We start from the raw sequence: 55,175 nt of genomic DNA on the forward strand, positions 1-55,175 counted from the left end.
TTAAGAACCCTATCAATGGGTAATAAATGTTTTGTAGAATAATGAAAGGAGGGATTGCGACCATGGAATCCATAAGAAAAGAAATAGGAAAAGGTTTGAGTATCAGCTCAACCTATACAGATAAATTCAAATCCAATTATTTGGGAGTCTATATTATCAGACCCCTTGACAGGAGCGAAGTTACCATGAATTCATTGCTGCCAATGGTTCTTGAAAGAGGGACAAAAAATCATCCAGGCACTCTTGAATTGAAGAGAAAACTCGAGGATCTTTTTGGCTCAAACCTTAACATAAGCGCATCCAGGAGAGGGGAAAGGCAGGTAATCAAATTCTCGATTGAGTGGGCAGATGGAAGATATACAGGAGAAAAAGGCTTGGATCGTGAAATCCTTCAGATGTTTAAAGAGGTAATTTTTGAACCGCACCTGGAAGGGGATTCATTCTCCGGCAAGTACGTTGAACAGGAAAAGAATAATCTGATTACAAGGATAAACAACAAGATCAATGACAAGAGAAGCTATTCAATAAACAGATGCATTGAAGAAATGTGCAGAGGTGAAAGATTCAGCATATACCCTGGAGGTTACGTGGAGGATGTAGATCAAATAGATGGGAAGGTTCTATATGATCACTACAGAAAGGTCCTTCAAACAAGCCAGATTGAGATGGTATACACAGGTCATGACAACCATTTTAACATGGAGGACATTATCCCAGCGGAGTTAAGGGAAAGAAAAGTGGTGACATTTGTTCCTCGGGAGACTATTATTGAGAAATCCCAGAACAGAAATCAAGTAAGAGAAAAAATGCCTGTCACTCAGGGAAAGCTGGTATTGGGATACAGGGCGGGCATACCCTATGAAGATAAACTTTATAATGGATTGCTTCTTGGCAATGAAATCTTCGGAGGAGGACCTAACTCAATTCTTTTCAGGAATGTTAGGGAAAAGCACAGCCTTGCATATTATGTAAGATCAAATATCATAAAACACAAATCCATTGTATTGCTGGATGCTGGTATTGAGTTTCAGAACTATCAAAAGACAGTGGACCTGATTAACCAGGGATTGCAGGATATGCTAAACGGCAACTTTTCTGATGAGGACATGGAAATTGCAAAGAAATCTGTTCGAACATCAAGCGAGTCAATTATCGACAGTCCACAGCTCATGTCAGAATTCATATTTGGAAAGATTATTGCAAATGACGATAGAAGTTTGGAAGAGATGATCCGACAGCTGGAAGAGGTGACAAGAGAGGATATCATTCTAGCCATGGGCAAAGTAAACCTGGATACCATCTATTTCATGGATGGCTTGAACAGGGAGGTGCAAGATGAAAGTAATTAGAAATGAAAATCTTAGAGAAGAAATATATCATCAGGAGCTGGACAATGGGATCAATCTTTTCTATTTTCCCAAGAAGGGCTTCACAAAGAAATATGCAATCTTCACAACCAATTATGGTTCTACCGATAATATTTTTGTTCCATTGGGAGAACGGGAGCCTGTGGAACTTCCTGAAGGAATAGCTCATTTTCTCGAGCACAAGCTCTTTGAGGAACCTGATGTAGACCTGTTCCAGAAATTTTCGTCACAGGGAGCATATGTAAATGCATATACAAATTTCAATCAAACCTCATATCTTTTTTATTCCACAGACAATTTCTATGAAAACCTTGATCTACTTGTTAGATTTGTTCAAAGTCCGTTCTTGACCGATGAGAACGTTGAGAAGGAAAAGGGTATAATTGCACAGGAGATTCAGATGTATCAGGATAACCCAAAATGGGTGGTGTTTTTCAACACACTAAAGGCCATGTATCACAGGCATCCGGTACGAACTGATATCGCAGGCACGGTTGAAAGCATTTACAGGATCACCAAGGAAGATCTGGAAACATCCTACAGGACTTTCTACAATCCTGGGAATATGGTGCTTTTCGTAGTTGGTGATCTGGACAAGGATGAAGTGTTGAAGACCGTTGAAAAGGCTGGCAAGGAGTATCCAACTACATCTGATGTTGTTGAACGAATTGTCCAGGATGAACCAGATGAAATACTTTTAAAGTCAATTGAAGAGAGAATGATGACATCAAAGCCCCTTTTCCATATAGGAGTCAAGGACACCGAGTTAGGTCAATCTGGAAGGGAAGCTGTCAAGAAGGACATAACAACAAATATTATTTTGGACATGCTGTTTACAAACAGCTCAGAATTTTATAATGAACTGTATTCCGAGGGTCTTGTGGATAGCACCTTTGGTGCTTATTTTACGGGCAAGAAGACATATGGACATTCCCTGATCGCCGGGCAAAGCGACAAACCTCAGGAAGTGTACAATAGGATCATGGAAATGTTTGGGGATCCTGCAAGGTATTTGACCAAGGAAGCCTTTCTGAGAATCAAGAAAAAGGAAATAGGAGGCTTTTTGACAGGCTTCAACTCTATAGAGTTTATTGCAAACAACCTGACAGATTTATATTTTCAGGACTTTTTGCTGATAGATTACCTTGATGTTCTAAATGAAATCAAATTTGAAGACATCATCAATAGATTTAAAAGTCACTTCAATGAGGATAGAAGTGTAATCTCAATAATCTGGCCTGAAATGGAATCAGATAATAATTGAAAGGTGGTTAAACGATGGACCCAGTAGCATTTTCAATATTCGGACTTGAGGTTCGATGGTATGGATTGCTAATAGCAATAGCAGTAATGATTGGAACTTTGATTGCAACAAAAGAGGCTGGAAGAAAGGGAATTAAGGAGGAAACATTTATAGATTTCCTATTGTTCGCAGTCCCTGTGGCGATTTTATTTGCACGACTATATTACGTGGTTTTCTCCTGGGATTACTACAGTGCCAATCCAGGCCAAATATTTAACATTAGAGGTGGAGGGCTGGCAATCCACGGAGCAGTGATAGGTGGAGCTCTGGTGGCGATAATCTTCTCAAAGGTCAAGAAGCTGAGATTCTGGACTCTGGCAGATGTGGCGGCTCCTAGTCTCATCTTGGGTCAGGCCATTGGAAGATGGGGTAATTTTGTAAACCAGGAAGCCCACGGAGGCCCAACAGACCTGCCATGGGGAATAATGGTGGATGGAGTGAAGGTTCACCCCACCTTTTTATACGAGTCAATATGGAACCTGCTTGTATTCATGTTTCTGATCTGGTACAGAAAAAAATCCAAGGTGGAGGGCGAGATTTTCCTGCTGTATGTAATCTTGTATTCTCTAGCTAGATTCTTTATTGAGGGCTTGAGAACAGACAGTCTGATGTTTGGACCATTCAGGGTAGCACAACTAATCAGTATATTAACCATAGTAGTGGGTGGCGCTGTACTTTACAACAGAAGAAAGGCAGTGGAAAATAAGCTTTAAACTTAAGAAAATGCAATAGAAAATCTATCTGAGAACCCGGAGAAATATCTTCCGGGTTCTGTTTTGTCTAGCTATCAGGACCAAAGTCCCAAAAGGGCACTTTATCCAACTAAAATGGTGGATAAAAACTAAGTTTTAGGGTAAAATGAATATAAAGTGGAGCAAAGTGGAGGAAAGTGGTAAATAAACGGCAAAGGTGGAGAAGAGTATGTTTATAGGTGAATATCAACATACTATCGATGAAAAGGGACGACTGATCATCCCTTCAAAATTCAGGGATCCTCTTGGTGATGAGTTTGTAATGACCAAAGGCCTTGACAACTGCCTTTTTGTTTACCCTAAGGATGAATGGAAAATTGTTGAGGATAAGTTAAAAGGCTTGCCGATGACCAACAAGGATGCAAGAGCCTTTGTCAGATTCTTCTTCTCTGGAGCCACAGAATGTATTCTTGATAAGCAGGGGAGAGTGCTTATTCCTGGTAACCTGAGAGAGCATTCGAAACTGGTCAAGGATACTGTAGTAATCGGTGTATCCACAAGGCTTGAAATTTGGAGCAAGGAAGAATGGAATGACTACAATGATGATGACAGCCTGAGCTATGACAGTATTGCAGAGAAAATGGCTGAATTGGGGATTTAATTGAATCAATTTTTGTAGGGGGTGTTCACATGGAATTTCATCACGTTTCGGTTTTGCTGAATGAAGTACTTGAAGGACTTGCCATCAGGGAAGATGGAATATATGTGGATGGCACTCTGGGAGGAGCTGGACATTCAAAAGAAATTTTAAAGAGGCTCACCACTGGTAGGCTTGTAGGAATAGATCAGGATGAGAATGCTCTTGAAAAATCCAAGGAAGTTTTGAAGGAGTACATTGACAAAGTAGACCTTGTACACTCAAATTACGTGAATATAAAAGACGTATTAAATAACTTGAACATAGAAAAGGTAGATGGAATTTTGCTTGACCTAGGAGTATCATCCCACCAGCTGGACACTGAGGAAAGGGGTTTCTCCCACAACAAGGACGCTCCTCTGGATATGAGAATGGATACCACCAGCGATTTTACAGCATGGGATGTTGTAAACAAGTATTCCGCACAAGAGTTAACAAGAATTTTTCTGGAATATGGAGAGGAAAAGTGGGGGAAGAGGATAGCTGAGTTTATTGTAAAGGAAAGGTCTGAAAAACCAATAGACACTACCCTGGAACTGGTGACAGTTATAAAGAAGGCAATTCCAAAAAAGGTTAGGATGGAGGGCCATCATCCAGCAAAGAAGACGTTTCAGGCAATCAGGATAGAGGTCAACGGAGAATTGGACGTTCTTAGGAGTGCAATAGCAGATATGGTGGAATGTTTGAAACCAGGAGGGAGACTGGCAATAATAACCTTCCATTCATTGGAAGACAGGATAGTGAAGGAGCAGTTCAAGGAGCTATACAAGGATTGCATCTGTCCACCGGGATTTCCAACCTGTGTTTGCGACAAGAGAAGAGAAATTGAAATTATCACAAGAAAACCGATTGTACCTGGCAAAGAGGAGCTAGATGAAAATCCAAGAAGCAGATCGGCTAAGCTAAGGGTTGCTGAACGAATATAGGCACTTGCAAGGGGGGCAAATATCATGATGGCGGCAAAAGTACTGTATGATCAATACCCGGAATACATAGGTGAGAAAAAACAGAAAACAGTCCAAAAAGTAGCTCGGAGAAAAAGCCATGCCCTAAATAGACAAATGTATATTACACTTGCAATAATTTTATTAAGTACTTCTTTATTTATACTACAGGGTTATGCTAAAATAACTTCTATGAGATTGGAAATAACAAGATTGGAAAACGAGGCTACTGAATTGGCGAAATTGAAGAAGGATCTGTCTGGTACTCTAGAGGGGTTGAAGAACAGTACATTGATAGCTGAACAGGCAAAAAATAGCCTGGGAATGATTTACCCAGAAGATGGTCAGATTCAATATATCACGGTCAATGAAACAGTATTGAATGATTCGTATCGGATTACATTCCAGGATAAGATCAGAAATGTGATAGGTCTATTTGCCAGCCTTTACTAGGAGGGATTTTATTGCACAAAATAAACAAATCAACCAAGAAACGATTAAGGTTTGCTATATTGGTAGTGACTTTAATCGTGTTTTTTTTAGGATACAGACTTATCAGGGTTCAAGTGATAGAGGGTGCTGACTATAAACGAGGTGCCATGCAGCAATGGACCAAGGCAATTGACCTTAAATCAGACAGGGGAATAATATACGACAGAAAGGGAAGAAAGTTGGCTGTAAATGTAACATCCTTTACAATATGGGCCAGTCCTTCCGATGTGAAAAACCCCGAAGAGGCGGCCATGAGACTTCAACCCATACTACAGCTTGACAGCAGTGAAATACTTGCAAGCCTGAAAAGGGAAAGCTCCGTTGTAAAGCTTAAGCAATGGATAACAAGGGAAGAGGCGGAAATGGTGCGTGAGCTTGGTATCGGAGGGATATCAATTGTTGATGACAACAAGAGATATTATCCGTTCGGGAATTTTGCATCCTATATCCTTGGCTTCACAGATATTGACAACAATGGCCTGTACGGAATAGAACGAGTCTATGATCAGTATTTAACAGGAGTACCAGGAGTTTGGGTCAAGGCTACAGACAGAGACAACAGACAGCTTCCCTATGGAAGCGAAAAAATTCATAATCCGGAGAATGGGACATCTGTTATCCTGACAATTGATGAAACTATTCAAGGGTTTGCAGAGGAAGCCGCACAGGAGGCATTAGAGAAGAACCAAGCGAAAAGCGTTTCAATAATTGTAATGGATCCTGTTACGGGAGAGGTTTTAGCCATGGCAAACAAACCTGACTACGATCCTAACAACCCTAGAAAATCCTTAAATGAGGAACTTAATAATCAATGGGAATCCCTTCCATTTGAGGAGCAGCAGCAAAAATGGTACGAGATGTGGAGAAACTATGCAATCAATGATATCTACGAGCCAGGATCTACCTTTAAGATAGTAACGGCTGCAGCGGCACTTGAGGAAGGAACGGCGAACTTAAACTCACATTATTACTGCAATGGATTTATTAGAGACATTCCAGGGGTGGTCCTGAGATGTTCCAGCTGGTATGATCCACATGGGGACCAGGATTTCGCAAGGGCCTTCAGTAATTCGTGTAATGTGGCTTTCGTAAACATGGCAAGAGAGCTTGGCACTGAAAAAATGTATGAATATATAAAAGCATTTGGTTTTGGCGAAGTGACGGGAATAGACCTTCTTGGTGAGCAAAGGGGAATCATACCATCTGGAACTGCCAGCATAAGGGAAGTCAACCTTGCGACCCTATCCTATGGTCACGGTATTGCAGTTACTCCAATACAGATGATCAATGCCATATCTGTAATTGGGAATGGTGGAAATCTCATGACTCCTCACATTGTCAAAGGGCTTGCTGATTCTGATGGGAATGTTGTAAAGCTGTTTGAACCTGAATTGAGAAGACAGGTGATATCTGAGACAACAACCAATGAGCTCTTGGATATGCTGGAGCTGACAGTTCTGGAAGGAACAGGTAGAAAGGCCTATGTACCTGGGTATAGAATTGGAGGTAAAACAGGGACCGCTCAGAAGATAATTGACGGAAGGTACGTAGATGGGAAATATATTTCTTCATTTGGAGGGTTGGCTCCGGTAGATGACCCTCAGGTTGCTGTTTTGGTGATTGTAGATGAGCCCACAGGTATCTACTACGGAGGTACAGTTGCGGGTCCTCCTGCCGCAAGTGTTATAGAAAGCACCCTTAAATACCTGGAGGTACCAAGGAAATATACGGATGAAGAGCTGAAGGCTACAAAAGAAACGGTTATTGTTCCTGATGTCAGGAATATATCCATAAATCGAGCGGGAAAAGAGCTCACTGACCTGGACCTTAAATATACAACCGAGTATGAGGATTTCAATACAGACACCATGGTATTGAATCAATATCCCTCACCTGGTGAAGAGGTTACCAAGGGGTCGATAATTGACCTGTATCTCGAGAATGGCAGCAGCAACCCTGTGCTATCCAGTGAGGATATTAATAATTCAAACTAAAGACAACTTTGAGTTGTCTTTCTTGTTCGGAAGTTAATAAATATGTCTGGTAAATGAAGTCAATCTTTACTATAATAGGAATGATATAGATTAAGAAAGACAATTGAGAGGAGTACGTATATGAATGAATCAACCCAGCTAATGCTGGCATCCGGTGCAGGATTTGTCTTGAGCTCTTTCCTTGGGCCAAAGATAATACCATTGCTGCAGCGACTGAAAATAGGCCAAAGCATAAGGGAGGACGGCCCATCATCCCACTTGGCAAAATCAGGGACACCAACCATGGGAGGGATAATTTTCCTTATAGCCTTTGTGGTTGCAACTACGATAGCTGTTGGGCTTAATGCTGATATGGGGATAATAATAGTTTCCACACTGGGATTCGGTGCAGTGGGATTTATGGACGATTATATAAAGGTTGTAAAAAAAAGGAATCTTGGATTGAGAGCCTATCAGAAGATTATTGGACAATTTGTGGTAGCCATGATTCTAATACATTATTACTTGAATTTCTCTGGATCATATCCGCAGATTTTGATACCCCTGCTAGGGGAGAAAAACCTCACTTTAGGGGTTCTCACAATACCTTTCCTGCTTGTTGTGATCATAGGTACTGTGAATGCAGTCAATCTAACTGACGGTCTGGACGGACTGGCAACAGGAGTCTCTGTAATAGTATTCGGGACTTTTGGATTGCTTTCACTGAGACTAGGGTATGTTGATGCCGCTGTGGCTTCATTTGCAATGGCGGGTTCACTGCTGGGTTTTCTGATCTACAACTACAACCCTGCAAGGATATTTATGGGTGATACTGGATCTCTTGCCCTTGGTGGAGCTTTGTCTGCCATAACCCTTTTATCAGGGACTTATATATTTATTCTTGTAATAGGAGGACTATTTTTTGCAGAGGCTCTTTCTGTGATGATTCAGGTCGGATACTTTAAGTTGACAGGGAAGAGGTTCTTCAGAATGGCACCTTTGCATCACCATTACGAGCAAAAAGGCTGGAAGGAAATTAAGGTTGTTTGGGTATTTTGGGCAACGACTTTGGTGCTTTCATTGACGGGGTTATTTATTCTAAGTTAGGAAGTGTTTATTATGTTGATTAAAGGCAAAAAAATATTGGTTATGGGAATTGGGATAACAGGAATATCCGCCATTAAAATGCTTATGGAGCATAATAATGAACTTATGGTATATGATGAAAAATCCAAAGAAGAGATTATTGAGCTACTTCACCAAAATGAAATTGACCAGGTTGCAGTAGTCGATGATGAAAGCAAATACCTGATCCAGGAGGTTGACTTTGTTGTGAAAAGTCCTGGCATACCTCCTGACCACCATATTATTGAATTTGCAGAGGATAAGGATATTCCGGTTATATCAGATATTGAACTGGCCTTCAATGTTGGAATACAGGGGACCGTAATTGGCATAACAGGAACCAACGGAAAAACCACATCCACCATGCTTGCGGGGGAGATACTGAAAAAGGCTGGAATCCAGACACACCTTGCAGGGAACATGGGAACAGGCATCCTTCAGGTTGTGGAGAAGGTAAAGCAGGAAGATTACATAGTGCTTGAATTAAGCAGCTTTCAGCTTGAGCATACATATCTTTTCAGACCCCAGGTGGCTTTAATAACCAATATAACAGAGGATCACCTGGATTGGCATGGTTCATTTGAAAACTACATGGCGTCAAAGTTTAAGATATTCTCAAATCAAAGTGCTGACAATCATCTGATTTTAAATTGGGATGACAAACACTTGAGAGGCTTGAAGGATAAGGTAAGACCTGAAATAATCTGGTTCAGCACACAGGAGGAGCTGGAGGAGGGAATTTATCTCAAGGATGACTCCATAATATATAGGATGGATGGAGCTGAGGAAACCATTCTGGAACTTGCAGATATAAAGATACCAGGGCTTCACAATATAGAAAACGTATGTGGAGTTGTAGGTATAATGAAGGCTTTGAAAATTGACAATGGGATAATCAGGGAATCGGTTAGATGCTTTAAGGGAGTTGAGCATAGAATTGAGTTTATCCAGGAAAAGAACGGAATTTCTTATTATAATGATTCAAAGGGAACCAATGTTCAGTCAACCCTTAAGGCCATACAGGCAATGGTTAGCCCCGTTGTCCTTATCGCAGGAGGCTATGACAAGGGTGCCGATTACGGAGATTTGACAGAGGCTCTGGTCCTTAAGTGCAGAGCGTTGATCCTTATGGGTGAGACTGCTGAAAAAATCAGGAAATCCGCAGAAGAAAATGGGATTTCAGAAATATATAAGGTGAAGAACATGGAGGAAGCAGTTAGGACAGCAGCCACAACAGGAATGGCTGGAGATGCTGTCCTATTGTCTCCAGCTTGCGCCAGCTGGGATATGTACAGAAATTTTGAAGAGAGAGGCAAGCATTTCAAGAGGATCGTAATGGAATTGACGGAGTGATACCATGGCAAATCAGAAGAAAAGAAAGAAGCCTGTAGACTTTTTAATATTTATTTCCGTCATTACTCTTGTATTCATAGGGATAATAATGGTTTATAGTGCTAGCTGGCCAGAAGGCATGGTCAGGTATGAGGATGGCAGCCATTATGCAAAAAGACATATACAGTGGGCTGTAGTAGGATTGCTCGTGATGTTAATGACCATGAACATCGACTACAGATTCTGGAAAAAGATTTCCCTCCCAATATATATAACAGCAATAATTTTAGGTCTTCTGATATTCAGCCCCATAGGAATGGAGCTCAAGGGGGCAAGAAGATGGATTGACATAGGATTTACAACCTTCATGCCATCGGATGTCATTAAGCTTGGAAGCATAGTTTTCTTTGCGGCATTTCTGGACAACAAGAAGGAAAGGGTAAGAAATTTTTTTGATGGTGCCATACCTGCTTTTATCCTAATAGGCCTGTCTGCAGGTCTTGTTTACCTGCAGAGGGACCTTAGCACAACAGCAACTGTTGCAGGGACTTTGTTTGCCATGTTTTTTGTGGCTGGGATGTGGCTTCCAATTATTGGAGTGCTCGTTGCAGGGGTTGGTATTTTTGCAAAATATGCAATATTTTCTGAAGGTAACGAGTATAGGCAACGTCGCGTATTTGCATTTTTGGACCCATTTGCCGATAAGCTGGGGGACGGGTGGCAGATAGTGCAATCACTTTATGCAATGGGATCCGGAGGTCTTCTTGGTGTAGGCCTTGGACAGAGCAGGCAGAAGTTCTTCTACATACCAGAGGCCTACAATGATTTCATTTTTTCAATTATTGGTGAGGAGCTTGGACTACTTGGATCAATGTTTGTGCTCTTGCTCTATGCTATGATAATATGGAGAGGGTATACAGTTGCCCTTCATGCAAAGGATGCCTTCGGCAGCTATCTTGCCACAGGGATAACAACTCTACTTGCGATTCAGACATTTATAAATATTGCCGTAGTTACATCCAGTATGCCCGTTACAGGAATAACACTTCCATTGATTAGCTTTGGAGGTACTTCCCTGGTTATTTACCTCGCAGGTATGGGAATACTGTTAAACATATCGAGGACATCTATTAGTGATAGGAGAAAGCCAGATGAAAATCATAGTTAGCGGAGGCGGAACAGGGGGACACATCTATCCTGCTTTAGCCATTGCGGAGGGTATTAAGGACAAGTTCAAAAATGTGGAGATTCTATATGTGGGGACTGAAGGAAGCCTTGAAGAGGAACTTGCACAGAAGGCTGGCTATACCTTCCAATCAATTCGTGTAAAGGGAATGCCCAGGAAGCTGAACAGGAGGTCAATCATTGCCATGAGGGAGCTCATACGTGGTCTCAGTGATTCCAGAAAAATTCTTAAGAGCTTCAAACCGGATCTTGTAATAGGAACTGGAGGCTATGTTTGCGGACCTATTCTGTACAGGGCAGCAAAAAGCAAAATTCCAACGGTTATACACGAACAGAATGCCTACCCTGGAATAACCAACAAGATTCTTTCAAGATTTGTAAACAAGGTTCTAATAACATATGATGACTCTAGAAAGTACTTCCACAAAGCCAGCGACGTGGTTCTTACAGGAAACCCTGTGAGGAAGGACATTATTGACCAGGATAGGAACAATGCCCGAAAGGAGCTGAGTCTGGATGAAAAGCCAACGGTTATTTCCTTTGGAGGTAGTGGAGGACAAAGGAGCCTAAACAACTCAATCCTGGGAATATTGGAAGAAGTGTCCAGGGATAATGCAATAAATCTTATCCATGTTACCGGCAAGTCACATTATGAGGCATTTGCTGAAAAGCTCAAGGATGAAAACATCCGACCCGGGAACAATATAGATATTCTTCCTTACCACCACAGAATGCCAATTGCAATACATGCAGCAGACCTTGTGATAACAAGCGGTGGAGCAATAGCACTTGCTGAGATTTCAGCTGCTGGAAAGCCATCAATATTGATACCTAAGGCTTATACAGCGGAAAATCATCAGGAGTACAATGCAAGATCCTTCCAGGAAAGAGGAGCTGCCCGTATGATTTTGGAAAAGGACCTGACACCGGAGTTTTTGTACAAGACAATAATGGAGCTGATTTCCGATGGTGACAAGCTAATGGAGATGTCAGAAAACAGCAAAAAAATGGGGAATCCAGATGCAACCAAGGCGATTGTTGGAGAAATTTCCAAGTTAATATAGATGGAAGGTGGAACAATGGTCAAGGAGACCAGAGTGCAAAGAAAGAATAGAAGACTAAGACTATATAGAGGGATAGCTCTTTTGATTGTCATAGCTGGTGTGCTGATATTCTGGAGTCTAAGGACAAGTCTGTTGGACATCAAGACCATAACAGTGGAAGGGACTTCCATACTATCCTCCCAGGAAATAATGGAAGCATCAGGTGTAGTTGTGGGCGAGAATATAATCAAGGCTAATATTGGGTCTGGAGAGAAAAAGGTTACAGAATTACCCTATATTGAGACTGCAGATATTAAAAGAAAGCTTCCTGGTACTGTGAATATTAAAGTCCAGGAAAGAAGACCCTACCTGCAGTTTGCATACAATTACAGCTATGCAATTGTTGATCCTGAGGGGGTTCTCCTTGAGTATTCCATTAGAAGGAACAATGACATACCCCTGGTCAAGGGACTGGACTGGGCGGAGCTTAAGGCCGGAGACAGCTTGACGGAAAAACCATTGGGAGAAAGCCTGTTGGACTTTTTCAATGACCAGGAGATTGAAGAGATCGTCCTGAACTTCAGGGAGATTGAATTTGACGAGGAGAAGAATATTAAGATTAATTTATTTAGTGGAGTGACTGTTGAATTTGGCCCCCTCTATAATGTAAAATATAAGTTAAAGGTACTCCAGGAAATAATTGAGGATGTTGAAGAGAAAAACATCCCTACAAAAATGATTATTATGAACAAAGGAGAACATCCGATAGTAGTTAGAGATGAGAAATGAGGGGGATAAAATGAAAATCAAGGGAGAATTAGTAGCACTTGTAGTGGTTTCCCTTATCCTTGGATTGATTTTATCCATCCAGTTCAAGACCATAAATCAGTCGGTTGGGGAGGGAGTGATGCCTACACAAAGGGCACAGGAGCTTGCCAACGAGTTGAGAAAAGCACAGGGTGAAATGGAATCACAGCTGAGGCATATACAGGAGCTTGAATCAAAAATTGAGCAATACGAAAAGGGTGGTATAGAAAACGACATCTACGCCGAAAACCTGTACAAGGATGCAATGAAATACAGAATGCTTGCAGGCTACACTGACCTGGTTGGAGAAGGGATTGTGCTTGAAATAAACGACCCTCCTGTTGACATACAATTTGGGGAGGGGTTCAGCATAGTGGATGAGCTTGATCTGATCCTTCAGGTTGTCAGTGTACTCAATGCTGCCGAGGCTGAAGCCATAAGCATAAACGATCAGCGATACACTGCATTCACTGAAATTGTAAGAGCTGGAAATCACATAGAAATCAATGGTGTTTCCACCAGTTCGCCTATAATAATAAAAGCGGTTGGAAATCCTAATACACTTGAATCAGCTTTGAGTATCAAGTGGGGTATCGTGTGGCAGCTAAGAAACTACGATTACATTGTACATTTGACCCAGGAAAAGGAAGTTCAAATTCCGAGATATAGAAGGGTTAAAGATTTCATATACGCCACTCCTGTTGAAGAAACAATAGACTAGGAGGGTTATTATGAATAGGAATAATCCCAAGCTTATGATTACCGTATTCAGTATCCTGGTGGGAATACTTATAGCTTCTCAAATGAAACTTAATGTTCAGCTATTGACTCCTGTGACAGTTAAGTCGATAATGGATACCAGGAAGGAGATTGATGCTGTAAGGAATGAAATCAGTGAATTGGAAAAGATTGTCGCTCAAAGGGAAGCTGAATTGACAACACTGGAGAGCATCAATACAGGTGAGGTCAACATAATTGATATCCTAAAGAAGGATGTCATGGAAAATAGGAACAGGGCTGGCTACACAGCCATGGAAGGTCCAGGTCTGGAAATCATCATGTATGATAATATTGGTGGCGGCATAGGACTGAACTTCAATGATTATATAATCCATGATGTTGACATAATGAACATAATCAATGACCTGAGAGTTGCGGGAGCCGAGGCGATCAGTATAAACGATCAGAGAATAATCGCATCAAGTGAAGTGAAATGTGGAGGCCCAATAATACGTGTAAATGGCAAAAGTATTGGAACACCTTTTGTAATAAACGCAATAGGTGATCCCCAATTGTTGATGGCAGCTGTTAATGCTCCAGGTACATATGGAGATAATCTGACAAAAATATATGGAATTGGGCTTCAGCCATACGTAAAGGATAAGGTAGAGGTTGCTGCCTATAAGGGATCGTTTAAGTTTAATTATGCTAAACCTATGGAAGAAGGTGAGTAAATGGTATATGCTTTAATTGGAATACTAGTAGGAGCAATAATTGGATTTCTTCTTCCATATACCTATAACACTGCATACACTCTTTATATATCCGTGGCAATATTGGCCTGTCTTGACTCTGTATTTGGAGGGATCAGAGCCAATCTGGAAAACAAGTTCAATACCAGGATTTTTATTTCCGGTTTTTTCGGAAATGCAATATTGGCGGCATTTTTGGCATACATTGGGGATGGGTTAGGATTTCCGCTGTATTATGCAGCCATTTTCACCTTTGGAAGCAGACTTTTTGACAATTTCGCTAAGATAAGAAGACTCTGGCTATTCAAGGAAAAGTCGGTAAAAACACAAAAGTAACATCCAAATGAGAATAGGAGGAATGGGAATGTTTGATTTTGACATTGATGTTGACCAATTTGCAAGAATTAAGGTTTTTGGAGTAGGAGGAGGAGGTAATAATGCTGTAAATCGCATGATCGAATGCGGAGTGAGGGGTATTGAATTTATAGCCCTTAATACTGATAAACAGGCATTGTACTCATCCAGGGCAGAACAGAAGGTCCAACTGGGAGAAAAGATTACAAAAGGACTTGGAGCAGGAGCTAATCCAGAGATTGGAACCAAGGCAGCAGAAGAAAACAGAAATGAAATTCTTGAAACACTTAAAGGTGCTGACATGGTCTTCATCACTGCCGGCATGGGTGGAGGAACTGGAACAGGAGCAGCTCCCGTTGTGGCGGAAATCGCCAAGGAGCTGGGAATTCTTACTGTTGGAGTTGTTACAAAGCCATTTACCTTTGAAGGTAAGAAGAGACTTCTCCACGCAGAGCAGGGGATTCAGGAATTGAAGGAGAGAGTTGACACTCTTGTAACAATACCCAATGATAGACTGCTTCAGATTGCTGACAAGAAGACTACAATGGCAGATGCTTTCATGATGGCTGATGAAGTGTTGAAGCAAGGCATACAGGGTATATCCGACCTTATAAGTGTACCTAATCTTATTAACCTTGACTTTGCGGATGTCAAGACAATCATGTTTGACAAGGGCATTGCACATATGGGGATAGGCAAGGCTTCCGGAGACAACAGAGCAACAGAGGCTGCAAAGCAAGCTATTACAAGTCCTTTGCTTGAAACATCAATTGAAGGTGCCAGATCAGTTCTCCTTAATATCACAGGAGGAAATGACCTAGGAATATTTGAAGTAAATGAAGCGGCAGATATCATAAGACAGTCAGTAGATCCAGATGCAAACATAATATTCGGAGCAGGAATAGATGAAAGCATGTCAGACGAGATTCAGATCACTGTTATTGCAACAGGCTTTGAAGAGGGTCCTGTAAAGAACAAATCCACAATAAATCAAAAGGCAGGCCTGTTTGGAGCAAGAAAGGCAGAGGAACCTGTTGTGGCAAAGGAAGAAAAGGAAGTAAACATGGAGGATTTGGACATTCCAATATTCCTAAGAAGAAGAGACAGAAACAAATAGACCAGAGGACGTATCCAGTAAAGGGATACGTCTTTTAGTAGGGAGGATGATAACCGTGAAGTGTCCATATTGTGAATATCAGGAATCTAAGGTAGTGGACTCAAGACCTACAGATGAAGGGCAGGCAATAAGACGCAGAAGGGAATGCATTAGTTGTGGAAAAAGATTTACCACATATGAGAAAATCGAAGAGCTACCCATCGTTGTTGTGAAAAAAGACGGAAACAGGCAGGTCTATGATAGAAACAAGCTTATGAACGGAATTATAAAGGCCTGCGAGAAACGACCTGTTTCAATGAGTTCAATTGAGCAGATTGTGGATGACATTGAAAAGACCATCTTTAATTCCCTCGAGAATGAAATCACCTCAACACAAATTGGTGAACTTGTAATGAATAAGCTTAAGGACCTTGACGAGGTTGCCTATGTAAGGTTTGCGTCTGTGTACAGACAATTCAAGGATGTCAATTCCTTCATGGACGAACTTAAAAAAATTCTTGGTGAGAATAAATAGGGGCTGTTTACTAATGAATAAAAACAAAATTAATGACCTGTTGGTGCAAAACATTTTGCGGTATGGAAATGTTGGAGTCCACGTAATTGACAAGGACAGAAAAACCATCATATACAATGAGGCAATGGCAGAGTTGGAAGGGCTTGAGATATACCAGGTTTTGGACAAGGATATTCTGGATATTTTCCCCAGCTTAAATGAAAACACCTCAACTCTTATAAAGGTGATACATTCAGGGGAGCCGATTCTCAATTCCACCCAGACCTATTTCAACTATAGGGGTCATTCAATCACCACAATAAGTTCAACCATACCCTTGTACAATGGTAATGTCATTGTAGGAGCAATGGAAATTGCCCAGGATGTAACCAACCTGAGAAAGTTGTCCGATCAGCTGCTGGAGCTTCAGCAGGAGCTGAAGGAAAGCAAGCGGGACTCCAGGAAAACTCCACAAATAAAAAAGTATAACTTTGGTAATATTATCGGCAACAACAAGTCTCTGGTAATGGCCAAGGAGGTTGGGGAAAGGGCAAGTGAAACCCCTTCTAGCGTTCTGATCCATGGAGAAACAGGAACCGGGAAGGAGATGTTCGCCCAATCCATACATAACCATGGTATAAGGCGAAACAACACCTTCATAGCCCAGAATTGTGCCGCTATTCCCGATTCTCTTCTGGAGGGGATCCTGTTTGGAACAGAAAAGGGAGGCTTTACAGGAGCAATTGAGAGGGAGGGTATTTTTGAACAGGCAAATGGTGGGACACTTCTATTGGATGAGGTAAATTCCATGAGCCTTCCCTTGCAGGCGAAGCTCCTTAGAGTCCTTCAGGAGGGATATATAAGGAGAATCGGAGGTTTAAGGGACATCCCAATTGATGTCAGGATTATAGCAACCACAAATGATGACCCAAGGTCAGCCATAGAAATCGGCTCAATAAGAAGAGATCTTTATTACAGACTTAGCGTAATCAACATTCACATACCTCCTCTGAGGGAAAGGCTGGACGATCTGCAGCTTCTTACAGATTATTTCGTCAAAAAGTATAACAAGCTTTTGAACAAATCAATTGAGAAGGTATCCGACCAGGTAATGATTGATTTCATGAACTACGATTGGCCAGGAAATATCCGAGAGCTGGAGAATTTCATTGAAGGTGCCATGAATATGGTGTCTTCAAGGGACAAGGTTCTGAATAGGGAAAACTTCATAACATCAAATTTCATTCCTCGGACATCAGAGCTTGGGAACAATCTAATCAGTGGATTGTCTGAAAAGTCACTTCCACAATTACTTGAGGGAATAGAGGAAAAGCTGATAGTTGAAATGATGGGCAGATACAGCAACAATATAACAAAGACTGCAAAGCATCTTGGTATCAATAGACAGACATTGCAGCACAAGTTAAAGAAATACAAATAACCGCAATATTATTTGCACCTAATGCAAATAATATTGCGGTTTTATTGTTAAAAATTATATAATTACCGGAGAATTATGAGAAAACAACTGATAAACGTGTAAATTACTAGTGCGGAAATTTTGGCACGAGACTTGCAATAATATATAGACAGAACAAGAGTAAGCTTTATCAAATACTAACGGAGGTGTATTATGAGAAAAGAGAATGTAAAGGTAATTATTTGGGGACTTGGTGCAATGGGAAGCGGTATGGCAGATATGTTGCTGAAGAAGGAAGGCGTTGAAATTGTAGGCGCAGTTGGTAGAGGAAACAAGCTTGGCAAGAGCATGTATGATTATATTGCGACTGAAAGAGGCGACAGACCTGATGTTATTATAGGCACACCTGAAGATGTTATAACCGAGGGATGTGCAGACGTTGTACTTACTGCTACAGATTCTTTTACAAAGATTGCTTTTGATAGACTGAAGTTTATACTGGAAAAGAAAATAAATGTTGTTTCATCAGCTGAAGAGATGGCTTATCCACTTGCACAATCACCAGAGGAAGCTAAAAAGCTGGATGAGATTGCAAAGGCTAATGGAGTTTCAATCATAGGGACTGGTATCAACCCTGGACTTATCATGGACCTGCTTGTTGTTCTTATGACAGGCTGCTGCGAAAGTGTTGACTCCATAACTGCAAGAAGGGTCAACAGCCTTTCACCATTTGGACCGGCTGTAATGGAGGAGCAGGGAATTGGAATCACCAAGGAAGAATTTGAAGAGGGAGTAAGGACAGGACACCTTTCAGGACACGTTGGATTCCCTGAATCAATAAGAATGATTGCTGATGCATTAGGTTGGGAAGTTGAAAAGATAGAGCAGTCAATGGAGCCAATCATGACAGATGTTGACAGAAAGTCACCTTATGGGTTTGCAAAGGCTGGAAACGTTGCAGGTTGTGCAATGAAAGGCTTTGGATACGTTGATGGAGAAATGAAGATAGAAATGGATCACCCTCAGCAGATAGAGCCAGAGATGGTAGGGGTACAAACTGGAGATTATGTAATAATCAAGGGTAATCCAAACATTAATCTTGTGAACTCACCTGAGGTTCCAGGAGGAATCGGAACCATAGCTATGTGTGTAAATATGATTCCACATATTATCAATGCAAGACCAGGATTAAAGACTATGATTGACCTGCCAGTACCAAGAGCAATCATGGGCGACATGAGAAAGATGATTGAAGTAGAGTAAATAAGTATAGCATTTAACAACAATATTAAGGAAATGTAATATAGAAGAGATGAGTAGATAATTTTATCTACTCATTCTTCCATGAAGAAAGTAGAAAAAGGAGGAAGAGCAATGGATGCAATAAAAGGCGACTGGGTAAGGATCCATAAGATTGTCCTGAATGTAGGAGAAAGAGCTCCAAACATTCCAGAGGACACTCAAAGCGTACCCTTGGAAATGTGGGATAAGGGATTTCTATTGAACAATGAGGCAAAAATTGGAGACGACGTTGAAATCGAAACCTATATCGGAAGAAGGGTCTCAGGAAAGCTGCTTGAAGTTAATCCATTCTGGGATCATGACTACGGCAAGGCTGTCCCTGAGCTGCTTTATATAGGAAGACAGGCTAGAGAGCTATTGGAGGAAGGTGAAATTAATGACTAAGGATAGAAGCTTCAGTGCTGTTATGGCAAGAAAGCCTGAAATTATGAAGTCTTCAGTGGGCATTGACTACGACCTGTTCGAGTCAGGCAGAATTTCATTTGATTATGAGAGAATGATGAAGGAAACAGGCTACAGCCTGCAGGAGATTGAAGAGATTCAAAAGGAAACAACTGTTGGCAATACTCCCCTTTATGAGTTGAGAAACATCACAAGGCTGGCAAGAAGATATTCGGCTCCAGGCAAGGGAGCAAGAATTTTCCTAAAAGATGAAGCAAGCAATCCTTCAGGAAGCTTCAAGGCCAGAAGGGCAGCTACAGCGGTTTATCATGCGCAAAAATTGGGGTATAAAGGTGTTATAGCGGCTACATCAGGAAACTATGGAGCAGCCGTTGCATCACAGGCCGCCATGAGGGGCCTTAAATGTATAATCGTACAGGAATGCTATGACTCAAAGGGTGTTGGACAGCCTGAAATAATTGAGAAGGCGAGAGCTTGTGAGGCATATGGTGCTGAGGTTGTTCAGCTTTCTGTTGGTCCTGAGCTTTTCTATTCATTCCTGCTTCTTCTAGAGGACACTGGATTCTTCAACGCATCCCTTTACACGCCTTTCGGAATAGCTGGAGTTGAGACTCTTGGCTACGAACTTTCCATGGAGTTTAGAGAGAAGGAAGGAAGAGATCCAGATGCGGTAATGGTGACAAATGCAGGTGGTGGGAATCTGACAGGAACTGCAAGAGGACTTGTTAAGGCAGGTGCGCTGGATACAAAGGTTATTGGTGCAAGCGTAAGCCTTGCAGGACTTCACATGGCCAGTGACACCCAATTCAACAAGAAATCCTTCACAACAGGCCATACAGGCTTTGGGATTCCCTTTGCAACCTGGCCGGACAGGTCCGACGTTCCTAGATCGGCAGCAAGACCTCTTAGGTACATGGATAGATATGTAACCGTAAATCAGGGCTCGGTATTCTATATGACAGAGCTTCTGGCCCAGGTTGAGGGCCTTGAGAGAGGACCTGCAGGAAACACGGCACTTGCCGCAGCATTTGTTGTGGCACAGGAAATGGATGAGGACCAGATTATTGTGGTACAGGAAACTGAGTATACAGGAGCTGGAAAACACATTAATCCTCAGTTGACCTTTGCCAAGGAAAACGGGATTAAGATTCTGAAGGGAGATCCTTCCCAGGAGATTCCTGGTGAGAATATAATTCTTCCAGAAAATCCTGGAATGCTGTGTATAGAAGAACTGGACATTGAAAAGACCAAAAAGTCCTATATAAGAAATTGCATCAAGAACACAGGAGTTGAATCTGTAAACAGGGAAGACCTTGATTTCCTTGTGGCTGATACAAAATCAAACGAAGATTTCGTAAGGGAAGCACTGGAGGAATTGGGAGTAAAAGTTGAAACGGAGGAAATATAATGAAGAGAGCAGATGATTTTCAGGAGAGAAGAAAACACCTGGCAGATCTTTCGGAAGAACAGCTTGAAGCCAAGTTCTGGGAACTGGCTGAAAAGCTTGTTGACCCAATAGTTGATCTGGGATACAAAAATACCAGTCCTTCAATTGAGAGAAGTGTTCTTTTAAGAATGGGCTTCTCGAGTGTTGAGGCAAAAAGTATTGTTGACAATGCAATTGACAGGGGCTTGATAGGCAAGGGAGCAGGACAAATCGTATACAAGCTTGCCGACAAAAAGGGAATCAGCATAAGGGAAGCAGGTCTTCTTCTGGTTGAAGGAGATTCATGGGATGAAGTAAAGCCCTTATTTGAAGGAGGTGCCAAGTAATGGAGCTTAAACCAAATGAGAAACTGAACATCAAGGAATTGTTGAAGGATATAGAGAACTACAGGCCAAAGAGAAGAGGATGGCACTGGAGAGAGGGAGTCGGCGAAAAGAGGCAGATTGGTAAGTTCGAATACTATGACACTTCAGAGAACCTGAAGCAAAGCCAGCCACTTCCTGCATCCAAGTACTTTGAGAATATCGATCCACAGCCACAGCCTGTCATCACAACTGAGATAGCTTCCGGTAGATTTGAGGATGACATCAGAAGAATGAGAATGGCTGCTTGGCATGGTGCTGACCACCTGATGGTAATAAGAACAGCAGGACAGTCACACTTTGAAAGTCTAATCGAAGGAACACCTCAGGGAGTCGGAGGAATACCAATAAGCCGTAAGCAGGTTAGGGCTCAGAGAAAGGCTCTTGACCTGATAGAGGAAGAGGTAGGAAGACCAATAAACTACCATTCATACGTATCTGGGGTTGCAGGTCCTGAAATAGCTGTTATGTTCGCTGAGGAAGGTGTAAACGGAGCCCACCAGGATCCACAGTACAACGTTCTTTACAGAAACATTAACATGATCAGGTCATTTGTTGACGCAGCTGAGGCAAAAAAGGTAATGACATGGGCTGACATAGCACAGATTGACGGAGCCCACAATGCAAATGCAACTGCAAGGGAAGCCTGGAAGGTAATGCCTGAATTGATGGTGCAGCATGCCATAAACTCCATCTTCTCCGTAAAGGTAGGAATGAAGAAGGGTAACATTTGCCTTTCAACAGTACCGCCAACTGCACCACCTGCACCAAGTATGAGGCTTGACCTGCCATATGCAGTGGCTTTGAGGGACCTCTTCAAGGAATACAGAATGAGAGCTCAGCAGAACACAAAATACATGGAGTCATCAGCAAGGGAAGCCACCGTTACCCATGTATTGAACCTTTTGATTTCTCAGCTTACATCGGCTGACATTCAATCAACAATTACACCTGACGAAGGCAGAAATGTGCCTTGGCACATTTACAACATCGAGGCTACAGATACAGCAAAGCAGGTATTCAACGGTCTTGATGGACTGATGTCAATGGTCCAGCTAAAGAGGAACGACAGCGAGCTTGGAGACATGGTAAGGGAGCTTAAGGAAAGAGCTATCCTGTTCATGGAGGAAATGCTTGAAATCGGAGGATACTTCAAGGCAGTCCAGGAGGGCTTCTTCGTCGATTCAGGATATTATCCGGAAAGAAACGGAGACGGCATTGTAAGAAAGATCGACGGTGGTGTTGGAGAAGGTACAGTCTATGAAAGGGATCAGGACTACATGGCTCCTGTTACTGCTCACTTTGGATACAACAATGTGGCGCAGTACGGAGAGGAGTATGTTGAGAACCCATCCAAGCTTATCGGTGGCTCAACACTTGAGGATCCTGACAAGATAATCTTCATTGACGAGCTTGATGAGTCCGACAATGTAAATGTAAGACTTGAGGAAGTGAAGGATCTTATCGGAACAACAAAGCTGAAGCCGGAGATGGAGTGGCTTGGAGACGGAATCATCCTTCTGACAATGTTTCTTCCAACAGATGTTAGGACAGCGGAGTTTGCTGCACTTGAAATTGCAAAGAAAATGAATCTTCACGACTGTGAGGTAATCCATAAGGAAATCATGCAGGAAGCAGAGGGTACGAGAATAGAGCTTAAGGGTAAGGTTGATTTCTCAATTGACACCAGCGAGCTGGTAATTCCTCCGAAACCTGAAGAGATGTCAGATGACCAGATCAGGGAAGATATTGAAGAGAAGCCTATGAGGGTTGTTGCTGCAACTGTAGGTGAGGACGAACACTCTGTGGGAATCCGTGAGATAATTGACATCAAGCACGGTGGTATCGAGAAATACGGCATCGAATGCCATATTCTCGGAACGTCAGTATCAGTTGAGAAGCTTGTAGATGCAGCGATTGAGATCAATGCAGATGCAATATTGACCTCAACAATCATCTCACACGACGATATACACTACAAGAACATGAAGAAGCTTCACCAATATGCCATTGAAAGAGGCGTAAGGGACAAGATGATATTTATTGCAGGAGGAACTCAGGTATCAAATGAGATGGCTGTAGCAAATGGAATGGACGCAGGATTTGGCCGTGGAACAAAAGGTTCACATGTAGCCACCTTCCTAGTGAAGAAGAGACGTGAAATGGCCAATGAAGATTAATCTTCTGGTAGCTGAAATAGGTAGCACAACAACAGTTGTAAATGCATTTAACCAGATTGAAACAGATCCGGTTTTCCTTGGACAGGGACAGGGGGCAACCTCTGTCCTTCAAGGGGATGTCACAATCGGTCTCCACGAGGCCATAGATGACCTTTGCAAAAACCTGAAGGTTGACAAGGTGGAGTATGACGAGCTTATAGCCACAAGCTCCGCCGCAGGTGGACTTAGAATGACTGTACATGGCCTGGTCTATGACATGACTGTCAGAGCCGCTAAGGAGGCAGCCCTTGGAGCTGGAGCGAATATCAAGTATATAACCGCAGGAAGGCTGAGAAAGTCAGATCTCAGGAAAATCAAGGAAACCAATCCGAACATTATCCTCATTGCAGGTGGTGTTGACTACGGGGAAAGGGACACCGCCCTGGACAATGCGGAGCTCATAGCTGAACTGAACCTGGGGATTCCAGTCATATATGCAGGAAACGTTGAGAACCATGAAGATATAAGGGATATTTTCCAAGGTACGGATAATGAACTGTATATAGTTGAAAATGTCTACCCCAAAATAGACGAGCTGAATATTGAGCCAACCAGGAAGGTCATTCAGTCTGTCTTTGAAAAACACATAATCCATGCTCCGGGAATGGAGAAGATCAGGGACATGGTCACAGGAAACATTATGCCAACCCCTGGTGCTGTCATGGAGGCATCTCAGGTTCTCTATGAAGAGATTGGAGACCTGATGACAATAGATGTGGGTGGAGCCACTACGGATGTTCATTCAGTTACAGAGGACAGTGAGGAAATTTCAAGAATCATCCTGAGTCCGGAACCCATGGCAAAAAGGACAGTGGAGGGAGACCTTGGAGTTTTTGTAAATATGAGGAACATCGTCGAAATGGTTGGAGAGAAAAAACTTATGGAAGAGCTGGACCTTGACGAGCCTGCACTGGATAACCTTATCCAGCACCATAAGCCTATACCCAAATCAGACCTTGAGAAAAGGTTTGTTGAGGTTCTTACAGAGCATGCAACACTTACTGCCGTAAAGAGACACAGTGGAAGACTGAAGCATATCTATGGACCAAGCGGCAAGAAGACAATCGCTGAAGGAAAGGACCTTACAGGGGTGAGATATATTGTTGGAACCGGTGGTGCATTGACTAGGCTTCCGGGGAGAACTGAGATAATAAAAAAGATTCCCCTATCAAACAACGGAACTGATCTCTTGCCCAACAAAGAGGCCGAAATACTGGTGGATAACCACTATATAATGGCATCACTGGGAGTTATGTCCAAGAAGTACCCTGAAATAGCTCTTGACCTTATGATGAAGAGCTTTGGATTGAGATAGAACAGGAGGAATGCTATGGCATATCCAAGAATTACAATAGATACCGAGAAACTTAGAAGCAATGTAAGAACAGTAATGGAGTTGGTTGCTCCATTCCATATAACAATTGCGGGAGTTACAAAGGGCTTTTCTGCAAATCCTGAAATTGCAAAGGCCTATGTGGACGGAGGAGTGACCTACCTTGCAGATTCGAGACTGCAGAATCTCAAGAAGCTCAAGGATCTCCAAATACCTAAGCTTATGCTGAGACTTCCCATGATTTCCGAGGCAGAGGAGCTTGTTAAATATGCGGACATTTCCTTGAATTCAGAGGTTGAAACCGTGAAGGCCCTCAATGCCGCTGCCCAAAAGAACAACAAGGTTCATGATGTAATACTCATGGTTGACCTGGGAGACCTGAGGGAAGGATACTTCCATGAGGAAGATCTTATGGAGGCTGTGAAGGAGATACTGGACCTTAAATGGATTAAAATAAAGGGACTGGGTGTCAATCTTACCTGCTATGGTGGAGTCATTCCAAATGAGAGGATCCTTCAGAAGCTTGTGGATATGGTCACAAGAGTTGAAGATAAGTTTAAAATAAAGCTGGAGATAGTCTCAGGGGGAAATTCAAGCACGGTTCATCTTCTTGACGGTAGAATCCCTAAGGGAATCAACCATCTGAGAATGGGAGAGGCTCTATTGATGGGAACAGAGGCAGCATATGGGAATAGAATTCCTGGCACTGACGATTCAGTTTTCACACTTGAGGCTCAGGTCATTGAGGTTAAGGAAAAACCTTCAGTGCCAACTGAAGAAATAGGACGGGATGCCTTCGGGAAGGTCCCTACATTTGTGGACAGAGGTGTAAGGAAGAGGATACTCTGTGCGGTGGGTAAGCAGGACATGGATATTGATACGCTGAGCCCCATTGATCCTGGCTTGATAATCCTTGGCGGTAGCTCCGATCACTTGATACTTGATGGTTCAGATGCCCAGAAGGATTACAAGGTTGGGGACATAGTGTCCTTTAAAATGCATTATGTGAGCATGCTTAGAATAATGACAAGCGAATATGTGGAAAAGAGAATAATTTAGGGGCCCTTGTGGCTCCTTTTCCATTTATGCAGAATGAGGGCATGTTGTGATATAATAATTGTATGTATCAGAAAAAATGAAAATAGGTGATCTAATTGGATTTGTTTACTATGTCGATGGAGGACAAACTAAAAAAGGAAGCCCCTCTTGCTGATCGATTGAGACCGGAAAGTATTGAGGAATTCGTGGGTCAGGAGCATATCCTTGGAGAGGGTAAATTTTTAAATAGAGCAATAAAGGCTGACAGGATCAACTCCATGATCTTCTACGGGCCTCCGGGAACCGGCAAGACCACACTTGCCATGATAATTGCGAACCAGACAAAAATGAGATTTGAGAAGCTCTCTGCAGTTACAGCGGGGGTTAAGGATATAAGGGAGGTCGTTGCAAGGGCAGAGGAAAACCTAAAGCTTAGAGGAAAAAAGACCATCCTGTTTGTTGACGAGATACATAGGTTCAACAAGTCCCAGCAAGATGCCCTTCTGCCATTTGTGGAAAGGGGAATAATCATCCTCATAGGAGCCACAACGGAAAATCCATATTTTGAAGTTAACAAGGCTCTTCTTTCAAGAGCCATGGTTCTCCTGCTTCATCCCTTGGAGAGAAGGAATCTGGAGCAGCTGCTTGACAGGGCGCTGAAAGATAAGGAAAAAGGTTTGGGAGATTATAAGGTGAAGCTTGCTGATGATGCAAGGGATTACCTTCTTTCCATTGCCCAGGGGGATGGGAGGATCCTTCTCAATTCAATTGAGATAGGGGTTCTGTCGACCGAACCTGGAGAGGATGGAACAAGAGTTATTGACCTTGAGGGTATCAAGGAATCCATTCAGGTAAAGACGGCCAAGTACGACAAAGGAGGGGATGAGCACTATGATACAATCTCAGCCTTTATTAAGAGTATGAGAGGCTCTGACCCTGATGCAACCCTGTACTACCTGGCCAAGATGATCAATGCGGGAGAGGATCCAATATTTATAGCAAGAAGGATCATAATTGCAGCTTCGGAGGATGTGGGCAACGCAGATCCCCAGGCCCTTCAGATTGCCACTGCAGCCCTTCAGGCTGTCCATGCAATAGGAATGCCGGAAGGAAGGATAATACTGTCTCAGGCAGCCCTGTACGTGGCCACAGCACCAAAGAGCAACCGGGCCTACCTTGGAATTGACAAGGCACTGTCGGATATAAGAAACAATGAAATAGGAGCTGTTCCACTTCATCTTAAGGATGCCCACTACGGTGGGGCGAAGGCTTTGGGTCATGGAAAGACCTATCTCTATCCACACGACTACCCTGGAGGGCATGTTGAGCAGGCCTACCTTCCAGAGGGAATGGAGGACAAGGTATATTACGAGCCCACTGACCATGGATATGAGAAGAGGATCAAGGATGGGATGAAGAAGAAAAGATAATTCGCAATTCTCAGTTCACAGATCACAATTAGAAGACTTAAGATTTAAAGATTTAACCAGGACAGGGTAATTAATGCTATTGTCATCTCGACCTTGTGGAGAGATCTGGCTTCCATAGCCCTCAGGTGTTTGCACGCAGTTCTTACCCTCTCAATGAAATATCTAGAAATCGTAGATTTCTGATATTTCTATTGCCGGGCACGTGGTTCTTCAAGTCCGATTAAAATCATCAGCTCGTTTTCACCGCTGATTCCTATGCCGCTTCGCTTGGAGGAATCAAAGCACTCCGAAATCCTCGCTGGATTTTAAAGTCGTTCTTTCATATGAACAGCTTTGCAAAGCACCTTTCGGGCTAATGATATCTGTCATCCTGAGGTTTGCCGAAGGATCTTGGACCCATGAGATCGACCCAAGCGTCATCTCGAGCCTGTCGAGAGATCTCGTACCCCCGAACCTGCCCTATATAATTGTTCGTTGTTCATTGTACGATATTCATTGAAAATACAGGTATTTTCTTGACAAACACTGGTCTTCAATTTATAATAATCTAAAAGAATCCCGACTTTGAAGGGGAGAGTAGGCACAGGAAGTAGTTCAAGGGAGCCGGTAACAGTGAGACGCCGGTACGAAGCCTCTGCTGAAGAACACCCACGAGTCTCCAACCGAAAGGATTGAATCCCGGTAGGCCTGGACGGCAGCACACCGTTAACAGTGTCAAAGAGGCTCACAGCAAACAGGGTGGTACCGCGGAAGATAACCTTTCGTCCTTATTATAAGGATGGAGGGTTTTTGTTTTTTCTAATACTAACAGGGAGGTAATGAGATGAAGTTATCAGTAAAGGATATTTTCAGGAATTCAGAGGATTACATGGGCAAGAAAGTAAGACTTGAGGGCTGGATAAGAACATCCAGATCATCAAAGGCTTTTGGGTTTATCGAACTGAATGATGGTTCATTCTTTAAGAATATCCAGATTGTTTATGACGATACCTTAACAAATTTCAAGGAAGTTGAAAAGCTGGCAATATATTCTGCCATAGTAGTGGAGGGTACACTGGTTCAGACTCCAGGAGCCAAGCAGCCATTTGAAATCAAGGCGGAGGGAATCGCTCTTGAGGGTGAGTCAACTAGCGATTATCCAATACAGAAGAAAAGACACACCCTTGAGTACCTAAGAACTATCGCACACCTTAGACCTAGGACAAACATCTATAGTGCAGTTTTCAGGGTAAGGTCAATCCTGGCTTACGCCATCCACAAGTTTTTCCAGGAGAGAGGCTTTATCTATGCACATCCTCCAATCATAACAGGCTCTGATGCAGAGGGGGCTGGAGAGATGTTCAGGGTCACCACATTGGACTTTGACAATACTCCAAGGAAAGAGGACGGCAGTGTGGACTTTTCAAAGGATTTCTTTGGAAAGGGAACCCACCTTACTGTAAGCGGTCAGCTTGAGGCGGAGGTATTTGCTTTGGCCTTCAAGAACACCTACACATTTGGACCCACTTTTAGGGCAGAGAACTCAAACACTCCAAGACATGCGGCTGAATTCTGGATGATAGAGCCAGAGATTGCGTTTGCAGAGCTTAAGGACAACATGGAGCTTGCTGAGGACATGTTCAAGTATATGATCCAGTATGTTCTGGACAACGCACCAGAGGAGATGGAGTTCTTTGACAACTTTGTTAGCAAGGGAATAATTGAAAGGCTGACCAAGATAGTTCAATCGGACTTTGGTGTTATCACTTACACTGAAGCAATTGAAAAGCTGCTTCAGTCAGGAGAGGAGTTCCAATATCCAGTTGAATGGGGAATGGACCTTCAGACTGAACACGAGAGATATATAACTGAAAAGATATTCAACAAGCCTGTTTTCGTAATTGACTATCCAAAGGAAATCAAAGCCTTCTATATGAGGGTCAATGAAGATAACAAGACCGTTGCAGCAATGGACCTTCTGGTACCTGGAGTAGGGGAGATTATCGGCGGGAGCCAAAGGGAGGAACGTCTTGAGGTGCTTGAGCAGAAGATAAGGGACATCGGAATGGATCCAGAGGACTACTGGTGGTACCTTGAGTTGAGGAAATACGGAGGGACAAAGCATGCAGGCTATGGATTGGGCTTTGAACGTGCGGTTATGTATATCACTGGAATGTCAAATATCAGAGACGTGATCCCATTCCCAAGAACAGTGAACTCAGCCGAATTCTAAATAAGTGTTGCTAAGAATACCTGCATTTGCTATAATCAAAGCTAAATCAGACAAACATTGAAGAGAACAAGTAGGGTGTGAATTGATTTCAGAGAGCTGCTGGAGGGTGAAAAGCAGTATATGAAGCACTTGAACTCATCTCGGAGTTTCCAGGGTGTAAGTCCTGGACGGCTGTCACCGTTAAGGGACATAAAGTGGATTAATCAATAAGAGTGGTACCGCGGAATAACCTTTCGTCTCTATGGAGATGAAAGGTTTTATTTTTTGAAATTTAAGGAGGTCATTCAATGAGAGAGTACAATCCAAAGGATATTGAGAAGAAGTGGCAGGATATCTGGGATCAGGAGCAGGTATACAAGGCTACAAACGACAGTGAGAATCCAAAATTCTTCGCCCTGGTGGAATTCCCGTATCCATCTGCAAACGGTCTTCACGTAGGTCATCCCAGACCCTACACGGCGCTTGATATAGTAGCGAGAAAAAGGAGATACCAGGGGTACAATGTTCTATTTCCAATGGGCTGGGATGCATTTGGACTGCCCACAGAGAACTTTGCAATAAAGAACAAGATTCATCCGAGAATTGTAACCGAAAAGAACATAGAAAGATTCAAGAGCCAGCTTAAGTCAATAGGCTTTTCCTTTGACTGGTCCAGAGAGGTAAACACAACAGACCCGGACTACTACAAATGGACCCAATGGATATTCTTAAAGCTGTTTGAAAAGGGACTTGCCTACAAGCAGGAATTCCCAATAAACTTCTGTACATCCTGCAAGGTGGGACTGGCCAACGAGGAGGTTGTTGGAGGGGTTTGCGAGCGTTGCGGCAGTGAGGTTGTCAGAAAGGTCAAGAACCAATGGATGCTCAAAATTACAGAGTATGCTGAAAGGCTTATCAATGACCTTGACCTTGTGGACTACATTGAAAGGGTGAAGATTCAGCAGACAAACTGGATCGGGAAATCAGTTGGAGCTGAGTTGGACTTTGTCATATCCGGGGGAGAGGACAAGCTAAGGGTGTTTACAACAAGACCTGACACCCTCTTTGGAGCCACCTATATGGTTATTGCAGCAGAGCACCCGCTGATTGAAAAGTATGCAGACAGAATAGAGAACATCGACCAGGTAAGGGCTTATGCTGAAGAGGTTCTTAACAAAAGCGATTTTGAAAGGACAGAGCTTTCAAAGGTTAAGACAGGGGTTGAGCTAAAGGGTCTTTCTGCAATAAATCCAGCAACCGGAAAGGAAATTCCTCTTTGGGTATCTGATTACGTGCTGATGACCTATGGTACCGGAGCAATAATGGCTGTTCCTGGTCATGACCAAAGGGACTGGGAGTTTGCAAGGAAATTTGACCTACCGATAGTTGAGGTAATCAAGGGCGGAGATATTGAAAAGGAAGCCTACACTGACACTGATTCAGGTATCCTTGTGAATTCCGGATTCATAGATGGGATGGAAGTGAAGGAAGCAATCCAGAAGATGATAGAGTGGGTGGATGAACAGGGCCTAGGAGAGAAGAAGGTTAACTACAAGCTTAGGGACTGGGTCTTCTCCAGACAGAGATACTGGGGAGAGCCCATACCTTTGGTCTATTGTGATGACTGTGGCTGGGTGCCAATCCCTGAGGAAGACCTGCCACTTCTGCTTCCCGAGGTTGACAACTATGAGCCTACAGAGACGGGAGAATCACCACTGGCAAATATCCACGACTGGGTGCACACCACTTGTCCAAAGTGTGGCAAGGATGCCCACAGGGAGACTGATACAATGCCACAGTGGGCTGGATCATCATGGTACTTCCTAAGATATACAGATCCACACAACAGTGAAAGCTTTGCTTCAGAGGAGGCTCTTGACTACTGGATGCCTGTTGATTGGTATAACGGAGGAATGGAGCACACCACCCTTCACCTGCTGTACTCAAGATTCTGGCATAAGTTCCTATATGATATAGGGGTTGTCCCAGGACCGGAGCCATATTCAAAAAGGACATCACATGGAATGATTCTTGGGGACAACAATGAAAAAATGTCAAAATCCAGGGGAAATGTAGTAAATCCTGATGATATAGTTAACGATTACGGCGCCGATACACTGAGAACCTATGAGATGTTCATAGGAGACTTTGAGAAGAGTGTTCCCTGGTCTGAAAACGGAGTAAAGGGCTGTAGAAGATTCCTTGATAGGGTATGGAGACTTCAGGACATAATTCAGGATGGTGAAGAGTATACAACAGAGCTTGAATCCTCAATCCACAAAACCATAAAAAAGGTAAGCGAGGATTTTGAGACCCTGAAGTTCAACACTGGCATAGCGGCCTTGATGTCGCTTCTGAATGAATTCAACGACCATGGCTCAATTACCAGGAAGGACTTTGAAACCTATCTGGTGCTTCTGAATCCTGTTGCTCCCCACATAACAGAGGAGCTTTGGGAAAATGTGGGCCTTAAGGGAAGATTGTTCGAGACGACATGGCCTGTATATGATCAGGACAAGACCATTGACAAGGTAATAGAACTTCCTGTACAGGTCAATGGCAAGGTTAGGGGTACAATCACTGTTGCCCTGGACGAGCCTAAGGAAAACCTTAAGGAAAAGGTTGATCAGGTTCCAGCAATCACAAAATTCCTGGAGGGTAAGACAATGGTCAAGGAAATCTACGTCCCAGGAAAGATATACAATATTGTTGTAAAATAGAAGAAATTATGCAATAATGATTCTGTTGATTTTTAACAGAATCATTATTTTTTTTGAAATTTTGGAGGTGCTTTAATGAAAATAAAAATCATAACAGACAGTACAAGCTATCTGGATAAGAATTACATTGAAAATGAAGATATTACGGTAGTTCCATTAAACTATGTTTTTGATGGAGAGGATTTCAAGGAAGGCTTCAAGGGTGAATTCGGTGAATTCTACCATAAGCTAAAATCCACTGATCTCTTTCCCACAACAAGTCAACCAGCTGTTGGAGACTTTGCAGCCGCTTTTCATGAGGCGCTTAAAAGCTATGACCAGATTGTGGTTGTTACACTTTCTTCCAAGATAAGTGGAACCTATACCAGTGCACATATGGCTGCAGAAATGGTGGATCCTGAAAACATAAAGGTGATTGACAGCCTTGGAGCTGCTGCAACCTTGAGGTTCCTGGTCCAGGACGCTGTAGGGCTGGCAAAGGCTGGTTTGGATGCCCAGGAGATTTTTCAGGAGCTTGAAAGTAAAAAGAAAAATCTGGGCATCGTACTTACAACCGATACCCTGGAGTACCTAAGCAGGGGAGGAAGGCTATCCTCACTACAGGCAGGGATCGGGAACATATTGAGTATAAAGCCTGTGATCAGGATGCTGGATGGAGAGCTTAAGCTCGTAGAGAAGGTAAGGGGCGGGAAAAAGGCCATAAGCAGATTGCTGACATATATTCCAGAAGAGGTGGATCGTATTTCCCTTTGTCATGTGACAAATATTCAGGAGGCTGAAAAGCTGAGTGAAACCCTAAGACAAACCTACCCTGGAGTGACGGTGGAGATAGATGAGCTAGGTCCCGTAATCGGTGCCCACCTTGGTCCTAAGACCCTTGGGATCTGCTTCAGCTACAATGTAACAGACCAAGTACTTTAAAGATTCAATACAATTTTAATATTCTGGATAATTCAATAGGTGTATTATTTTTTTCCTAGTATGTTATAATGTAGACGAAGTAATTCAAAATCGACGGAGGTGCATTAAATATATGAGGAAAATCCTAATTACAGGAGGCCTTGGACAAATAGGTTCAGAGCTGACCAAAAAAATGAGAGACATCTACGGCAATGATAATGTCGTTATGACTGATATGCAGGCTAAGGATACACACAAGGATCTTATTGAAAGCGGACCCTTTGAGGTGCTTGATATCCTGGACAGAGAGAAGATGGGAGAGGTTGTGGACAGGTATAAGGTGGATACCATCGTAAACCTGGCGGCGATCCTGTCAGCCGTTGGTGAAGCCAAGCCACAGCTGTGCTATAACGTCAACATGAATGGACTGTACAACGTACTTGAGTTAGCAAGGGAGAAAGACCTGTCAGTTTTCACTCCAAGCTCAATAGCAGTCTTTGGGGCGAACACACCAAAGGACAAGACTCCACAGGACACAATCATGAGACCGGGTACAATGTATGGGGTTACAAAGGTGGCTGGAGAGAACCTTTGCGACTACTACTACCATAAATTCGGGGTGGATACAAGGGGAGTAAGATTCCCTGGACTGATATCAAACGATACCCTGCCAGGTGGAGGAACCACAGACTACGCGGTTCACATCTACTACGAGGCACTAAAGCAAAAGAAATACACAAGCTTCATCGACAAGGGAACAAAGATGGATATGATGTACATGCCTGATGCACTGAATGCAATAGTTCAGCTTCTTGAGGCAGACCCGTCAAGACTTAAGCATAGAAATGCCTTCAATATCACAGCAATGAGCTTTGATCCTGAGGATATGGCCCATTCCATCAGAAAGCATATTCCTGAATTCCAGCTGGATTACGACGTTGACCCGGTAAGACAGGCCATTGCAGATTCTTGGCCCAATTCATTGGGCGATTCTGAGGCAAGGGCACAATGGGATTGGAACCCTGAATTCCTACTTGAGGACATGACAGCAGACATGTTTCAGAGCTTGAGGAAGAAACTTAATATACAGGACTAATAGTTAAACATAAGGCTGGGAAATTTCCCGGCCTTATGTGCTTTTCAATGTTGACAAGATTACCCGGATATACTATACTATATTAGGAATACCGACTAATTAAGTTGGGATTAAAGAGGTGATGAAATGAAATTGTCAACCAAGGGAAGATACGGCCTTATGGCCATGTACCAACTGGCCCAGGATTATGGCCAGGGACCCATTTCCCTGAAATACGTGGCTGAAAAGCAGGGATTAAGCGAAAATTACCTGGAGCAGCTTTTTTCAAGTCTCAAAAAGGACGGGTTGCTCAAGAGCGTAAGAGGGGCCTACGGTGGCTATATGCTTTCAAGAATGCCAGAGGAGATAACAGTGGGAGAGGTTCTAAGGTCTCTGGAAGGACAGATGTCCCCATCTGATTGTGTCGCAGACGGAAGCTACGACTGCAGCAGAGATGACAGATGTGCGACCCAGTGGGTACTGGGCCAGATCAAGAACAGTATTGACCAGGTTATTGATTCCATAACTCTTATGGATATGATAAAGGACAATAATGGAATAAACACTGAATTGGGGGGAGATTAATGGATAAAATGATATACATGGACCACTCGGCTACAACACCTGTCAAAAAGGAAGTCCTCCAGGAGATGCTTCCATATTTTTCAGAGTTCTATGGAAATCCTTCAAGTGTCTATCAGCTAAGCAGCAAATCCAAGCTTGCAATAGACAAGGCAAGGGAACAGGTTGCAAAGGGTATAGGTGCGAAGAAGAATGAGATTTATTTCACAGGCGGTGGCTCTGAGTCGGACAACTGGGCTATAAAGGGAATTGCATACAGACACAAGGAAAAGGGAAATCACATCATAACAACCAAGATTGAGCATCATGCAGTACTTCACACATGTGAGTATCTTCAAAAGCAAGGCTTTGAAGTGACCTATCTGGATGTGGACCAATATGGAATGGTTAACCTCCAGGAGCTTGAGAAAGCCATCAAGGACAATACAATACTTATTTCAATTATGTTTGCAAATAATGAGATCGGTACGGTACAGCCCATCAAGGAAATTGGTGAAATCGCAAGAAAGCACAAGGTCCTATTCCACACAGATGCAGTTCAGGCTGTTGGAAGCATAGAAATAGATGTGAATGAAATGAACATAGACCTTCTTTCAATGTCTGCACATAAGCTGTACGGACCAAAGGGAGTTGGAGCTCTGTATATCAGACAAGGAACAAAAATCGATCCCCTTATAGCAGGTGGAGCACAGGAAAGAAACAAAAGGGCTGGTACAGAGAACATTGCAGGAATTGTAGGCACCGGCAAGGCTGTTGAGCTTGCTTATGAGCATCTGGAAGAAAACAACAAGAAGCTGGTTGCATTAAGAGAAAGACTCATAAGGGGGATTCAGGACAACATCCCTCATGTAAGGTTAAATGGTCATCCTGAAAAGAGACTGCCAGGGAATGTGAATTTCTGTTTCCAGTTCATCGAGGGAGAGGCACTTCTATTGAGTCTTGACATGGTTGGTGTAGCAGGCTCAAGCGGATCTGCTTGTACTTCAGGATCACTTGACCCTTCACATGTGCTGCTTTCCATAGGCCTGCCACACGAAATAGCACACGGTTCCCTGAGACTGTCTCTGGGTCTTTCCAATACCGAGGAAGAGGTTGATTATGTTGTGGAACAGCTAGAAGGAATCGTTGAAAGACTTAGAAAGATGTCACCATTATATGATAAAGTTCAGGGGGGAATATAAATGTATTCAGAAAAAGTAATGGAGCACTTCACTCAGCCACGTAACGTTGGTGAAATTGAAAATGCAGATGGCGTAGGTGAAGTGGGTAATGCAAAATGCGGGGACATTATGAGAATGTACCTGAAGATAGACGGAGATGTCATAACTGATGTCAAGTTCAAGACCTTTGGCTGCGGCTCAGCAATAGCTTCATCCAGCATGGCCACAGAATTGATCAAGGGAAAGACAGTAAAGGAAGCTATGGAACTGACAAACAAGGCAGTAGCTGATGCTCTGGACGGACTACCTCCGGTTAAGATGCACTGCAGCGTATTGGCTGAGCAAGCCATAAAATCAGCTCTTGTTGATTATTCAAAGAAATCAGGGGTAAAAATTGAAGGACTGGAAGATGTTGACTTTGATGATGAACATCTACATGACCTTCCTGAAGATGAGGAAGAATAATTATTGACCTATAAAGACTTTGGTTAGAGATGGCGTAGAAACATCCAGCCATGGTCTTTATCTGTTCAGGGGTGATTAAATGTCGATCAATACGCCGCCTTCTCTTTTTGTAAATCTGGTATGGATTCTGTCAGCGCTTTTGCTGGCCCTGGTAATCTATTATCTGATAAACATTGGGAACAGGTATGTTCCAAGCAAGAAAGTAATAAGGTACAATACTAGGCTGATACTGTGGGTGATAATATCCCTTTTCGGCATATATTTTGTTACGCTGGTTTTCAGAAGGTACACCCTGGTGGCAGATACATTCTATACTATAATCATATCAATGATTCTGGCATACTTTCTAAATCCCCTTGTGAATATCTTTGAGAGGAAGGGATTCAGGAGAATATTTGCCACCATAACAGTATATCTTTTGATTCTTGGGACCATATCAATCCTGTCCGTCTCGGTCCTTCCAAGAACCGGTCAGGAGATCAAAAGACTGGTGACAAATTTTCCCGGATATGTCAACACGGTCTCATTATGGATGACAAACCTGTATTCAGGCTATTCGGACTCCCTGATTGAAATGCCTGAGCTTCTAAAGAGTATAGAGGATGTCATATCACAGAATCTGGAAAGGATTCAATCTGGAATAGCAAACGGTGTTGAGAGATTTGTTCTTGGCATGATAGGCCTTTTCACCAGGATCATCAGCTGGATATTGACTCCCATACTTACCTTCTACTTGCTGGTTGACAAGGAGCATTTCATCGACAAGTTCAGGAAGGTGATACCTAAAAAGCACAAGGAAGAAATTCTTGAATTGCTTCGTGAAATAGACACTGCCTTGTCTCAGTTCATAAGGGGCAGGCTATTGATGGCTGCCATGGTTGGAATAGCCACCACAATTTTTCTTTTCCTTATGGGTATAGAATTTGCAATAGTAATCGGGTTTATAACAGGTCTGGCGGACATTGTTCCTTACATCGGACCCTTCCTGGGGTTTTTACCGGCAGTCATTTTCGCTTTCATAGCCAGTCCAATCAAGGCGTTTTGGGTTGGGGTGTTTTTCATACTGATCCAGTGGGTTGAAAACAACATACTTGGACCCAAGGTCCTTGGAAAGACCACGGGAATGCATCCCCTAACGGTACTACTTGCAATCATTGTGGGAGGAACAATATTCGGGGTTATGGGAATGATCCTTTCGGTGCCGGCAGTCAGTGTATCCATTATACTTTTCAACTACTTCAAGAAGCGACTTGCCCAGAGATATCCAACCGAAGGAGAGGGTACAAAGTCATTGTAAATTGACAAATACAGGGCTTTACTTTAAAATAGTATAGATAGGACATCCCTCCCTTTAAAGGGAGGATTTTTCTAATAAAAAGGGACGAGGTGTATGTATGAGAAAATTAGGACTTCATGAAATAAGAAAGGAATACCTGGAATTCTTCAGAGAAAAGGACCATCTGGTTGCACCCAGTTTTTCATTGGTTCCCAAAAACGATAAATCCCTATTGCTGATCGGAGCCGGGATGGCACCTTTAAAGCCCTACTTTACTGGAGATGCGGTTCCGCCACACAATAGAATGGTAACCTGTCAAAAGTGTATCAGAACAGGTGATATAGAGAACGTTGGAAGGACTGCAAGACATGCTACATTCTTTGAAATGCTGGGTAACTTCTCATTCGGTGACTATTTCAAGAAGGAAGCTGTTGCATGGGCATGGGAATTCTTGACTGAGAGACTGGAAATAGACCCCAAGGATCTGTGGGTTAGCGTCTACCATGAAGATGACGAAGCTTACAACATCTGGAAGGATGACATAGGAGTACCGGAGGAAAAGATTGTAAGGCTGGGAAAAGAGGATAATTTCTGGGAGCTTGAGGTTGGCCCATCAGGTCCTTGTTCAGAGATTTATATAGACAGGGGAGAAGCCTTCGGCTGCGGACATGAAGACTGCAAGCCGGGCTGTGACTGTGACAGATTCCTTGAGGTTTGGAATCTGGTATTTACACAGTTCGACAAGGATGAAAAGGGAGTCTACCACCCCCTTTCAAACCCAAATATTGATACAGGAATGGGTCTTGAGAGGATTGCTGCAATTATGGAGAATGTAAACACAATCTTTGATATTGGAGCCATAAATGACATCCTCAGAAAGGCTGAAGAAATCAGTGGCTACAAGTATGGCACAGATGAAGGCAAGGATGTATCCGTAAGGCTTATAACAGACCATACAAGGGCAATGACCTTCCTTGTAAGTGACGGAGTCATACCGGGAAACGAGGGCAGAGGCTATGTTCTTAGAAGACTTATCAGAAGGGCTGCAAGGCACGGCAAGCTTCTTGGAATCGAGGAAGGCTTCCTGCACAAAATGGCAGGTGTTGTAATTGACTCCTGGCAGGTTGAGTACAAGGAACTGAAGGAAAATGAAGTGCAGATCAAGAAGATAATCAAGGCTGAGGAAGAGAAGTTCCAGGAGACCATCAATGCTGGACTTTCAATTCTAGAGGCTTATATAAAAGATATGAAAAACTCCAGTGAAGAGGTATTTAGTGGAGAGAGGGCCTTTAAGCTATATGACACCTACGGTTTCCCTCTTGAACTTACCGAGGAAATACTTGAAGAAAGAGGAATTGAGCTTAACAAGGAAGAATTCAAGGTTCACATGGAAGACCAGAGACAGAGGGCAAGAAGCGCCAGAAGTGAAACCGACGGCGGATGGGGCGGCAATGACGATGAGCTGACAAAGGGCATCAAGTCAGAGTTTAAGGGCTACCTTAAGACTTCCCTAAAGAGCAAGCCTCTCCTTCTTATCAAGGAAGGTGAAAGGGTAAGCCTTCTAAGTGAAGGGGAACAGGGTCATGTGATACTTGAAGAAACTCCATTCTATGGAGAACAGGGTGGTCAGGTAGGAGACAAGGGAACCCTCACCTGGGAAGGCGGCAAGGCAAAGGTTCTGGATACAAAGCTTAGCCAGGATGGAGCACCTATTCATCTTGTTGAGATCCTGGAAGGTCAGCTTAAGGAAGAGATGGAAGTTTTTGCACAGGTGGATGACGATCTGAGGGATTCAACAAGAAGAAACCACTCTGCAACACATCTACTTCACAAGGCTCTTAGAGAGGTTCTGGGAAACCATGTAAACCAGGCTGGATCTCTGGTAATGCCGAACAGATTGAGATTTGACTTTACGCATTTTGAAGGTATTAGCAAGGACAACCTTAAGAAAATTGAGGAGCTTGTAAATCACCAGATCCTGAAAGGACTGCCTGTAATCACCAGGGAGCAATCCCTTAAGGAAGCACAGGAGCAGGGAGTTACTGGACTTTTCGACGAGAAGTACGGAGAGACCGTAAGGGTCGTCAGCATGGGAGACTATTCTCAGGAGCTCTGTGGTGGAACCCACGTTTCAAACACCGGTCAGATAGGACTGTTCAAGATAGTTTCCGAGGCGGGCATTGCATCAGGAACAAGAAGAATCGAAGCCCTTACAGGGATTAACGTATACCTCTACCTTAACCATATGGAAGAGGAGCTGGACCAGGTAGCCTCATTGATAAAGGCAAACAGACAGAATCTAAAGGATCGTGCAAAGGGACTGATTGAGGAATCCAAGGAGAAGGATAGGGAAATCAGCAGGCTGAAGGACAGGCTCTCAGCAAACATTGCTGATGAAATACTGGCTCAGGCCAAGGATGTAAAGGGCGTTAGGCTAATTACACACATCTCATCCGACCTTGACATGAACGGTCTTAGAAATCTTGGAGACGAGCTTAAGTCAAGACTTGGCTCAGGGGTTGTGGTTCTTGGATCCACAGGGGGAGACAAGGTGTCCTTGGTTGCAATGGCAACAAAGGATGTGACTGCCTTGGGAGTCCATTCAGGAAACATTGTCAAGGCCGTTGCACAGGCCACTGGAGGTAGTGGAGGAGGAAGACCCGAGATGGCCCAGGCAGGTGGAAAGGATAAGTCCAAACTGCCCGAAGCCATGGAATCAGTGGAAAAAATTCTTTCAGGCCAGATAAAATAGCCATAAAAAAAGCTTCCAATGATGGAGACTTATGTTATAATAGATAAGAGGGGTGATAGTGTGGATGAGAAAATGAATGAAACCATGAAGTTTGAGGCAGCAAAGGAAACACCGGCGGAACCTCGCGAAATTCTATTCTCTGTATTTGATTCCCTGGAGGAAAAGGGATACAATCCCATAAATCAGATAATAGGGTATATACTATCAGGGGACCCTACCTATATTACAAGCCATAACAATGCAAGGTCGTTAATTAGAAAAATCGAGCGGGACGAGTTGTTGGAGGAAATACTTCGAGCATACTTAAAATGCACTAAAGATTAGATATAATGGATGGATGGCTGACACAGGCTATCCATCCTTATTTATGATATGATAGAGGGAGCTGTAGAGAAAATGGAAAAGACAATACTTGGCAGGTCCGGAATAGAGGTATCCAGACTTTGCTTCGGGTCTCTTACAATGACACCCTTCCAGGCAAACCTTTCAGAGGAAAAAGGTGCATACCTTATCCAGCATGCCTTTGAAAAGGGAATAAACTTTCTTGATACAGCAGAAATATACGAGAACTATGGATACATCAAAAAAGCACTTAAGGGAATTAAAAGAGAAGACTATAGGATTTCCACAAAGACCTATGCCTATACTAAAGAATTGGCCCAGGAGAGCCTCGAAAGGGCTATGAGGGAAATCGGTACGGACTATATTGATATTTTTTTACTGCATGAACAGGAAAGCACCCACACAATAAGGGGTCATTACCCTGCAATAGAGTACCTGCTAAAGGCAAAGGAAGCCGGCAAGATCGGGGCATTGGGAATTTCCACCCACAGAATAGCCGGAGCAAGGGCCTTAAGGGACTATCCTGAGCTTGACATTCTTCACCCAATTGTAAACAAAAAGGGCATAGGGATACATGACGGTAAAATCGAAGAAATGCTGGATGAGCTTGAACACCTTAATGGAACTGGTGTAGGAATCTATGGAATGAAGCCTCTTGGAGGCGGACACCTTATCAGGGAGGCGAGGGAGTCCTTAAGCTTTGTACTCCAAAAGCCATTTATCCATTCCATAGCAATAGGGATGCAATCAACGGATGAGATCGATGCAAATATTCAGCTTGTCCAAAATGGGTATATAGAAAAGGAAGTGGAGAACAGGTTAAAAAGCAACAACAGAAGATTGATTGTTCAGGACTTTTGCCAGGGCTGTGGTAACTGCGTAAAAAGGTGCCAGCAGGGTGGGATAACCCTGGTGGACGGAATGGCAAAACCTAATGATAAATGCATACTTTGCGGATATTGTGCAACGGTATGTCCGGAATTTTGTATAAAAGTGATATAATGGAGATAATATGGAACGAATACTAGGATTGGATGTAGGAACAAAGAGAATCGGAGTTGCAGTAAGCGACCCCTTGGGCTTGACCGCCCAGGGAGTGATGACCCTTGAAAGAATAGGCATGAAAAAGGATATGGCGGCAATAGAGGAGCTTCTTCAGCAGTACCAGGTGAGGAAGGTCGTTGTAGGCATGCCAAAGAACATGAATGGAACCATTGGCCCTTCAGGGGAGATGGCACAAAAGGTTGGAGAGAAAATAAGGAACAAGTTTAATATAGAAGTGATTTATGTGGATGAGAGACTGAGCACGGTCTCCGCGGAAAGGGTCCTGATCCAGGGAGATGTCCGCAGGGAAGACAGAAAAAAGTACGTGGACAAAATAGCCGCTACATATATTCTGCAAACTTATCTTGATATGATATATAATGGTTAAAGGAGGAAAACAATGACTGAAAGACATACGTTCTACGATGAACTTGGAAATGAGATTGAATTTGTGGTAAAGGCTAAATTCAGCTTGGACGACACTGATTATGTGGCGCTTTTGCCGGCAAACGAAATAGATGCAATGACATACATCCTAAGGATTGAAATGGATGATGAGGGAGACGAAATACTGGTTGGGATAGATGACGACGAGCTTGAGGAAGCAAAGGACGTCTACGAGGAACTGGTTAAGGAAAACCTACAATAACAGGCGGGTGATAGCTGTGGAAGCCATGATAAAGCAATTTATGGAAAAACTGCAAAAGGAAGGATACAAGTACACAAACCAAAGGGAAGAGGTCCTAAGGATTCTACTTAGGAACAAGGACTCCCACATGAGCTGTGACGAGGTTCACGGCATTGTATCCAAGGAAAGAAAAGACGTGGGCATAGCCACAGTTTACAGAACCCTGCAGCTTTTTGAGAAGCTGGGATTAGTATATAAGATTAATTTTGACGATGGTGTAAGTCGTTATGAGTTGAATTTCGGAACGGAGAATCATCACCATCATCATTTAATATGCACAAATTGCGGAAGTGTGACCGAAGTGAAGCTGGATCTGTTGGAATCCCTTGAGGATGAAATCGAAAAGGAAGAAGGGTTTACAATTCAGGATCACAACGTCAAATTCTACGGAATATGCAAGGACTGCAAGGATAAAGAAAAGAACGCCAACAAGAAAAATAACAAGGAGTGATAAAGTGGCAAAGCAAAACAAATTAAAAATAATCCCTTTAGGTGGATTAGGAGAAATCGGAAAGAACATTACCGTACACGAGTACAAGGACTCCATAGTCCTGGTTGACTGTGGAATGACATTTCCAGAGGATGAAATGCTTGGAGTTGATATAGTGATTCCAGATATATCCTACCTTATCAAAAATAAGGACAAGATAAAGGGACTGGTACTGACCCATGGTCATGAGGACCACATAGGGGCGATACCTTATGTCCTTAAGAAGGTGAACTTCCCAATTTACGGAACGAAACTGACATTGGGACTGCTGTCAAACAAATTGAAGGAGCACAATCTCAAGAATGTCGATATGAATGTGGTGGCACACGGAGACAAGGTTAAACTTGGTCATTTCACTGCAGAATTCATAAGGACCACACACAGCATACCTGACAGTGCTGCAATAGCACTGACAAGCCCAATCGGAACAGTTATCCAGACAGGTGACTTCAAGATTGACTTCACACCCATAAGTGGTGAGACAACTGACCTGAACAGGTTTGCAGAGCTTGGGAACAAGGGGGTTCTGGCGCTTCTGTCAGACTCAACAAATGTTACAAGACCTGGCTATACACTAAGTGAAAGCACCGTTGGCGAAACCTTCAGGGACCTTTTCTACAAGGCAGAAGGAAGGATAATCGTTGCCACCTTTGCATCAAATGTGTACAGGGTTCAGCAGGTTATTGATGCTGCCGAACTTAACAACAGAAAGGTAGTAATGTCAGGACGGTCAATGATAAATGTTACCACAGTGGCATTGGAGCTGGGATTTCTTAGGGCCAAAGAAGGAACCATAATAGATATAAACGACATGAACAAGTACAGAAAGGATGAGATGGTCCTAATAATGACAGGATCACAGGGGGAGCCACTGAGTGCCCTCACTAGGGTTGCAGCTGGAGAACACAGAAAAATCCAGCTATATGATGACGACCTTGTAATACTTTCCGCAACAGCAATACCTGGAAACGAAAAGGCTGTTACCAAGACCATAAACAGACTTGTGGAGAAGGATATAAATGTAATTTACGAATCACTGGCCGACATACACGTATCAGGCCATGCCTGCGAGGAGGAATTGAAGCTTATACAGAATCTTGTCAAGCCTAAGTTCTTTATTCCTGTACACGGCGAGTCAAAACATCTCAAACGTCATGCAGAGCTTGCCAAATCAATGGGCACACCGGCAGAAAACATATTTGTCATGGAAAATGGACAGACCCTTGAATTGACAAAAAACACTGCTCAACTGGGACCTTCTGTTCCGTCTGGACACATACTTGTGGATGGCCTTGGAGTTGGAGATGTTGGAAATATAGTCCTTAGGGACAGAAAGCATCTTTCAGAGGACGGCCTTTTGGTTGTTGTAATAACCATGGACAAGAAGGATAGAAAGGTTTCCTCAGGATTTGACATTGTTTCAAGAGGCTTTGTATATGTCAGGGAGTCGGAGGACCTTATGGTAGAGGCCAGAAAGGTTGTGCAAAAGACGCTTCAATCATGCGAAAGCAAGAAGATTTCAGACTGGTCGACCATAAAATCAAATGTAAGGGACGACCTGAGAAGCTTCCTTTACAGCACAATAAAAAGAAACCCAATGATATTGCCAATTATCATGGAGGTATAGAAAGGTAGATCGACAGATGGGCTTAAGACTTTTAATGTACCTTGCAGTCATACTGCTTGGAGCTATCATAGGAGCCAAGGCGAAGCTTGGAGATAATCTCAAAAAAAGACTGGGCAGTATTCAAACTGCCTGTCTTCTTTTATTGCTACTGGTAATGGGAATAATGATAGGAATGGATAAGGACGTAATAAGTTCCTTCTTTTCCATCGGCTACTCGGCAATTGTAATAAGCATCTTTACAGTTGGCTTCAGCATTTTAGGGGTGAAGCTTGTCAGTGGCTATGTGACTGGAGGTGGTAGGAGATGACCGGAAAAATTGTAGGGGCGGTTGTTGCAGGAGTTCTACTGGGGCTCTATGTGCTACCAGTCTCCATACTTGAACATACTGACCTGATAATAGACATTGGACTCATGCTCCTCCTGTTCTTCGTTGGAATAGACATCGGGCTTAACCGATCTGTTTTCACAAGAATCAGGAGCATGGGGCTCAAAATTCTCCTTATACCCTTAATGATAATAACAGGCAGCATAGTGGGGGGGATAGTTGGGGGATCCCTACTGGGGATGCCCTTCAATGAATCGGGTGCAGTTGGTGCCGGACTTGGATGGTATACACTTTCCTCCATACTGATGGCAAACTACTCAAATGAGCTCTCAACATTGGCATTTCTTGCAAATGTTGTCAGGGAAATGATGGCTTTCATGATAATACCACTGGTGGCAAAGAGGGTTGGTTTCTTCAGTTCGATTGGTCCAGCTGGTGCAACATCAATGGACACTGCATTGCCGGTGATTTCAAAGGCAACCGATCCTGAAACTGCAATTATAGCATTTATATCAGGTGCAATATGTACCTTTTCCGTGCCCATTATTGTACCTTTAATCTTGAATCTTTAGTAAAAGAGAGGAATGAAAACATGAAAATTCGTTATATCACAAAGGCAAGCTTGATAGCAGCAATCTACCTTGTGCTTATACTTATACAGGCTCTGCCGTTTCCCGTTGCAAATCTGACCTTCGGTCCGGTGCAGCTTAGGATAGCAGAGGGGCTTACCCTATTGCCCTTGGTTGAACCGGCAGCAGTGCCGGGACTTTTCATAGGGGTCCTTCTGGCAAACTTTCTGCTGGCTCCATACTCAGGGTTCGGACTTGTGGACATCATAGGCGGGTCCCTGGTTACCCTGCTTGCTGCATACCTTACATCCAAGGCCAAGAACAAGTATGTGGGAATGGTACCACCCATTCTTCTGAATGGAATAATCGTATCAATCTGGGTATCATATTTCACCAAGATACCTTACATCTACACTGCCCTGGGAATTACAGCAGGACAGTTTGTTTCAGTTTTTGTTTTTGGTAGCGTGATACTCTATGTCTATGAAAAGGCTTCAAAATACAGGGAATGGTAGAAGGTGACCGGATGAGCAGCGTAAACGAGGATTATATTACCTCCTACATCAGGGAGATAACACCTGAAAGGACAGGGCAGCTTAAATCTCTTGAGGAGTATGCCAAGGAGAACAATGTGCCCATCATCGAGCCCGAGGTTGGACAGCTGATCACCCTTCTGTTGAAGCTCCACAGACCCAAGGAGATTCTGGAAGTTGGAACAGCAATCGGCTATTCGGCACTTTTAATGGCTGAAAGCCTTCAGGATGACTGGTCCATTACAACAATGGAAAGAAACCCTGCCATGATATCAAAAGCCAGGGAGAACTTCAAGGAGTCACCCTATGAGGACAGGATAAAAATAATCGAGGGGGATGCCAGGGAGACCTTCCCTCATCTAACCAAGAAGTATGACTTCATCTTTCTTGATGCGGCAAAGGGTCAGTACATGGAATTTTTGGGCTATGCCAGGGATCTATTAAAGCCCGGTGGACTTATAGTGTCGGACAATGTCCTCTACAAGGGAATGGTTGCATCCGATGATCTTGTCGTAAGGAGAAAACGTACAATAGTTAACAGGCTCAGGGAGTTCCTTGAGTATATAAACAATATGCAAGGGTACACATCAAGCGTTCTTCCATTGGGAGACGGGGTTGCCCTTACCTACAAGGAGGAGAACTTGATTTGAGGAATATAGAGCTTCTGGCACCGGCAGGTGACCTGGAGAAACTGAAAATGGCCATAATATACGGAGCGGATGCGGTATATCTTGGAGGGGAGGCCTTTGGAATGAGAAAGGCCTCCAAGAACTTCACCCTGGAGGACATTGAGGAGGGAGTCCGTTTTGCCCATGAAAGAGGAAAAAAGGTGTATGTGACCCTTAACATAGTACCACATGACAAGGATATGGAGGGTGTGGAGGAATACGCCCTTGACCTCCAACAAATAGGTGTGGATGCATTTATCGTATCCGACCCTGGAATGTTCACTGTCATCAAAAGGACCACTCCGGATATGGAGATCCATATAAGCACCCAGGCAAGCGTGACCAACTATGAGACAATCATGTTCTGGTACAACCTTGGTGTTAGAAGGATTGTCCTTGCAAGGGAGCTTTCCTTTGAGGAGATTGAGAACATCACCAGTAAGCTTCCCGAGGATCTGGATATTGAGGCCTTTGTCCACGGGGCAATGTGCATGAGCTATTCGGGAAGATGCCTCATTTCAAACTACATGACCGGAAGGGATGCAAACATGGGAGACTGTGCCCAGCCCTGCAGGTACAAGTATCATGTCGTTGAGGAGAAGAGGCCTGGTGAGTACTTCCCCATAGAGGAGCACGAGGAGGGGACCTTCCTGTTTAATTCCAAGGACCTTTGCATGATAGAACACCTCCCCCAGGTTATAGATTCAGGAATATTGAGCCTGAAGATAGAGGGAAGGGTAAAGAGCTCCTATTATGTGGCAACCGTGATCAGATCCTACAGGATGGCACTTGATGCCTACCTGGAAGACCCTGAGAACTACAAGTACAATCCTGCATGGCTGGATGAAATAAAGAAGGTTAGCCACAGGGACTTCACAACTGGATTCTTCTTCAAGAAGCCTGGAACTGAGGACCATGTGTACACTCACAGCTCCTATATAAGAGGCTATGATTTCGTGGGTATGGTACTTGACTATGACAGGGAAACGGGTATTGCAACCGTTGAACAGAGGAACAGGATGTTTGTAGGGGATCAAATTGAAATTTTCGGCCCGGGCAAGGAATATTTTGTTCAAAAAATAGAGAAGATGTGGGATAATGAAGGAAATGAAATTGATGTTGCACCACATCCTCAACAGATAATCAAGATCAGGACCGACCAGGAGGTTAGACGGTTTGACCTTATAAGAAAAGGTAAAGAGGAGGAGCAATCATGAACAGGCCCATACTGATTGGAATAGCTGGGGGAACAGGCTCGGGAAAATCCACTGTAACCAGGGAGATCTTCAAGGCCATAACAGACAAGAATGTCGCTGTGATCGAGCAGGATTCCTACTACAAGGACCAAAGCGAGTTGAGCTATGAACAGAGGGTACTGACCAACTACGACCATCCCTTTGCCTTTGACAATGTACTTCTTAAGGACCATCTGGAAAACCTCCTTAAGGGAGAGTCTATCGAAAAGCCCAGCTATGACTTTGAGAACCACAACAGAAAAAAAGAAACTGAAACGGTGGAACCAAGGGATATAATAATCCTTGAAGGGATCCTTATCCTCTATGATGAGGACCTAAGGGACCTGTTGGACATAAAGATCTTTGTGGACACCGATTCCGATGTAAGGGTCATCAGGAGAATCCTAAGGGACATCAAGGACCGGGGAAGGACCCTTGACTCTGTCATAATGCAATACATGAACACAGTCAGACCTGCCCATCTTCAGTTTGTGGAGCCTTCAAAGAGATATGCGGATATTATCATTCCAGAGGGTGGCTACAACAAGGTTGCAATAGACATAATAATAACAAAAATTAATGATATTATTAACAAAAAGCAATAAATAGATCTTAAAGCATAAAATTCCCAGCAAATTTTAAAATTTAAAAATTTGCTGGGAATTATTATTTTTTTGTAATTATTGGGTAAACATAATCATACAAATGGAATGTACTGGAATCCTCTAAACTGCAGTCTTAGAATGAAATGTGACAATAAAGCCATGAAAATTAACAGAAATTTAAGAATAATATGTCATAATCCATGTCAAATGTCCGTAAAACTGAAATAAAATGTTGATTATATGGCTATAACGTAGTAAAATAAATAGCATCAGGTATTTTGGAAAAGAATTTGAAATTTTGATATATAAACAGACTTGAAATGAGGAGTTCAAGATGCAAAAATCCACATTGAAAATCGGAGAATTGCTGCTATACGCAGGGAAAATAGATTCAAACCAGCTGAAGGAAGGACTCGATGCCCAGGGAGACTCAACCAAGAAGCTGGGGGAGATCCTTGTAGAGCTTGGCCATGTGACCCAGGATGACATAGTTGAGGTCTTGGAGTTCCAGCTGGGTTTTCCTAGGATCGATCTTAACAAATACGAAATAAATCAGTCAGTGGTTAATCTCCTGCCTGAAAGCATAGTCAGGAAATACAAGCTGATTCCCATAGACAAGAGGGAAGGAAAGCTGATAGTTGCAATGGTTGACCCCCTGAACTTCTTCGCGGTTGACGATATAAAGCTTTACACGAAGATGGAGCTGGAATCGGTACTTGCAACAGCTGAGGATATTACAAAGCTTATTGATAGATATTATACAGGCTCAAGCACCAAGAAGGTCCTTGAGGAGTTCACCGGAGAAGGGATGTTTGAGGACGACCAGGATGAGGTTGAGGATGCGGAGGTAACCTCTGCTCCCATTGTAAGGCTTATAAACTCCCTGTTCGAGCAGGCAATAAGGACCAAGGCATCAGACATCCACATCGAGCCCTACGCAGACGAGATCAGGGTAAGGTTCAGGATAGACGGTGACCTGAGGGAGATTACAGCCCTTCCAAGGTCTAATCTTTCAGCCATAGTAACAAGGATAAAGATAATCGGCAAGATGAACATAGCGGAAAAGAGGGTACCCCAGGACGGTCGTGTTGAGACCAGGATAAATGACAGGGAAATAGACATGCGTATATCCTCACTTCCCACGGTATATGGAGAAAAGATTGTAATCAGACTCCTGGACAAGACCAACTTCAATTTCACTAAAGCCGGTCTTGGACTTAGCCAGCACAATCTTGACATTTTCGATGACATACTGAAATCACCATATGGAATGCTCCTTGTAACAGGACCAACAGGAAGTGGAAAGACCACAACACTGTACACGGTGCTTAAGGAGCTGAACCAGATAGAGAAGAACATAATCACTGTTGAGGATCCTGTGGAGTACAGGCTTGGGGGGATAAACCAGGTTCAGGTAAATGTGAAGTCAGGCTTGACCTTTGCATCGGGACTTAGGTCCATCCTTAGGCAGGACCCTGACATTGTAATGGTTGGAGAGATACGTGACGGAGAGACGGCCCAGATTGCAGTAAGGGCAGCAATAACGGGACACCTTGTCCTATCAACCCTTCACACCAACGACTCCCCATCCACCATAGCAAGACTTATTGATATGGGAATCGAGCCCTATATAGTATCATCCGCAGTTGTTGGAATCGTTTCACAGCGTCTTGTAAAGACCCTTTGCGAAAGTGCAAGGAGCCATACGAAGCAACCTACTCGGAAAAGAAGATGCTTGGGATTGACGAGAACCAGACGGTTGTGCTTCACAAGCCGGTTGGCTGCAATGCCTGCAACGCAGGATATTCAGGGCGTGCTGCGGTACACGAGATAATGCCTGTAAATGAGGAAATAAGAAGACTTATAGATACAGGAGCCACAACTGACAAGATCAGGGAAGAGGCTCTCAGACAAGGCATGACCACCCTCTTCAGGTCAGCATTGGCTTTGGCTGACCAGGGTAAGACAAGCTTTGAGGAAGTGATGAGAGTAGGCTATACTCTCGGATAAGGGGTGATATGGATGCGTATTGAAGACATTGTCAACGAAGGAAGTGCCAGAAAAGCATCGGATATCCATATAACAGTTGGAATTCCACCTACATTCAGAGTAAACGGGGAGCTTGTTCCATTCACGGACGAGAACCTGTCTCCGGATGAAACTGAAAATCTGGTAAGGCAGACCATGTCTGAGGACCAGTTTAAGATGCTGATGGGAAAAGGGGAGTATGACTTCTCTTATTCAAGTCCGGGAAAGGGAAGATACAGGGTCAATGCCTACACCCAAAGGGGAAGCCTGGGAATGGCACTAAGGATCATACCACTGGAGATACCCACAATGCAGCAGCTTGGGCTGCCGGCGGTGATTTCAGACCTGGCAAGGCTGCCTAGGGGTCTGATACTTGTAACAGGACCCACGGGAAGCGGAAAATCCACAACACTTGCTACAATGATTGACCAGATAAACAGGGAACGCAGGGAGCATATTCTCACCCTTGAGGACCCCATCGAGTATCTACACAAACACAGGGCGTCAATTGTAAACCAGAGGGAGATCGGCTCTGACTCAATGAGCTTTGGTAATGCCCTAAGGGGAGCACTTAGACAGGACCCGGATGTAATCCTTGTTGGAGAGATGAGAGACCTTGATACCATTTCAATTGCCATAACAGCAGCTGAGACAGGTCACCTTGTACTTTCAACACTGCATACACTGGGAGCCGCCAAGACCATAGACAGGATAATTGACGTGTTTCCACCCCATCAGCAGCAGCAGGTAAGGGTGCAGCTGTCATCTGTTATTCAGGCTGTAATATCCCAGCAGCTTCTGCCAAGGGCTGATGGAAAGGGAAGGGTTGCGGCCCATGAGATAATGATTGCAACACCTGCAATCAGAAACCTCATCAGGGAGGAAAAGATTCACCAGATAAACACAAATATCCAAACAGGTGGTAAGCACAGGATGCAGACCATGGATTCATCACTGATAGACCTGTACAGCAGAGGACTGATCCGTAAGGAAATTGCACTTAACAGGGCGATAGACCACGAGGAGATAAAAAAATACATTGTGTAGGTGAGGCCAATGAAGTACAAATACAAGGCCATGACCAAAAGCGGTCAGGCAATAGAAGGGTTATTCGATGCAAACTCAGAGGCCGAGGTTGTAGCCATGATCAAGGGCAACAACTATCTTCCCGTCAAGGTTGAACGGGATGTGGGAAGCGAGGCTCAGTTCGAGCTCCTGTCAGCCAAGGTCAAGAAGAAGGACCTGGCGGTGTTCTGCCGGCAGTTCTTCACAATGATCGATGCAGGTCTTGGCATAGTCAAATGCCTGGACATCATGGAGGTTCAGACTGAGAATAAGACCCTGAAGAAGGCCGTTGGCACAGTCCAGGAGGATGTCCAGAAGGGTCTGACCCTTTCAGAGGGTATGGAGAAGCACCCAAGGATCTTTCCGTCAATACTGGTTTCAATGGTTGAGGCCGGAGAGGTCAGCGGTAATCTTGATGCCATAATGGAACGGATGGCCGTGCACTTTGAAAAGGAAAACAAGATCGAGAACAAGGTAAAGAGCGCCATGATATACCCGGCAGCACTGATGTTTGTTAGTGTGGCAGTAGTAATCTTTATGCTGACCTTTGTAATGCCCACCTTCGTTGGGATGTTCCAAGGTTCTGATGTTCCACTGCCAGGGCCTACAAGGATACTGCTGGCAATATCAGATTCTTTTAGAAATTTTTGGTACCTCTACCTTGCAGGTGTGGGACTTCTAGTGTTTGGGGTTAGCTCCTACATCAGGACAGAGGATGGCAGAAGGAACTTTGACAGCCTGAAGCTGAAGCTTCCCGTAATAAAGGGACCCTCGGCCAAGGTTATAACATCAAGGTTCACAAGGACCCTGTCGACCCTTATGGATTCAGGTATTCCACTGATAAAGTCCATGGAGGTTGTTGCCAAGGTTGTAAACAACAAGGTGGTTGAGGAAAGGCTGACAAACAGCATCGAGCAGATCAGAAAGGGTGTACCCCTATCAAGGTCAGTAAAGGATGTTGGTGTGTTTCCGCCAATGGTTGACTCTATGATTAAGATTGGCGAGGAGTCAGGTGCGCTGGATGACATCTTATTGAAAACCGCAGATTTCTATGATGAAGAGGTTGAGGTTGCCCTGACAAAGTTGACAACCCTACTTGAACCGATTATGATTGTTGGTATGGCCATAGTTATTGGATTTATTGTAATAGCAATGTATCTGCCGATGTTTGATATGATGCAGACGATTTAAAATTCACGATTCACAGTTCACAGTTCACAATTGAAAAGAATAAAAATTGTGTTATTATCAACATTAGAATGGGTATTACTGAAAAGTCAGCATTATACTTATTTATCAGAAAGATAAATATATGGAAGTAATTAGTAATTCACTAGTCGCATCACAAGAATTCAAATGACCTGTAAGAAAGACCTTGATAATTGTGAATTGTGCATTGTGATCTGTGAATTGTATTTTCTCGGCTTTAATAAATTTATATATATTTAAAGCAATGTAAGTGTGGGGAAAATAAAAAAAACAAGGAGGAATTAAAATGATTCAATGGTTTAACAAGAAAATGAGCAAGAAGAGAAAAGGATTTACATTGATTGAGTTGATTGTAGTAATTGCGATTTTGGGTATTTTGGCAGCGTTGGCTATACCAAGATTTGCAAACTCAAGAGAGAGTGCAAATGAAGGGGTTATAATAGCTAATTTAAAAACATTAACTTCAACAGCTGAAGTATATGCCGTGCAAAAAAATTATGATATTACTGCTCTAACTGATGCTCAAGTGGGTGAGATCAAAGGTTTAGCTGATTGGACAAGTGTTAGTGGGCCAACTGGGGTAACATATGATATTTCAACGGCTGGTGTGGTTAGCGCAACAATAGCAGATAATGCTGTTCCGACAACTGTGGGAGCTGGAACATACAAGATAGAAAATGGTAAATTAGTAGCGGTATAATAGGTCAAGGGGACAGGAACCATGTCTCAAAATATAGGCTAAAATTTCTAATTTAAATTAGAACCAACAAGGAGGCTTAGGATCATTAGATTCTAGGCCTTTGGTTATATTGTGGTGCTTTGGTTATTAAGAGTTGTGGTATACTGGGAATAGTGGTCAATTAGTATAGATATTCGTGCAATTAAGATACGGTGATATTTCGGTTGTATCCATAACCAGGTTGAGCGGTGGTCTTGATGTAAAGGGTACAAGAGTGAAGTGCTGAAAATACTTATATATCATGAGTTTTAACACTCATAGGAGTAAAAGCTATTGAACAGTTTTTCTATTTTGATACTTGTTCAGTGATGAAATTAACCCGCGGAAATAGATTCTAAGCTAATGACGGTTATTTTAGCGGCTTAAGATATAAAATAAACTAAAGAGGAGATGGCTTATGAGATTATACTCTGAAAGAAATGGTATAAGAGCACCGCAGGAAAAGACATATTCTATCAACAGAGATATGTATTCATTGCTCTTAGATTGTTGCAAAAGAACATGACAAGGGGACAGGGAAAGTGTCCCAACATGACAAGGGGACAGGGAAAGTGTCCCAAAACAGAATAAGTACTTAAGCTGCGGCCAAGGATAAACTCTTGTAGCCGCAGCTTTTTCTTGTCACAAAATACAGATTATGTGACTTCAAAGGATACTTGCAAATGTGTAAATAACACATTAATTTTGATTGTTCATTAAATTACACAATGATATAATAACTATGATATCGCAATCAAATGGGGGGAGTAATATGGCTAGAAGACCGCGTCGAAGAAGTGAAAGTGGGCTTTATCATGTTATGTTAAGAGGAATCAACAAGCAGATAATTTTTGAGTCTGAAGACGACAGGTACATGTTATTAAGAACTTTGAAAAGGTCTATAGATTCAAACAAGTTTGCTTTATATGGTTACTGTTTTATGGACAATCATGTCCACCTTCTTATTCAAGAATTGGAAGATGATATTTCCAGTGCCATGAAGAGAATTTGCTCAAGCTATGTTTTATGGTACAACAAGAAGTATGAGAGATCGGGCCATTTGTTCCAAGAGAGATTTAAAAGCGAACCTGTAGAAGATGATAATTATTTTCTGATGAACCTGAGATATATTCATCAGAATCCTTTAAGGGCTGGAATATGCAAGGAATTATTGGAGTATAAATGGACAAGCTACAGGGAATACATAACTGAGCCTATAATAATCGACACAGATTTGTGTTTGGATCTATTTTCTCCTAACAAAGATCGAGCTATAGATTTGTTTATAGAGTTCATGACGCAAAACAATGAGGATAAAATTCCCGTATTTGAAGATAATATTAGATTGACTGATGCTGAAGTAATTGAAAAAATATGTGCTATGGGTCTTAGTAACATGAGTGAAATGCAGAAATTAGATAAGAATAAAAGGAATAGCTATCTAAAGGCATTAAAAATGACAAGAGGTATAAGTATAAGACAAATTTCTAGAATAACAGGTATCTCAAAAGGCACTATTGAGAGAGCATGAAGACAAAGGGGAGACAGGGGGACAGGAA

At 43.0% G+C, this 55,175-nt stretch carries 51 protein-coding genes, 1 pseudogene and 2 other annotated features; all 52 genes and pseudogenes read left to right on the top strand.

All coding sequences use genetic code 11. The annotated features are described in order from the left end of the window. The first annotated feature begins 62 nt into the window (after positions 1-62). A complete protein-coding gene (gene yfmF / locus ACKVDP_RS08330) occupies positions 63-1,349 on the top strand; it encodes an EF-P 5-aminopentanol modification-associated protein YfmF (RefSeq protein ID WP_409228354.1) in 1,287 nt (428 codons plus the stop codon). Next, entirely contained in the window at positions 1,336-2,631 is a 1,296-nt protein-coding gene (gene yfmH / locus ACKVDP_RS08335; protein ID WP_409228355.1) for an EF-P 5-aminopentanol modification-associated protein YfmH, read from the top strand. Before yfmF ends, yfmH begins: the two co-directional genes overlap by 14 nt. A 14-nt stretch (positions 2,632-2,645) precedes the next feature. Then, entirely contained in the window at positions 2,646-3,383 is a 738-nt protein-coding gene (lgt, locus tag ACKVDP_RS08340; protein ID WP_409228356.1) for a prolipoprotein diacylglyceryl transferase, read from the top strand. A gap of 208 nt (positions 3,384-3,591) precedes the next feature. After that, a complete protein-coding gene (gene mraZ, locus ACKVDP_RS08345) occupies positions 3,592-4,023 on the top strand; it encodes a division/cell wall cluster transcriptional repressor MraZ (RefSeq protein WP_409228357.1) in 432 nt (143 codons plus the stop codon). Positions 4,024-4,052: 29 nt separating this feature from the next. Continuing rightward, positions 4,053-4,985: a 16S rRNA (cytosine(1402)-N(4))-methyltransferase RsmH gene (gene rsmH, locus ACKVDP_RS08350; protein WP_409228358.1), complete on the top strand. Its 933-nt coding sequence runs from the start codon at positions 4,053-4,055 to the stop codon at positions 4,983-4,985. A gap of 24 nt (positions 4,986-5,009) precedes the next feature. Further along, on the top strand, positions 5,010-5,456 hold the full coding sequence (locus ACKVDP_RS08355) for a septum formation initiator family protein (protein WP_409228359.1): 447 nt from the start codon (positions 5,010-5,012) through the stop codon (positions 5,454-5,456). 11 nt (positions 5,457-5,467) lie between these two features. Beyond that, the gene (locus ACKVDP_RS08360; RefSeq protein WP_409228361.1) at positions 5,468-7,489 is read left to right on the top strand and encodes a penicillin-binding transpeptidase domain-containing protein; all 2,022 of its coding nucleotides are present in this window, start codon (positions 5,468-5,470) and stop codon (positions 7,487-7,489) included. A gap of 120 nt (positions 7,490-7,609) precedes the next feature. Continuing rightward, positions 7,610-8,575, top strand: coding sequence for a phospho-N-acetylmuramoyl-pentapeptide-transferase (mraY, locus tag ACKVDP_RS08365; RefSeq protein WP_409228362.1), 966 nt, complete (start codon positions 7,610-7,612; stop codon positions 8,573-8,575). 12 nt (positions 8,576-8,587) lie between these two features. Next, positions 8,588-9,946, top strand: a complete 1,359-nt coding sequence (gene murD / locus ACKVDP_RS08370) for a UDP-N-acetylmuramoyl-L-alanine--D-glutamate ligase (RefSeq protein WP_409228363.1) — start codon at positions 8,588-8,590, stop codon at positions 9,944-9,946. A gap of 4 nt (positions 9,947-9,950) precedes the next feature. Further along, on the top strand, positions 9,951-11,093 hold the full coding sequence (gene ftsW, locus ACKVDP_RS08375; protein ID WP_409228364.1) for a putative lipid II flippase FtsW: 1,143 nt from the start codon (positions 9,951-9,953) through the stop codon (positions 11,091-11,093). Beyond that, complete coding sequence (gene murG, locus ACKVDP_RS08380; RefSeq protein WP_409228365.1) at positions 11,077-12,174, top strand: undecaprenyldiphospho-muramoylpentapeptide beta-N-acetylglucosaminyltransferase; 1,098 nt, start codon at positions 11,077-11,079, stop codon at positions 12,172-12,174. Before ftsW ends, murG begins: the two co-directional genes overlap by 17 nt. A gap of 15 nt (positions 12,175-12,189) precedes the next feature. Continuing rightward, positions 12,190-12,942 carry a cell division protein FtsQ/DivIB gene (locus tag ACKVDP_RS08385; RefSeq protein ID WP_409228366.1) on the top strand — a complete coding sequence of 251 codons (753 nt, stop codon included), beginning with the start codon at positions 12,190-12,192 and terminating at the stop codon, positions 12,940-12,942. 10 nt (positions 12,943-12,952) lie between these two features. Continuing rightward, on the top strand, positions 12,953-13,681 hold the full coding sequence (locus ACKVDP_RS08390; protein WP_409228367.1) for a DUF881 domain-containing protein: 729 nt from the start codon (positions 12,953-12,955) through the stop codon (positions 13,679-13,681). 10 nt (positions 13,682-13,691) lie between these two features. Then, positions 13,692-14,414, top strand: a complete 723-nt coding sequence (locus ACKVDP_RS08395; protein ID WP_409228368.1) for a DUF881 domain-containing protein — start codon at positions 13,692-13,694, stop codon at positions 14,412-14,414. Continuing rightward, entirely contained in the window at positions 14,415-14,768 is a 354-nt protein-coding gene (locus ACKVDP_RS08400) for a small basic family protein (protein WP_409228369.1), read from the top strand. Between the two features lie 28 nt (positions 14,769-14,796). Next, the gene (gene ftsZ, locus ACKVDP_RS08405; RefSeq protein WP_409228370.1) at positions 14,797-15,903 is read left to right on the top strand and encodes a cell division protein FtsZ; all 1,107 of its coding nucleotides are present in this window, start codon (positions 14,797-14,799) and stop codon (positions 15,901-15,903) included. 55 nt (positions 15,904-15,958) lie between these two features. Further along, positions 15,959-16,417 carry a transcriptional regulator NrdR gene (nrdR, locus tag ACKVDP_RS08410; protein ID WP_409228371.1) on the top strand — a complete coding sequence of 153 codons (459 nt, stop codon included), beginning with the start codon at positions 15,959-15,961 and terminating at the stop codon, positions 16,415-16,417. Between the two features lie 13 nt (positions 16,418-16,430). Continuing rightward, the gene (locus ACKVDP_RS08415) at positions 16,431-17,837 is read left to right on the top strand and encodes a sigma-54 interaction domain-containing protein (RefSeq protein ID WP_409228372.1); all 1,407 of its coding nucleotides are present in this window, start codon (positions 16,431-16,433) and stop codon (positions 17,835-17,837) included. Between the two features lie 192 nt (positions 17,838-18,029). Beyond that, on the top strand, positions 18,030-19,079 hold the full coding sequence (gene ord, locus ACKVDP_RS08420) for a 2,4-diaminopentanoate dehydrogenase (RefSeq protein WP_409228373.1): 1,050 nt from the start codon (positions 18,030-18,032) through the stop codon (positions 19,077-19,079). A gap of 111 nt (positions 19,080-19,190) precedes the next feature. Continuing rightward, positions 19,191-19,502: a 2-amino-4-oxopentanoate thiolase subunit OrtA gene (ortA, locus tag ACKVDP_RS08425; RefSeq protein ID WP_409228374.1), complete on the top strand. Its 312-nt coding sequence runs from the start codon at positions 19,191-19,193 to the stop codon at positions 19,500-19,502. Then, a complete protein-coding gene (gene ortB, locus ACKVDP_RS08430) occupies positions 19,495-20,928 on the top strand; it encodes a 2-amino-4-oxopentanoate thiolase subunit OrtB (RefSeq protein WP_409228375.1) in 1,434 nt (477 codons plus the stop codon). Before ortA ends, ortB begins: the two co-directional genes overlap by 8 nt. Beyond that, positions 20,928-21,293, top strand: a complete 366-nt coding sequence (locus ACKVDP_RS08435) for an ornithine aminomutase subunit alpha (RefSeq protein ID WP_409228376.1) — start codon at positions 20,928-20,930, stop codon at positions 21,291-21,293. The genes ortB and ACKVDP_RS08435 overlap by 1 nt, the downstream gene beginning before the upstream one ends. Then, on the top strand, positions 21,293-23,509 hold the full coding sequence (gene oraE / locus ACKVDP_RS08440; RefSeq protein WP_409228377.1) for a D-ornithine 4,5-aminomutase subunit OraE: 2,217 nt from the start codon (positions 21,293-21,295) through the stop codon (positions 23,507-23,509). The genes ACKVDP_RS08435 and oraE overlap by 1 nt, the downstream gene beginning before the upstream one ends. Further along, positions 23,487-24,863, top strand: coding sequence for a GlmL-related ornithine degradation protein (locus ACKVDP_RS08445; RefSeq protein ID WP_409228378.1), 1,377 nt, complete (start codon positions 23,487-23,489; stop codon positions 24,861-24,863). The genes oraE and ACKVDP_RS08445 overlap by 23 nt, the downstream gene beginning before the upstream one ends. Positions 24,864-24,878: 15 nt before the next feature. After that, positions 24,879-25,940 carry an ornithine racemase Orr gene (orr, locus tag ACKVDP_RS08450; RefSeq protein WP_409228379.1) on the top strand — a complete coding sequence of 354 codons (1,062 nt, stop codon included), beginning with the start codon at positions 24,879-24,881 and terminating at the stop codon, positions 25,938-25,940. 95 nt (positions 25,941-26,035) lie between these two features. After that, complete coding sequence (locus ACKVDP_RS08455; RefSeq protein WP_409228380.1) at positions 26,036-27,349, top strand: replication-associated recombination protein A; 1,314 nt, start codon at positions 26,036-26,038, stop codon at positions 27,347-27,349. 555 nt (positions 27,350-27,904) lie between these two features. Beyond that, positions 27,905-28,121, top strand: a binding site (T-box leader). A gap of 51 nt (positions 28,122-28,172) precedes the next feature. Beyond that, positions 28,173-29,561 carry an asparagine--tRNA ligase gene (gene asnS, locus ACKVDP_RS08460; protein ID WP_409228381.1) on the top strand — a complete coding sequence of 463 codons (1,389 nt, stop codon included), beginning with the start codon at positions 28,173-28,175 and terminating at the stop codon, positions 29,559-29,561. A gap of 48 nt (positions 29,562-29,609) precedes the next feature. After that, positions 29,610-29,805, top strand: a binding site (T-box leader). 43 nt (positions 29,806-29,848) lie between these two features. Further along, the gene (leuS, locus tag ACKVDP_RS08465; protein WP_409228382.1) at positions 29,849-32,260 is read left to right on the top strand and encodes a leucine--tRNA ligase; all 2,412 of its coding nucleotides are present in this window, start codon (positions 29,849-29,851) and stop codon (positions 32,258-32,260) included. Between the two features lie 75 nt (positions 32,261-32,335). Continuing rightward, positions 32,336-33,181, top strand: a complete 846-nt coding sequence (locus ACKVDP_RS08470; protein WP_409228383.1) for a DegV family protein — start codon at positions 32,336-32,338, stop codon at positions 33,179-33,181. A 112-nt stretch (positions 33,182-33,293) separates the two neighbouring features. Then, on the top strand, positions 33,294-34,256 hold the full coding sequence (locus ACKVDP_RS08475) for an L-threonine 3-dehydrogenase (protein WP_409228384.1): 963 nt from the start codon (positions 33,294-33,296) through the stop codon (positions 34,254-34,256). 126 nt (positions 34,257-34,382) lie between these two features. Beyond that, on the top strand, positions 34,383-34,820 hold the full coding sequence (locus ACKVDP_RS08480) for an RrF2 family transcriptional regulator (RefSeq protein ID WP_409228385.1): 438 nt from the start codon (positions 34,383-34,385) through the stop codon (positions 34,818-34,820). After that, positions 34,820-35,998 (top strand): cysteine desulfurase NifS, encoded by a 1,179-nt coding sequence (gene nifS, locus ACKVDP_RS08485; RefSeq protein WP_409228386.1) that lies wholly within the window; start codon positions 34,820-34,822, stop codon positions 35,996-35,998. Before ACKVDP_RS08480 ends, nifS begins: the two co-directional genes overlap by 1 nt. Beyond that, complete coding sequence (gene nifU, locus ACKVDP_RS08490) at positions 35,999-36,442, top strand: Fe-S cluster assembly scaffold protein NifU (protein ID WP_409228387.1); 444 nt, start codon at positions 35,999-36,001, stop codon at positions 36,440-36,442. 79 nt (positions 36,443-36,521) lie between these two features. Further along, on the top strand, positions 36,522-37,739 hold the full coding sequence (locus ACKVDP_RS08495) for an AI-2E family transporter (protein ID WP_409228388.1): 1,218 nt from the start codon (positions 36,522-36,524) through the stop codon (positions 37,737-37,739). 97 nt (positions 37,740-37,836) lie between these two features. Then, a complete protein-coding gene (gene alaS, locus ACKVDP_RS08500) occupies positions 37,837-40,470 on the top strand; it encodes an alanine--tRNA ligase (RefSeq protein WP_409228389.1) in 2,634 nt (877 codons plus the stop codon). Positions 40,471-40,530: 60 nt separating this feature from the next. After that, positions 40,531-40,794, top strand: coding sequence for an IreB family regulatory phosphoprotein (locus ACKVDP_RS08505; protein WP_458306239.1), 264 nt, complete (start codon positions 40,531-40,533; stop codon positions 40,792-40,794). A 72-nt stretch (positions 40,795-40,866) separates the two neighbouring features. Then, positions 40,867-41,814 carry an aldo/keto reductase gene (locus ACKVDP_RS08510; protein WP_409228390.1) on the top strand — a complete coding sequence of 316 codons (948 nt, stop codon included), beginning with the start codon at positions 40,867-40,869 and terminating at the stop codon, positions 41,812-41,814. Positions 41,815-41,824: 10 nt separating this feature from the next. Continuing rightward, the gene (gene ruvX, locus ACKVDP_RS08515) at positions 41,825-42,244 is read left to right on the top strand and encodes a Holliday junction resolvase RuvX (protein WP_409228391.1); all 420 of its coding nucleotides are present in this window, start codon (positions 41,825-41,827) and stop codon (positions 42,242-42,244) included. A gap of 12 nt (positions 42,245-42,256) precedes the next feature. Beyond that, complete coding sequence (locus ACKVDP_RS08520; protein ID WP_409228392.1) at positions 42,257-42,505, top strand: DUF1292 domain-containing protein; 249 nt, start codon at positions 42,257-42,259, stop codon at positions 42,503-42,505. A gap of 25 nt (positions 42,506-42,530) precedes the next feature. Further along, the gene (locus ACKVDP_RS08525; RefSeq protein WP_409228393.1) at positions 42,531-42,995 is read left to right on the top strand and encodes a Fur family transcriptional regulator; all 465 of its coding nucleotides are present in this window, start codon (positions 42,531-42,533) and stop codon (positions 42,993-42,995) included. Between the two features lie 4 nt (positions 42,996-42,999). Beyond that, a complete protein-coding gene (locus ACKVDP_RS08530) occupies positions 43,000-44,661 on the top strand; it encodes a ribonuclease J (RefSeq protein WP_409228394.1) in 1,662 nt (553 codons plus the stop codon). Positions 44,662-44,677: 16 nt separating this feature from the next. Continuing rightward, positions 44,678-44,968: a hypothetical protein gene (locus ACKVDP_RS08535; protein WP_409228395.1), complete on the top strand. Its 291-nt coding sequence runs from the start codon at positions 44,678-44,680 to the stop codon at positions 44,966-44,968. Beyond that, on the top strand, positions 44,965-45,558 hold the full coding sequence (locus tag ACKVDP_RS08540) for a LysO family transporter (RefSeq protein WP_409228396.1): 594 nt from the start codon (positions 44,965-44,967) through the stop codon (positions 45,556-45,558). Before ACKVDP_RS08535 ends, ACKVDP_RS08540 begins: the two co-directional genes overlap by 4 nt. Positions 45,559-45,578: 20 nt before the next feature. Next, positions 45,579-46,070, top strand: coding sequence for a QueT transporter family protein (locus ACKVDP_RS08545; protein WP_409228397.1), 492 nt, complete (start codon positions 45,579-45,581; stop codon positions 46,068-46,070). A gap of 11 nt (positions 46,071-46,081) precedes the next feature. Beyond that, positions 46,082-46,738: an O-methyltransferase gene (locus tag ACKVDP_RS08550; protein ID WP_409228398.1), complete on the top strand. Its 657-nt coding sequence runs from the start codon at positions 46,082-46,084 to the stop codon at positions 46,736-46,738. Continuing rightward, positions 46,735-47,973, top strand: a complete 1,239-nt coding sequence (locus tag ACKVDP_RS08555; protein ID WP_409228399.1) for a peptidase U32 family protein — start codon at positions 46,735-46,737, stop codon at positions 47,971-47,973. The genes ACKVDP_RS08550 and ACKVDP_RS08555 overlap by 4 nt, the downstream gene beginning before the upstream one ends. Then, positions 47,970-48,596, top strand: a complete 627-nt coding sequence (udk, locus tag ACKVDP_RS08560) for a uridine kinase (protein ID WP_409228400.1) — start codon at positions 47,970-47,972, stop codon at positions 48,594-48,596. Before ACKVDP_RS08555 ends, udk begins: the two co-directional genes overlap by 4 nt. A gap of 334 nt (positions 48,597-48,930) precedes the next feature. After that, positions 48,931-50,606, top strand: a pseudogene (locus tag ACKVDP_RS08565) (GspE/PulE family protein). Between the two features lie 12 nt (positions 50,607-50,618). Continuing rightward, positions 50,619-51,671 (top strand): type IV pilus twitching motility protein PilT, encoded by a 1,053-nt coding sequence (locus ACKVDP_RS08575; protein WP_409228403.1) that lies wholly within the window; start codon positions 50,619-50,621, stop codon positions 51,669-51,671. Positions 51,672-51,680: 9 nt separating this feature from the next. Next, positions 51,681-52,880, top strand: coding sequence for a type II secretion system F family protein (locus ACKVDP_RS08580; protein WP_409228404.1), 1,200 nt, complete (start codon positions 51,681-51,683; stop codon positions 52,878-52,880). 304 nt (positions 52,881-53,184) lie between these two features. After that, entirely contained in the window at positions 53,185-53,598 is a 414-nt protein-coding gene (locus ACKVDP_RS08585; RefSeq protein ID WP_409228405.1) for a type II secretion system protein, read from the top strand. A 790-nt stretch (positions 53,599-54,388) separates the two neighbouring features. Next, positions 54,389-55,147: a transposase gene (locus tag ACKVDP_RS08590; protein ID WP_409228406.1), complete on the top strand. Its 759-nt coding sequence runs from the start codon at positions 54,389-54,391 to the stop codon at positions 55,145-55,147. The last annotated feature ends 28 nt before the right edge of the window (positions 55,148-55,175 follow it).

This window comes from Gudongella ferriphila (assembly GCF_046224405.1).
In the GTDB taxonomy this organism is placed as follows: domain Bacteria; phylum Bacillota; class Clostridia; order Tissierellales; family Tissierellaceae; genus Gudongella.

What these genes read in the sequence shown, in the direction of transcription:
- yfmF (WP_409228354.1), top strand. Translation starts at nt 63, where the DNA reads ATGGAATCCATAAGAAAAGAAATAGGAAAAGGTTTGAGTATCAGCTCA.
- yfmH (WP_409228355.1), top strand. Translation starts at nt 1,336, where the DNA reads ATGAAAGTAATTAGAAATGAAAATCTTAGAGAAGAAATATATCATCAG.
- lgt (WP_409228356.1), top strand. Translation starts at nt 2,646, where the DNA reads ATGGACCCAGTAGCATTTTCAATATTCGGACTTGAGGTTCGATGGTAT.
- mraZ (WP_409228357.1), top strand. Translation starts at nt 3,592, where the DNA reads ATGTTTATAGGTGAATATCAACATACTATCGATGAAAAGGGACGACTG.
- rsmH (WP_409228358.1), top strand. Translation starts at nt 4,053, where the DNA reads ATGGAATTTCATCACGTTTCGGTTTTGCTGAATGAAGTACTTGAAGGA.
- ACKVDP_RS08355 (WP_409228359.1), top strand. Translation starts at nt 5,010, where the DNA reads ATGATGGCGGCAAAAGTACTGTATGATCAATACCCGGAATACATAGGT.
- mraY (WP_409228362.1), top strand. Translation starts at nt 7,610, where the DNA reads ATGAATGAATCAACCCAGCTAATGCTGGCATCCGGTGCAGGATTTGTC.
- murD (WP_409228363.1), top strand. Translation starts at nt 8,588, where the DNA reads ATGTTGATTAAAGGCAAAAAAATATTGGTTATGGGAATTGGGATAACA.
- ftsW (WP_409228364.1), top strand. Translation starts at nt 9,951, where the DNA reads ATGGCAAATCAGAAGAAAAGAAAGAAGCCTGTAGACTTTTTAATATTT.
- murG (WP_409228365.1), top strand. Translation starts at nt 11,077, where the DNA reads ATGAAAATCATAGTTAGCGGAGGCGGAACAGGGGGACACATCTATCCT.
- ACKVDP_RS08385 (WP_409228366.1), top strand. Translation starts at nt 12,190, where the DNA reads ATGGTCAAGGAGACCAGAGTGCAAAGAAAGAATAGAAGACTAAGACTA.
- ACKVDP_RS08390 (WP_409228367.1), top strand. Translation starts at nt 12,953, where the DNA reads ATGAAAATCAAGGGAGAATTAGTAGCACTTGTAGTGGTTTCCCTTATC.
- ACKVDP_RS08395 (WP_409228368.1), top strand. Translation starts at nt 13,692, where the DNA reads ATGAATAGGAATAATCCCAAGCTTATGATTACCGTATTCAGTATCCTG.
- ACKVDP_RS08400 (WP_409228369.1), top strand. Translation starts at nt 14,415, where the DNA reads ATGGTATATGCTTTAATTGGAATACTAGTAGGAGCAATAATTGGATTT.
- ftsZ (WP_409228370.1), top strand. Translation starts at nt 14,797, where the DNA reads ATGTTTGATTTTGACATTGATGTTGACCAATTTGCAAGAATTAAGGTT.
- ACKVDP_RS08415 (WP_409228372.1), top strand. Translation starts at nt 16,431, where the DNA reads ATGAATAAAAACAAAATTAATGACCTGTTGGTGCAAAACATTTTGCGG.
- ord (WP_409228373.1), top strand. Translation starts at nt 18,030, where the DNA reads ATGAGAAAAGAGAATGTAAAGGTAATTATTTGGGGACTTGGTGCAATG.
- ortA (WP_409228374.1), top strand. Translation starts at nt 19,191, where the DNA reads ATGGATGCAATAAAAGGCGACTGGGTAAGGATCCATAAGATTGTCCTG.
- ortB (WP_409228375.1), top strand. Translation starts at nt 19,495, where the DNA reads ATGACTAAGGATAGAAGCTTCAGTGCTGTTATGGCAAGAAAGCCTGAA.
- ACKVDP_RS08435 (WP_409228376.1), top strand. Translation starts at nt 20,928, where the DNA reads ATGAAGAGAGCAGATGATTTTCAGGAGAGAAGAAAACACCTGGCAGAT.
- oraE (WP_409228377.1), top strand. Translation starts at nt 21,293, where the DNA reads ATGGAGCTTAAACCAAATGAGAAACTGAACATCAAGGAATTGTTGAAG.
- orr (WP_409228379.1), top strand. Translation starts at nt 24,879, where the DNA reads ATGGCATATCCAAGAATTACAATAGATACCGAGAAACTTAGAAGCAAT.
- asnS (WP_409228381.1), top strand. Translation starts at nt 28,173, where the DNA reads ATGAAGTTATCAGTAAAGGATATTTTCAGGAATTCAGAGGATTACATG.
- leuS (WP_409228382.1), top strand. Translation starts at nt 29,849, where the DNA reads ATGAGAGAGTACAATCCAAAGGATATTGAGAAGAAGTGGCAGGATATC.
- ACKVDP_RS08470 (WP_409228383.1), top strand. Translation starts at nt 32,336, where the DNA reads ATGAAAATAAAAATCATAACAGACAGTACAAGCTATCTGGATAAGAAT.
- ACKVDP_RS08475 (WP_409228384.1), top strand. Translation starts at nt 33,294, where the DNA reads ATGAGGAAAATCCTAATTACAGGAGGCCTTGGACAAATAGGTTCAGAG.
- ACKVDP_RS08480 (WP_409228385.1), top strand. Translation starts at nt 34,383, where the DNA reads ATGAAATTGTCAACCAAGGGAAGATACGGCCTTATGGCCATGTACCAA.
- nifS (WP_409228386.1), top strand. Translation starts at nt 34,820, where the DNA reads ATGGATAAAATGATATACATGGACCACTCGGCTACAACACCTGTCAAA.
- nifU (WP_409228387.1), top strand. Translation starts at nt 35,999, where the DNA reads ATGTATTCAGAAAAAGTAATGGAGCACTTCACTCAGCCACGTAACGTT.
- ACKVDP_RS08495 (WP_409228388.1), top strand. Translation starts at nt 36,522, where the DNA reads ATGTCGATCAATACGCCGCCTTCTCTTTTTGTAAATCTGGTATGGATT.
- alaS (WP_409228389.1), top strand. Translation starts at nt 37,837, where the DNA reads ATGAGAAAATTAGGACTTCATGAAATAAGAAAGGAATACCTGGAATTC.
- ACKVDP_RS08510 (WP_409228390.1), top strand. Translation starts at nt 40,867, where the DNA reads ATGGAAAAGACAATACTTGGCAGGTCCGGAATAGAGGTATCCAGACTT.
- ruvX (WP_409228391.1), top strand. Translation starts at nt 41,825, where the DNA reads ATGGAACGAATACTAGGATTGGATGTAGGAACAAAGAGAATCGGAGTT.
- ACKVDP_RS08520 (WP_409228392.1), top strand. Translation starts at nt 42,257, where the DNA reads ATGACTGAAAGACATACGTTCTACGATGAACTTGGAAATGAGATTGAA.
- ACKVDP_RS08525 (WP_409228393.1), top strand. Translation starts at nt 42,531, where the DNA reads ATGATAAAGCAATTTATGGAAAAACTGCAAAAGGAAGGATACAAGTAC.
- ACKVDP_RS08535 (WP_409228395.1), top strand. Translation starts at nt 44,678, where the DNA reads ATGGGCTTAAGACTTTTAATGTACCTTGCAGTCATACTGCTTGGAGCT.
- ACKVDP_RS08540 (WP_409228396.1), top strand. Translation starts at nt 44,965, where the DNA reads ATGACCGGAAAAATTGTAGGGGCGGTTGTTGCAGGAGTTCTACTGGGG.
- ACKVDP_RS08545 (WP_409228397.1), top strand. Translation starts at nt 45,579, where the DNA reads ATGAAAATTCGTTATATCACAAAGGCAAGCTTGATAGCAGCAATCTAC.
- ACKVDP_RS08550 (WP_409228398.1), top strand. Translation starts at nt 46,082, where the DNA reads ATGAGCAGCGTAAACGAGGATTATATTACCTCCTACATCAGGGAGATA.
- udk (WP_409228400.1), top strand. Translation starts at nt 47,970, where the DNA reads ATGAACAGGCCCATACTGATTGGAATAGCTGGGGGAACAGGCTCGGGA.
- ACKVDP_RS08575 (WP_409228403.1), top strand. Translation starts at nt 50,619, where the DNA reads ATGCGTATTGAAGACATTGTCAACGAAGGAAGTGCCAGAAAAGCATCG.
- ACKVDP_RS08580 (WP_409228404.1), top strand. Translation starts at nt 51,681, where the DNA reads ATGAAGTACAAATACAAGGCCATGACCAAAAGCGGTCAGGCAATAGAA.
- ACKVDP_RS08585 (WP_409228405.1), top strand. Translation starts at nt 53,185, where the DNA reads ATGATTCAATGGTTTAACAAGAAAATGAGCAAGAAGAGAAAAGGATTT.
- ACKVDP_RS08590 (WP_409228406.1), top strand. Translation starts at nt 54,389, where the DNA reads ATGGCTAGAAGACCGCGTCGAAGAAGTGAAAGTGGGCTTTATCATGTT.